The sequence below is a fragment of the Streptomyces sp. NPDC050619 genome (assembly GCF_040654815.1).
GTDB lineage: Bacteria > Actinomycetota > Actinomycetes > Streptomycetales > Streptomycetaceae > Streptomyces.
The window spans coordinates 113,930-169,824 of record NZ_JBFAIR010000004.1 but is presented as its reverse complement, the minus strand read 5'-3'; the positions used below and the strand labels follow the sequence as shown (position 1 = coordinate 169,824).

The 55,895-nt window shown below is 69.5% G+C and carries 51 protein-coding genes, 2 tRNA genes, 2 pseudogenes and 1 riboswitch (2 of these 56 running past the window's edge); of the genes and pseudogenes, 27 read left to right on the top strand and 28 right to left on the bottom strand.

Annotated elements, in window-relative coordinates:
- Positions 1–678, top strand: the 3' portion of a protein-coding gene (locus tag AB0I77_RS09140) for a PDZ domain-containing protein (protein ID WP_363281747.1). Its footprint begins 417 nt before the window's first position; only the last 678 of its 1,095 coding nucleotides appear in the window; the start codon falls outside the window, past its left edge; the stop codon is at positions 676–678.
- A 9-nt stretch (positions 679–687) separates the two neighbouring features.
- Here the strand turns inward: AB0I77_RS09140 and AB0I77_RS09135 are convergent, their stop codons facing one another.
- Positions 688–1,230: a PPA1309 family protein gene (locus AB0I77_RS09135; RefSeq protein WP_363281746.1), complete on the bottom strand. Its 543-nt coding sequence runs from the start codon at positions 1,228–1,230 to the stop codon at positions 688–690.
- Positions 1,231–1,393: 163 nt separating this feature from the next.
- Between AB0I77_RS09135 and AB0I77_RS09130 the strand changes: the two genes are divergently transcribed.
- From AB0I77_RS09130 to AB0I77_RS09115, 4 genes are all read left to right on the top strand, one after another.
- Positions 1,394–4,333 carry a UPF0182 family protein gene (locus AB0I77_RS09130; protein WP_363282065.1) on the top strand — a complete coding sequence of 980 codons (2,940 nt, stop codon included), beginning with the start codon at positions 1,394–1,396 and terminating at the stop codon, positions 4,331–4,333.
- A 44-nt stretch (positions 4,334–4,377) separates the two neighbouring features.
- Positions 4,378–4,451 (top strand) — tRNA-Met (locus AB0I77_RS09125).
- 229 nt (positions 4,452–4,680) lie between these two features.
- Positions 4,681–6,489 carry a tetratricopeptide repeat protein gene (locus AB0I77_RS09120; protein ID WP_363281745.1) on the top strand — a complete coding sequence of 603 codons (1,809 nt, stop codon included), beginning with the start codon at positions 4,681–4,683 and terminating at the stop codon, positions 6,487–6,489.
- A gap of 147 nt (positions 6,490–6,636) precedes the next feature.
- Positions 6,637–6,710 (top strand) — tRNA-Met (locus tag AB0I77_RS09115).
- A 48-nt stretch (positions 6,711–6,758) separates the two neighbouring features.
- Here the strand turns inward: AB0I77_RS09115 and AB0I77_RS09110 are convergent.
- From AB0I77_RS09110 to AB0I77_RS09095, 4 genes are all read right to left on the bottom strand, one after another.
- Complete coding sequence (locus tag AB0I77_RS09110; protein ID WP_363281744.1) at positions 6,759–7,901, bottom strand: ABC transporter substrate-binding protein; 1,143 nt, start codon at positions 7,899–7,901, stop codon at positions 6,759–6,761.
- Complete coding sequence (locus AB0I77_RS09105) at positions 7,898–8,761, bottom strand: ABC transporter permease (protein ID WP_363281743.1); 864 nt, start codon at positions 8,759–8,761, stop codon at positions 7,898–7,900. Before AB0I77_RS09105 ends, AB0I77_RS09110 begins: the two co-directional genes overlap by 4 nt.
- The gene (locus tag AB0I77_RS09100) at positions 8,758–9,525 is read right to left on the bottom strand and encodes an ABC transporter ATP-binding protein (protein WP_363281742.1); all 768 of its coding nucleotides are present in this window, start codon (positions 9,523–9,525) and stop codon (positions 8,758–8,760) included. The genes AB0I77_RS09105 and AB0I77_RS09100 overlap by 4 nt, the downstream gene beginning before the upstream one ends.
- A 134-nt stretch (positions 9,526–9,659) precedes the next feature.
- A complete protein-coding gene (locus AB0I77_RS09095; RefSeq protein ID WP_363281741.1) occupies positions 9,660–10,076 on the bottom strand; it encodes a Fur family transcriptional regulator in 417 nt (138 codons plus the stop codon).
- 329 nt (positions 10,077–10,405) lie between these two features.
- Here AB0I77_RS09095 and katG point away from each other — a divergent pair, with 329 nt between their 5' ends.
- On the top strand, positions 10,406–12,625 hold the full coding sequence (katG, locus tag AB0I77_RS09090; protein WP_363281740.1) for a catalase/peroxidase HPI: 2,220 nt from the start codon (positions 10,406–10,408) through the stop codon (positions 12,623–12,625).
- 109 nt (positions 12,626–12,734) lie between these two features.
- Here katG and AB0I77_RS09085 read toward each other — a convergent pair whose 3' ends face one another.
- Together AB0I77_RS09085 and hisN are read right to left on the bottom strand one after the other, a co-directional pair.
- Positions 12,735–13,127 (bottom strand): CBS domain-containing protein, encoded by a 393-nt coding sequence (locus AB0I77_RS09085; protein WP_363281739.1) that lies wholly within the window; start codon positions 13,125–13,127, stop codon positions 12,735–12,737.
- A 128-nt stretch (positions 13,128–13,255) separates the two neighbouring features.
- On the bottom strand, positions 13,256–14,056 hold the full coding sequence (hisN, locus tag AB0I77_RS09080; RefSeq protein ID WP_363281738.1) for a histidinol-phosphatase: 801 nt from the start codon (positions 14,054–14,056) through the stop codon (positions 13,256–13,258).
- Between the two features lie 191 nt (positions 14,057–14,247).
- Between hisN and AB0I77_RS09075 the strand changes: the two genes are divergently transcribed.
- Positions 14,248–14,868, top strand: coding sequence for a TetR/AcrR family transcriptional regulator (locus tag AB0I77_RS09075; RefSeq protein ID WP_363281737.1), 621 nt, complete (start codon positions 14,248–14,250; stop codon positions 14,866–14,868).
- Between the two features lie 23 nt (positions 14,869–14,891).
- On the opposite strand, the gene AB0I77_RS09070 is transcribed toward AB0I77_RS09075, so the two are convergent.
- From AB0I77_RS09070 to AB0I77_RS09055, 4 genes are all read right to left on the bottom strand, one after another.
- Positions 14,892–15,215 (bottom strand): multidrug efflux SMR transporter, encoded by a 324-nt coding sequence (locus AB0I77_RS09070; protein ID WP_363281736.1) that lies wholly within the window; start codon positions 15,213–15,215, stop codon positions 14,892–14,894.
- 153 nt (positions 15,216–15,368) lie between these two features.
- Positions 15,369–16,379, bottom strand: a complete 1,011-nt coding sequence (gene rsgA / locus AB0I77_RS09065; RefSeq protein WP_363281735.1) for a ribosome small subunit-dependent GTPase A — start codon at positions 16,377–16,379, stop codon at positions 15,369–15,371.
- A gap of 10 nt (positions 16,380–16,389) precedes the next feature.
- Positions 16,390–17,706 carry a 3-phosphoshikimate 1-carboxyvinyltransferase gene (gene aroA, locus AB0I77_RS09060; protein ID WP_363281734.1) on the bottom strand — a complete coding sequence of 439 codons (1,317 nt, stop codon included), beginning with the start codon at positions 17,704–17,706 and terminating at the stop codon, positions 16,390–16,392.
- A gap of 97 nt (positions 17,707–17,803) precedes the next feature.
- Complete coding sequence (locus tag AB0I77_RS09055; RefSeq protein WP_363281733.1) at positions 17,804–18,526, bottom strand: M50 family metallopeptidase; 723 nt, start codon at positions 18,524–18,526, stop codon at positions 17,804–17,806.
- 50 nt (positions 18,527–18,576) lie between these two features.
- Between AB0I77_RS09055 and AB0I77_RS09050 the strand changes: the two genes are divergently transcribed.
- The 10 genes from AB0I77_RS09050 (at position 18,577) to AB0I77_RS09005 (ending at position 28,561) form a co-directional block, all read left to right on the top strand.
- Positions 18,577–19,392, top strand: coding sequence for an SOS response-associated peptidase (locus tag AB0I77_RS09050; protein WP_363281732.1), 816 nt, complete (start codon positions 18,577–18,579; stop codon positions 19,390–19,392).
- 37 nt (positions 19,393–19,429) lie between these two features.
- Positions 19,430–20,068: an alpha/beta family hydrolase gene (locus AB0I77_RS09045; RefSeq protein WP_363281731.1), complete on the top strand. Its 639-nt coding sequence runs from the start codon at positions 19,430–19,432 to the stop codon at positions 20,066–20,068.
- Between the two features lie 257 nt (positions 20,069–20,325).
- Complete coding sequence (sigR, locus tag AB0I77_RS09040; RefSeq protein ID WP_363281730.1) at positions 20,326–21,012, top strand: RNA polymerase sigma factor SigR; 687 nt, start codon at positions 20,326–20,328, stop codon at positions 21,010–21,012.
- Positions 21,009–21,311 carry a mycothiol system anti-sigma-R factor gene (gene rsrA / locus AB0I77_RS09035; RefSeq protein ID WP_363281729.1) on the top strand — a complete coding sequence of 101 codons (303 nt, stop codon included), beginning with the start codon at positions 21,009–21,011 and terminating at the stop codon, positions 21,309–21,311. The genes sigR and rsrA overlap by 4 nt, the downstream gene beginning before the upstream one ends.
- Positions 21,312–21,435: 124 nt before the next feature.
- Positions 21,436–22,746, top strand: coding sequence for an HD-GYP domain-containing protein (locus AB0I77_RS09030; protein ID WP_363281728.1), 1,311 nt, complete (start codon positions 21,436–21,438; stop codon positions 22,744–22,746).
- Entirely contained in the window at positions 22,743–23,987 is a 1,245-nt protein-coding gene (locus AB0I77_RS09025) for an HD domain-containing protein (RefSeq protein ID WP_363281727.1), read from the top strand. The genes AB0I77_RS09030 and AB0I77_RS09025 overlap by 4 nt, the downstream gene beginning before the upstream one ends.
- A gap of 104 nt (positions 23,988–24,091) precedes the next feature.
- Positions 24,092–25,072, top strand: coding sequence for a hypothetical protein (locus AB0I77_RS09020; protein WP_363281726.1), 981 nt, complete (start codon positions 24,092–24,094; stop codon positions 25,070–25,072).
- A gap of 152 nt (positions 25,073–25,224) precedes the next feature.
- Positions 25,225–25,875 carry a peptide deformylase gene (gene def / locus AB0I77_RS09015; protein ID WP_363281725.1) on the top strand — a complete coding sequence of 217 codons (651 nt, stop codon included), beginning with the start codon at positions 25,225–25,227 and terminating at the stop codon, positions 25,873–25,875.
- Between the two features lie 233 nt (positions 25,876–26,108).
- On the top strand, positions 26,109–27,194 hold the full coding sequence (cyc1, locus tag AB0I77_RS09010) for an epi-isozizaene synthase (RefSeq protein ID WP_363281724.1): 1,086 nt from the start codon (positions 26,109–26,111) through the stop codon (positions 27,192–27,194).
- Positions 27,191–28,561 (top strand): cytochrome P450, encoded by a 1,371-nt coding sequence (locus AB0I77_RS09005; RefSeq protein WP_363281723.1) that lies wholly within the window; start codon positions 27,191–27,193, stop codon positions 28,559–28,561. The genes cyc1 and AB0I77_RS09005 overlap by 4 nt, the downstream gene beginning before the upstream one ends.
- Here the strand turns inward: AB0I77_RS09005 and AB0I77_RS09000 are convergent.
- From AB0I77_RS09000 to AB0I77_RS08955, 10 genes and pseudogenes are all read right to left on the bottom strand, one after another.
- A pseudogene (locus AB0I77_RS09000) lies at positions 28,558–29,297 on the bottom strand (helix-turn-helix domain-containing protein); the annotation flags it as partial. The gene AB0I77_RS09005 and the pseudogene AB0I77_RS09000 sit on opposite strands and share 4 nt — an antisense overlap.
- A gap of 53 nt (positions 29,298–29,350) precedes the next feature.
- Positions 29,351–29,974: a nucleotidyltransferase family protein gene (locus AB0I77_RS08995; protein ID WP_363281722.1), complete on the bottom strand. Its 624-nt coding sequence runs from the start codon at positions 29,972–29,974 to the stop codon at positions 29,351–29,353.
- Between the two features lie 78 nt (positions 29,975–30,052).
- Positions 30,053–31,060: a ribonucleotide-diphosphate reductase subunit beta gene (locus AB0I77_RS08990; protein WP_363281721.1), complete on the bottom strand. Its 1,008-nt coding sequence runs from the start codon at positions 31,058–31,060 to the stop codon at positions 30,053–30,055.
- Entirely contained in the window at positions 31,060–33,420 is a 2,361-nt protein-coding gene (locus tag AB0I77_RS08985; protein WP_363281720.1) for a ribonucleoside-diphosphate reductase subunit alpha, read from the bottom strand. Before AB0I77_RS08985 ends, AB0I77_RS08990 begins: the two co-directional genes overlap by 1 nt.
- A gap of 122 nt (positions 33,421–33,542) precedes the next feature.
- Positions 33,543–33,684, bottom strand: a riboswitch (cobalamin riboswitch).
- A 36-nt stretch (positions 33,685–33,720) separates the two neighbouring features.
- Positions 33,721–33,792 (bottom strand): annotated as a pseudogene (locus AB0I77_RS08980) (GNAT family N-acetyltransferase); the annotation flags it as partial.
- A 286-nt stretch (positions 33,793–34,078) separates the two neighbouring features.
- Positions 34,079–35,707, bottom strand: a complete 1,629-nt coding sequence (gene mctP / locus AB0I77_RS08975) for a monocarboxylate uptake permease MctP (RefSeq protein WP_363281719.1) — start codon at positions 35,705–35,707, stop codon at positions 34,079–34,081.
- On the bottom strand, positions 35,704–36,003 hold the full coding sequence (locus tag AB0I77_RS08970; protein WP_363281718.1) for a DUF3311 domain-containing protein: 300 nt from the start codon (positions 36,001–36,003) through the stop codon (positions 35,704–35,706). The genes mctP and AB0I77_RS08970 overlap by 4 nt, the downstream gene beginning before the upstream one ends.
- Positions 36,004–36,156: 153 nt before the next feature.
- Positions 36,157–36,366, bottom strand: coding sequence for a YbdD/YjiX family protein (locus AB0I77_RS08965; RefSeq protein ID WP_363281717.1), 210 nt, complete (start codon positions 36,364–36,366; stop codon positions 36,157–36,159).
- The gene (locus AB0I77_RS08960) at positions 36,329–38,476 is read right to left on the bottom strand and encodes a carbon starvation CstA family protein (RefSeq protein ID WP_363281716.1); all 2,148 of its coding nucleotides are present in this window, start codon (positions 38,474–38,476) and stop codon (positions 36,329–36,331) included. The genes AB0I77_RS08965 and AB0I77_RS08960 overlap by 38 nt, the downstream gene beginning before the upstream one ends.
- A gap of 245 nt (positions 38,477–38,721) precedes the next feature.
- Entirely contained in the window at positions 38,722–39,480 is a 759-nt protein-coding gene (locus AB0I77_RS08955) for a GntR family transcriptional regulator (RefSeq protein ID WP_363281715.1), read from the bottom strand.
- Positions 39,481–39,834: 354 nt separating this feature from the next.
- Between AB0I77_RS08955 and AB0I77_RS08950 the strand changes: the two genes are divergently transcribed.
- The 6 genes from AB0I77_RS08950 (at position 39,835) to AB0I77_RS08925 (ending at position 45,442) form a co-directional block, all read left to right on the top strand.
- Positions 39,835–41,121: an extracellular solute-binding protein gene (locus AB0I77_RS08950; protein ID WP_363281714.1), complete on the top strand. Its 1,287-nt coding sequence runs from the start codon at positions 39,835–39,837 to the stop codon at positions 41,119–41,121.
- A gap of 76 nt (positions 41,122–41,197) precedes the next feature.
- Positions 41,198–42,193 carry a sugar ABC transporter permease gene (locus AB0I77_RS08945; protein ID WP_363281713.1) on the top strand — a complete coding sequence of 332 codons (996 nt, stop codon included), beginning with the start codon at positions 41,198–41,200 and terminating at the stop codon, positions 42,191–42,193.
- Positions 42,190–43,059 (top strand): carbohydrate ABC transporter permease, encoded by an 870-nt coding sequence (locus tag AB0I77_RS08940; RefSeq protein WP_363281712.1) that lies wholly within the window; start codon positions 42,190–42,192, stop codon positions 43,057–43,059. The genes AB0I77_RS08945 and AB0I77_RS08940 overlap by 4 nt, the downstream gene beginning before the upstream one ends.
- 8 nt (positions 43,060–43,067) lie before the next feature.
- Positions 43,068–44,555 carry a glycoside hydrolase family 3 protein gene (locus AB0I77_RS08935; protein WP_363281711.1) on the top strand — a complete coding sequence of 496 codons (1,488 nt, stop codon included), beginning with the start codon at positions 43,068–43,070 and terminating at the stop codon, positions 44,553–44,555.
- Positions 44,556–44,639: 84 nt separating this feature from the next.
- Positions 44,640–44,888, top strand: coding sequence for a helix-turn-helix transcriptional regulator (locus tag AB0I77_RS08930; RefSeq protein WP_363281710.1), 249 nt, complete (start codon positions 44,640–44,642; stop codon positions 44,886–44,888).
- Positions 44,885–45,442, top strand: coding sequence for a hypothetical protein (locus tag AB0I77_RS08925; RefSeq protein WP_363281709.1), 558 nt, complete (start codon positions 44,885–44,887; stop codon positions 45,440–45,442). The genes AB0I77_RS08930 and AB0I77_RS08925 overlap by 4 nt, the downstream gene beginning before the upstream one ends.
- Positions 45,443–45,521: 79 nt before the next feature.
- On the opposite strand, the gene nagB is transcribed toward AB0I77_RS08925, so the two are convergent.
- Positions 45,522–46,307 (bottom strand): glucosamine-6-phosphate deaminase, encoded by a 786-nt coding sequence (gene nagB, locus AB0I77_RS08920; RefSeq protein ID WP_363281708.1) that lies wholly within the window; start codon positions 46,305–46,307, stop codon positions 45,522–45,524.
- Positions 46,308–46,405: 98 nt separating this feature from the next.
- On the bottom strand, positions 46,406–47,158 hold the full coding sequence (locus tag AB0I77_RS08915; RefSeq protein ID WP_363281707.1) for an SDR family oxidoreductase: 753 nt from the start codon (positions 47,156–47,158) through the stop codon (positions 46,406–46,408).
- Between the two features lie 97 nt (positions 47,159–47,255).
- Between AB0I77_RS08915 and AB0I77_RS08910 the strand changes: the two genes are divergently transcribed.
- Together AB0I77_RS08910 and AB0I77_RS08905 are read left to right on the top strand one after the other, a co-directional pair.
- Complete coding sequence (locus tag AB0I77_RS08910; protein WP_363281706.1) at positions 47,256–47,921, top strand: TetR/AcrR family transcriptional regulator; 666 nt, start codon at positions 47,256–47,258, stop codon at positions 47,919–47,921.
- 371 nt (positions 47,922–48,292) lie between these two features.
- Entirely contained in the window at positions 48,293–49,768 is a 1,476-nt protein-coding gene (locus AB0I77_RS08905; protein WP_363281705.1) for a PAS domain-containing sensor histidine kinase, read from the top strand.
- Positions 49,769–50,045: 277 nt separating this feature from the next.
- Here the strand turns inward: AB0I77_RS08905 and AB0I77_RS08900 are convergent, their stop codons facing one another.
- Positions 50,046–50,303, bottom strand: coding sequence for a WhiB family transcriptional regulator (locus AB0I77_RS08900; RefSeq protein WP_006380970.1), 258 nt, complete (start codon positions 50,301–50,303; stop codon positions 50,046–50,048).
- Positions 50,304–50,621: 318 nt separating this feature from the next.
- The gene (locus AB0I77_RS08895; protein ID WP_363281704.1) at positions 50,622–51,590 is read right to left on the bottom strand and encodes a diacylglycerol kinase family protein; all 969 of its coding nucleotides are present in this window, start codon (positions 51,588–51,590) and stop codon (positions 50,622–50,624) included.
- A gap of 115 nt (positions 51,591–51,705) precedes the next feature.
- Here AB0I77_RS08895 and AB0I77_RS08890 point away from each other — a divergent pair, with 115 nt between their 5' ends.
- Entirely contained in the window at positions 51,706–52,170 is a 465-nt protein-coding gene (locus AB0I77_RS08890; RefSeq protein WP_363281703.1) for a hypothetical protein, read from the top strand.
- A gap of 94 nt (positions 52,171–52,264) precedes the next feature.
- Here the strand turns inward: AB0I77_RS08890 and AB0I77_RS08885 are convergent, their stop codons facing one another.
- The 3 genes from AB0I77_RS08885 to AB0I77_RS08875 all read right to left on the bottom strand — a co-directional run bounded on the left by AB0I77_RS08885 (position 52,265) and on the right by AB0I77_RS08875 (position 54,370).
- On the bottom strand, positions 52,265–53,374 hold the full coding sequence (locus AB0I77_RS08885) for an RNA polymerase sigma factor SigF (RefSeq protein ID WP_363281702.1): 1,110 nt from the start codon (positions 53,372–53,374) through the stop codon (positions 52,265–52,267).
- Positions 53,371–53,784, bottom strand: coding sequence for an anti-sigma regulatory factor (locus AB0I77_RS08880; RefSeq protein ID WP_019058277.1), 414 nt, complete (start codon positions 53,782–53,784; stop codon positions 53,371–53,373). Before AB0I77_RS08880 ends, AB0I77_RS08885 begins: the two co-directional genes overlap by 4 nt.
- 325 nt (positions 53,785–54,109) lie before the next feature.
- On the bottom strand, positions 54,110–54,370 hold the full coding sequence (locus AB0I77_RS08875) for a UBP-type zinc finger domain-containing protein (protein ID WP_363281701.1): 261 nt from the start codon (positions 54,368–54,370) through the stop codon (positions 54,110–54,112).
- 85 nt (positions 54,371–54,455) lie between these two features.
- On the opposite strand from AB0I77_RS08875, the gene AB0I77_RS08870 reads away from it, so the two are divergent.
- Positions 54,456–55,895, top strand: the 5' portion of a protein-coding gene (locus AB0I77_RS08870) for a Na+/H+ antiporter (protein ID WP_363281700.1). 156 nt of this gene lie beyond the right edge of the window; the window shows 1,440 of its 1,596 coding nt (coding positions 1–1,440); the start codon lies at positions 54,456–54,458; its stop codon lies off the right edge, out of view.

Below are 55,895 nucleotides of genomic sequence, written 5' to 3'. Positions count from 1 at the left end.
TGGGTGATCGTCTCGACCGTCGTCAAGGATTCCCCGGCCGAGGGCAAACTGCACGCCGGTGACGTGATCAAGGCCGTCGACGGTACGACGGTGAAGGAGCCGGCCGACGTCGCCGAGCTGGTGACCAAGCACAAGCCCGGCCAGAACGTCGTCTTCACGATCGTGCCCGCCAAGGAGCAGGCCGCCGCGGAGAAGGAGAACAAGACGGCGACCAAGACCGAGGACATCACCATCACGACGACGACCTCGGACGACGGCGGGGACAAGCGCGCCATCGTCGGGATCTCCGCGGGGACGGACCACACGTTCCCGTTCACCATCGACATCAAGCTCGCCGATGTCGGCGGACCCAGCGCGGGTCTGATGTTCGCGCTCGGCATCTACGACAAGCTCACCCCGGGCAGCCTGACCGGCGGCAACTTCGTCGCCGGCACCGGCACGATCGACGACGACGGCAAGGTCGGCCCGATCGGCGGCATCGAGATGAAGACGGTCGGCGCACGCAGCAAGGGCGCCCAGTACTTCCTCACGCCCGCCGACAACTGCGCCGCCGCCGCGCGCGAGACGCCCAAGGGGCTCACCCTCGTCAAGGTGAAGACCATCGACGACGCCCTCGGCGCCCTCAAGGACATCCGCGCCGGCGACACCGCCGACCTGCCGAAGTGCACCACCAAGTGATCCGGCGGGCTACTCCTCGAACGTCGCCGACAGCGCCTCGGCCAGCCCCGGCACCAGGTCGCCGCCGGTGAGGACCTCCGTCGGGGCGTCCTTCTCGCGCAGTCGCAGGGCCGATTCGCGCGCGCCGTCCCGCAGGACCGCCACGGTCATCCGGACCTCTTGGCGCTTCGGGTGCTCGGCCACCCACTGGGCGAGCTTCTGCTCGCTCAGCCCCTCCGGGACGGACGCCTCGGCGGACGGCGGCAGCATCAGGCGCTCCACGGTGAGCGCGCAGCCGACCACGGCGTCGGGCCAGGCGATGGTGCCGAGGAACTCGTCGAGCGGCTTGCCCGCGGGAATCTCGTCCTGCTCGATCGGGGTGAGGCCGGTGGTCGCCGGCTCGTCCTCCAGGCCGAGCCGGTCCGCGAGCGAGGGCTGTTCGGCGCGCAGCCGGACGGTGTCTACGAGGGCGAAGAGGCGGGCGGGCTGGTCCCAGCCGAGACCGGATGCGTACTCGTCGATCTCGAGAACGGCCCGGGTCAGCGGGCTCGCCGCCATGGGAGTGTTGGACATGGTCACAATCCTCTCTCGTTCAGGGCCGAAATCGGGAACCGAGTAAAGCGTGAGTAAGTTGCATAGGTGGGGGCCTACGATCACGAGGCCCGCGGACGGCCCGTGACGACGCGGGTCTGACAGACCAACAGCGAACTTCGAGGTGCGCACCTTGGCTTTCCAGATGCCGGACCGCGGCGGAGGCCCGACGGGGCCACGGATCAGAGTGGGCCGCCCGTCCCGGCGTGTCCGGACCCTGCTCATGACGTTGGGCGTCCTTGCCGTCCTCGGCATGGCGTTCACCATGTTCGCCGGGTTCTGGACGGACTGGCTCTGGTACCGGTCGGTGAACTACTCGTCCGTGTTCACGACCACTCTGTGGACCAAGATCGGACTGTTCTTCGTCTTCGGCCTGCTGATGGCCGTGGCGGTCGGCTTCAACATCTGGCTGGCTCACCGGCTGCGCCCGCCGCTGAGCGCCATGTCGATGGAGCAGCAGAGCCTCGACCGCTACCGGATGGGCATCGCGCCGTACAAGAAGTGGCTGTTGCTCGGGATCACCTCCCTGGTGGGTCTGATCGCCGGCGCCTCGGCGTCCGGCCAGTGGCGGACCTGGCTGATGTGGGTCAACGGCGTGTCCTTCAACCAGAAGGACCCGCAGTTCCATCTCGACGTCTCCTTCTACGCCTTCGACCTGCCCTGGTACCGGTTCCTGCTCGGCTTCGGCTTCGCCGCCGCGATCCTCTCCGTGATCGCCGCCGCGCTCACCCACTACCTGTACGGCGGGCTCAGGGTCACCTCCCCGGGCGCGCGTGCCACGTCGGCGGCCACCGGACACCTGTCGGTGCTGCTGGGCATCTTCGTCGCCCTGAAGGCGGTCGCCTACTGGCTCGACCGGTACGGACTGGCGGTGAAGTCCAGCGACTTCAAGGCCACCGACGCCTGGACGGGCCTGCGGTACGTCGACGCCAACGCCTATCTGCCGGCCAAGACGATCCTGTTCTGCATCGCCGTCATCTGCGCGCTGCTGTTCTTCGCCACCCTGTGGCGGCGCACCTGGCAGCTGCCGGTCATCGGCTTCGGCCTGATGGTGCTCTCGGCGATCCTCATCGGCGGCCTGTACCCGGCGATCGTCCAGAAGTTCCAGGTCCAGCCGAACGAGCAGGCCAAGGAAGCGCCGTACGTCGCCAAGAACCTCAAGGCGACGCGTGACGCGTACGGCATCAACGACGCCAAGGTCTCCGAGTACGCGGGCAAGGCCGCCACCACGGACAAGACCAAGCTGCGCGAGGACGTCGACAACACGGCGAGCATTCGCGTCATGGACCCGAACATCGTCTCGCCGACATTCCAGCAGCTCCAGCAGATGCGGAACTACTACGCGTTCCCGACCAACCTGGACGTCGACCGCTACAGCAAGGACGGCAAGGACCAGGACACGGTCATCGGTCTGCGTGAGCTGAACCTCAACGGCATTCCGAAGAACAACTGGATCAACGACCACTTCCGCTACACCCACGGGTACGGCGTGGTCGCCGCCAAGGGCACCACGGCCGACGCCGAGGGCCGCCCGGTCTTCACCGAGTCCGACCTGCCGTCCAAGGGCGACCTCGGGTCGTATCAGCAGCGGATCTACTACGGCGAGAAGACCACCACGTACTCGATCGTCGGCGGTCCCCAGAAGGAGATCGACTACTCCGACGACTCCGGCGAGAAGACCTACAGCTACGGCGACAAGAGCGGGGTCAACCTCTCCAACCCGGTCAACCGGGCCGCGTACGCGGTGGCGTTCAACGAGCCGCAGATCCTGTACTCCGGGGCGATCGGTGACGGCTCGCGGATTCTGTACAACCGCACGCCCAAGCAGCGCGTCGAGGCGGTGGCGCCCTGGCTGACCATCGACGGCGACGCCTATCCGGCGGTGGTGGACGGCAAGATCCAGTGGATCGTCGACGCCTACACCACGACCAACGGCTATCCGTACGCCTCCCGTACGACCCTCGGTGACACGACGGCCGACTCGCTGACCGCCACCAACAACTCGCGCGCGGTGGTGGCCCAGCAGAACCAGGTCAACTACATCCGCAATTCGGTGAAGGCGACCGTCGACGCGTACACCGGCAAGGTCGAGCTCTACCAGTGGGACACCCAGGATCCGGTCCTGAAGACCTGGATGAAGGCCTTCCCGGGCACGGTGGAACCCAAGGGCGACATCTCCAAGTCGCTGATGTCCCATCTGCGGTACCCGCAGGACCTGTTCAAGGTCCAGCGCGAACTGCTCACCCGCTACCACGTCGAGGACGCCAACACCTTCCTCAGCGGCAGCGAGGTGTGGCAGGTGCCGGACGACCCGACCAACAAGACGGGTGACGCGGTACCGCCGTACTACCTGAGCATGAAGATGCCCGACCAGTCGTCGCAGGCCTTCTCGCTGACGACGACGTTCACGCCCAACGGCCGGGACAACCTCAGTGCGTTCATGACGGTCGACGCCGAGGCGGGCACGAGCGACTACGGCAAGATCAGAATCCTGAAACTGCCGACCAGTACGACCGTCAACGGGCCTAAACAGGTCCAGAGCCAGTTCAACTCGGAACAGGACATCGCCGAGTCGATCAGACTTTTGCAGGGCGGCGACTCGGAAGTCGAGTACGGCAACCTGCTGACGGTGCCGCTCGACGGAGGACTGCTCTACGTGGAGCCGGTCTACGTACGCGGTGGTGGACTCAAGTACCCGCTGCTGAGAAAGGTGTTGGTGACCTACGGAGGCAACACCGCCTTCGAGGACACCCTCGACCAGGCCCTCAACAAGGTCTTCGGAGCCGAGGGTTCGACCACCGAGCCACCGGACGAGGGCGAGGACACGACCACCCCACCGCCGACATCCAGTAATCCAACGGTCCAAGCGGCGTTGAACGACGCCCAGAAGGCCTTCGACGCCGGCCAGGAAGCCCTGAAGAAGGGTGACTGGCAGGCGTACGGCACGGCGCAGGAGGACCTGGAGGACGCGCTGCGACGGGCCGAGGAGGCGCAGGCCGCAGCCGACAAGACCGGCAGCCGCCCCAGTCCGAGCGGTAGTCCCAGCGGCAGTCCGAGTCCGAGCCGCAGTCCGGACAGCGGCTGATCGAAAAGCCCACCCCGCGCCGTGATACGGTTGCAGAACAACGGCGCGGGGTGGAGCAGCTCGGTAGCTCGCTGGGCTCATAACCCAGAGGTCGCAGGTTCAAATCCTGTCCCCGCTACTGAAGTCGGCGATGAGAGTCGTACGACACCGAAGGCCCGGATCCTGAAAAGGATTCGGGCCTTCGCCATGTGCGAACGCATGTGCCGACATGGGGTACGGCCGTGCCGCCGTGGGGAGTTGGGGGCGGTGTGTTTGACTTGTCTCTCTGTGGGCATGTCGACAAAACGCTGAAGTGACCTCAATGGCTGCGGTATACCAGGTGTACCCAGTTTGCAGGTGGTGCGACGATGGACGTTATGGGGGACAAGGCAACTCTGTTCGAGACAGGGCGTTTTGTGCAGCCTTCCCGGCCCGACCAGGCCGGGGAGGCGACCGAGGATGCCGCCGAGGAGCTCCGTCACCGGCTCGCCGCCGAAGCCGGCGATGTCGAGGCGATGAGCGTGCTCGGGGCCATGCTGCTGCGCCGCGGAGATCTGGACGGAGCCGAACCCCAGCTGCGTGCCGCCACCGCGGCCGGTGACCGGGCCGCCGCCAACAACCTGGGAGTCCTTCTCCACCAGCGCGGTTACGCCGACGACGCCGCCGGATGGTGGCGGATCGCCGCCGTCGCCGGGTCCGCCGCGGCGGCCCACGCGCTGGGCCGCCACCACCGTGAGCGAGGCGACGAGCCCGCCGCCGAGTACTGGCTGCGGCAGTCCGCCGAGCAGGGGCACGCCCTGGGCGCCTACGCCCTCGCCGATCTGCTGGAGCACCGCGGTGACGACGTCGCCGCCGAGCGGTGGATGCGGGCGGCGGCCGAACGGGGGCACCGGGAGGCCGCGTACCGGCTGGCGCGGGCACTCGACCGCAAGGCGGCGGGTGAGACGGGGGCCGGGACCGACGACGCTCTGGCGGGAGAGGCCGAGCAGTGGTATCGCCAGGCCGCCGCGCGCGGGCACCGGCGGGCCGCGCTGCACCTCGGGGCGATCCTGGAGAAGCGCGGCGAGCTCAAGGAGGCCGGGCGCTGGTATCTGACGTCCGCCAAGGACGGCGAGGCGCGGGCCGCCTGCGCGCTCGGGTTCCTGCTGCGGGACGCGGGCGACACCGAGAGCGCCGCCGTGTGGTGGCTGCGGGCCGCGCAGGACGGCGACGGCAACGCGGCCAACGCGCTGGGCGCACTGCACGCCGAGCGCGGTGAGCCGCAGACCGCCGAGCGCTGGTACCGGGCCGCGATGGACGCCGGGGACGACAACGGCGCGTACAACCTGGCCCTGCTCTGCGCCGAGCAGGGCCGGACCGCGCAGGCCGAGCAGTGGTACCGGCGCGCCGCTTACGCCGGCCACCGCGAGGCGGCGAACGCGCTGGCCATCCTGCTGCTGCGGGGCGGGGACCAGGCGGGCGCGGAACCGTGGTTCTCGAAGGCGGCCGAGGCGGGGAGTGTCGACGCCGCGTTCAACCTGGGGATTCTGTTCGCGGGGCGGCGCGAGGAGTCCGTCGCGCTGCGGTGGTACGAGCGGGCGGCGGGCGCCGGGCACACCGAGGCGGCACTCCAGGTCGGGATCGCGCGGCTGCGGGACGGGGACGAGCGGGAGGCGGAGCGGCACCTGCGGTGCGCGGCGGGGGGCGGCAGCGCCGAGGCCGCGTACCGGCTGGCCACCGTGCTCGACGCGCGGCGCCCGCCGCAGCCCGCGCACGAGCTGGGCGAGGTGGTGCACGAGAAGAGCGAGTGCGAGGAGTGGTACGAGCGGGCCGCCGGTCAGGGGCACCGGAGGGCGCAGGTGCGGGTCGGGATGCTGGCCGCCGCGCGGGGCGATGTCGTGGAGGCGGCTCGGTGGTACCGGCAGGCGGCCGAGGCCGGCTCCCGGAACGGGGCGTTCAATCTGGGGCTGCTGCTGGCTCGGGAGGGGAGTGAGCCCGAGGCGGCGGTGTGGTGGACGCGGGCGGCTGACGCGGGGCACGGGCGGGCGGCGTTGCGGCTGGCCCTCGTCTACGCGCGTCGGGGCGAGCTGGCGGAGGGGCAGCGGTGGGCTGATCGGGCGGTGTCCCTCGGGCCGCGGGAGGTGTCCGAGCGGGCGGCTCGGCTGCGGGACGCGTTGCGGCAGGAGCTGTCGGCGTAGCGCGTGGCGCTGGGCTGGGGGCGGGTTGGTGGCCTCAGCGAAAAGCTTCCCGACGCCCACCACAGCACGGTGCTGACCTGCGCCAATACATGTCGGCCAAGCGATTTGCTTCTCTCCGCGTCCTTGACGTAATGTTGCATTCATCGCCGCGGGGTGGAGCAGCTCGGTAGCTCGCTGGGCTCATAACCCAGAGGTCGCAGGTTCAAATCCTGTCCCCGCTACTGAAGGCCCAGGGCCGGAAGCCGAAAGGTTTCCGGCCCTGGTTCTGTTTATGAGCGGTGGCCCACCGCCTCCTCGTACAGGGATCTGTCCACCGTCTTCGACTCCGCCAGCGCGTCGCCCTCGGCCACGCCCTGGGCGCGGTACGCGGACTGGAGGCGGTCCGTCGTGCCGGCGCGGATTTCCCAGTCCATGCGCAGAGACGGGGTCGACTCGAGGACCGCCTTGTCCGACTTCAGGAGCTTCGCCAGGTAGGCGACGAAGGCCGGGTCCTTCTTGTAGTCGGACGCGAAGTGCGTGTTGATCGTGCGGATGTAGGCCCGGAGCAGGGCGACCCCGGCGTCCACGTCGTCGCCCAGCAGGTTCGGGCCGTACAGCATGCCGCCCAGGGGCTCGCCGGCCGGCTGGCCGCCCAGGAAGGCGTACCCCGTCTTGCCGTCGACCTTGCGCCAGACCGGGTCGAGGAGCCAGGCCGAGTCGACGCCTCCGTTCTGCAGCGCCGTGAGGACGTCGGCCGAGCCCAGCTGCTGGTACTGGATCTCGTCCAGGCCGCCGCCGTGCTTCTGAAGGGCCTTCTCCATGGGGTACGCGATCACGGAGCCCTTGCCGATCATCGTGCCCAGCTTCCGGTCGGCCATCGCCACCCGGTCCGCGCTCTCGCCCTGCTTCAGCCGCACCCACAGGCCGCTCTTCGAATTCGGGCCGGGCGAGAAGTTCCCCGCCACCCACCTGATGTCGAAGCCGCCCCTCAGGCCGTTCATGACGGCCGCCTCCGGGGCCGCCCACAGCGCGTCGACATCGCCCTTGGCCAGCAGTGGGAGGGCGTCCGGCGTCGGCAGGACCTTCAGGGTGACGTCCAGGCCCTCCTTCTTGAACTCGCCCTTGTCGAGCGCCACTCGCAGCGGTGCCACGTACTCGGCGCTCAGCGTCCCGGTCGCGATCGTCAGCTTCCGGGGCTTGGCGAGGGGCTGGGGGGCGGGGGCTCCGGGGAGGCAGCGGGCGGCCACTCGGTTCGGGGTGCGGTCCGCCGGGTTCGTCCAGGACGTGTCGCCGCAGCCCTCCACCGGCCGGATCGTGCGCGTTCCCCCGCCCGCCTTCGGCTCCGAGTCGCCGGCGTACGGCGACGAGCAGGCCGCCGACGCCAGCAGTACTCCGACGGCGGCTACGGCACCGTATGCACGTCGCCCGCTCACGATTGCCCCCGTCCTCGGTCCCTCGGTGCCCACGGGGTGAGCAAGCGGCCCACGATCCGCACCAGTTCGGAGAAGACCACCCCCAGGACGGCGACGCAGACGATGCCGACGAACATCACGTCGTTCTGGAACAGCGCGCGAGAGTCGAAGATCAGGTGGCCGAGGCCGTTCGCGGCGGCGATCTGTTCCGAGGCGACGATCACCAGTACGGCGACGCCCGCCGCTATCCGCGCGCCGACCAGGACCTGCGGCAACGACGCCGGCAGCAGGACGTGGCGGAACATCTGCCAGGGCGAGGCGCCGAAGACCTGGCCCGCGTCCCGGTGGCCCAAGGGGACGGCCATCACCGCCGACATCGTCGAGATCCATACGAAGAAGAAGACCGTCGCCGCCACCAGGGCCACCTGCGGGCCCTCGCCCAGGCCGAACATGTTCAGGAAGATCGGGAGCAGGGCCAGCTTCGGGACGACGTACAGGGCGTCCAGCAGGGGTTCCAGGGCGGCCCGTACCAGGGACAGGGAGCCCATCAGGAGGCCCAGGGCGTAGCCCGCGGCCGTGCCGATCGCGTAGCCGGCCAGGACGCGCTTCAAGGTTGCCCAGACGTCCGGCCACAGATCGCCGGCCGCGGCCCGGTCCCAGCCGTCGGCGAAGATCGTGGACGGCGCCGGGTAGACGCGGTCGTCGATCCAGGCCTGGGCGGCGGCCAGCTGCCAGAGCAGGATCAGGAGGAGGGGAACGGCCGCCGCGAGGGACAGCTCCAGGGCGCGCCGCCGGCGGTGGGCGCGTACGGGACGCAGCTCCTGGGGTCCCGGGCGGCGGGTCAGGACCGATTCGGCGGGGGGTTTGGCGACCGTGGTCATGCCAGTACCGCCTCCTTGCGCAGCAGGTCCCACAACTCGCTCTTGAGGGAGGTGAATTCGGGCGTATCGCGGATGTCGCCGGAGCGCGGGCGCGGGAACGGCGGGCGGTGTTCGGCGATGATCCGGCCCGGGCGGGCGGACATCACCAGGACCCGGTCGCCGAGGACGATCGCCTCTTCCAGGCTGTGGGTGATGAACAGGGTGGTGCCGCGGGTGGTCTGCGTGAGCTCCAGCAGCTCCTCCTGGAGGATCCAGCGGAGCTGGGCGTCGAGGGCGGCGAACGGCTCATCCATGAGGAGGAGTTCGGGCTCCACCGCGAGCGCGCGGGCGATCGCCACGCGCTGGCGCATGCCGCCGGAGAGGGCCGCCGGATAGGCGTCGGCGAAGTCGGCGAGGCCCATACGGGTCAGCCACTCGTCGGCCCGCGCGTTCGCCTCACGGCGCGGGACGCGCTGGATGTCCAGGCCGAAGCGGACGTTGGCGCGGACCGTCTTCCAGTCGTAGATGCCGTAGTCCTGGAAGATCATGGCGGCCGGGCGCAGGGTCGAAGTGCGGATCTCCAGCGTGCCGGCGCTGGGGCGGAGCAGGCCCGCGGCGATGCGCAGGAGCGTGGACTTGCCGCAGCCGGACGGGCCCACGAGGCAGACGAACTCGCCGGGGGCGACGGACAGGTCCAAGGGGCCGAGGGCGTCCACCGCCCCGGCGCCCCGGCCGAACGTTCGGGTCAGAGCATGTGCGCTGAGTTTCGGATACGGCTCTCCCACGGGGTCTCCTCGCGGAGTGCGGAACGGACTGGTGGGTGCCGCAGACGATATGACGACCCGTCAGATACGGGAAGTGTGTACGCAGCAGAAAGCCCCGGCTCCCTTGAGGGGGCCGGGGCTTCTGGGGAAAGTCGTTATGCCGCCGCGCAGTTCGGGCAGACGCCGCGGTACGTCACCTCGACGCCCGAGACGGTGAAGCCGAAGCGCTCCGAGTCGGGGAGGTCGGCCAGCGGGTTGCCGCTGGGGTGGACGTCCCGGATCGCGCCGCACTGGGCGCACACCAGGTGGTGGTGCGGCCGGTGGGCGTTCGGGTCGTACCGCTTGGCGCGCTTGTCGGTGGCTACTTCCAGTACTTCGCCGAGGGAAACCAGCTCGCCCAGCGTGTTGTAGACGGTGGCCCGGGAGATCTCTGGCAGCTTGGCGACGGCTCGTGCGTGGACCTCGTCGGCTGTCAGGTGGACGTGGTCGCCGTTGAGGACCTCGGCCACGACGCGCCGCTGCGCGGTCATCCGCCATCCGCGTCCGCGCAGCCGTTCCAACAGGTCACTCATGCGGGCCAGCCTAACAGTAGGGGGAACAGATCCCGACGGGGTGTGACTTTGGAGCGTCACTTGACTTAGACATTGTCCATTGTAGGATCAAGGCAGGCCTTTGGCCAAGCGACAGGAACAGGCAGAAGTGACTTTTGGTGCCATGACCGCATCCCGGACTCCGCACACCGCCGAAGGATCGCGCGGTAGGAGCCTGCGGGGTGCGCGGACGCACAGGCCATGCTTCCGGCAGCCCCGCCGGGTCGGTGACGGCCCGCCCGTGCCCCGGCTGTTCCACCACCCCCCGCAGTTCCTGAGCACTGTGCTCCGCCCCATCCGGAAGGATTCCCATGACTGAGAACCATGACGCGATCGTCACAGACGAGAAGCCGGAGGAGGCAGGCGGCTGCCCGGTCGCGCACGGGCGTGCCCTGCACCCGACCCAGGGCGGCGGAAATCGCCAGTGGTGGCCGGAGCGGCTCAATGTGAAGATCCTTGCCAACAACCCGGTCGTGGCCAACCCCCTCGGCGAGGAGTTCGACTACGCCGAGGCGTTCAAGGCCCTCGACCTCGCTGCCGTGAAACAGGACATCGCCGAGGTACTGACGACCTCGCAGGACTGGTGGCCGGCCGACTTCGGCAACTACGGCCCGCTCATGATCCGGATGGCATGGCACAGCGCGGGCACGTACCGCATCAGCGACGGCCGCGGCGGTGCCGGCGCCGGTCAGCAGCGGTTCGCCCCGCTCAACAGCTGGCCGGACAACGGCAACCTGGACAAGGCCCGCCGTCTGCTGTGGCCGGTCAAGAAGAAGTACGGCCAGAGCATCTCGTGGGCCGACCTCATGATCCTCACCGGCAATGTCGCCCTGGAGCAGATGGGCTTCGACACCTTCGGCTTCGGCGGCGGCCGTGAGGACGTCTGGGAGCCCGAGGAGGACGTCTACTGGGGTCCCGAGACCACCTGGCTCGACGACCAGCGCTACACCGGCGACCGCGAGCTGGAGAACCCCCTCGGCGCCGTCCAGATGGGCCTCATCTACGTCAACCCGGAGGGCCCGAACGGCAACCCGGACCCGATCGCCGCGGCCCGCGACATCCGTGAGACGTTCCGCCGGATGGCGATGAACGACGAGGAGACGGTCGCCCTGATCGCCGGCGGCCACACCTTCGGCAAGACCCACGGCGCGGGCCCGGCGGAGAGCGTCGGCAACGACCCCGAGGCCGCCTCGATGGAGGAGCAGGGCCTGGGCTGGAAGAACAGCTTCGGCACCGGCAAGGGCGGGGACGCCATCACGTCCGGCCTTGAGGTGACGTGGACGGAGACGCCCACGCAGTGGAGCAACAACTTCTTCAAGAACCTGTTCGAGTACGAGTACGAGCTCACCCAGAGCCCGGCCGGCGCGAACCAGTGGGTGGCGAAGAACGCCGAGGCGATCGTCCCCGACGCACACGACGCGTCGAAGACGAAGCTCCCGATGATGCTCACCACCGACCTGTCGCTGCGCTTCGACCCGATCTACGAGCCGATCTCGCGCCGCTTCTACGAGAACCCCGACCAGTTCGCGGACGCCTTCGCGCGGGCCTGGTACAAGCTGACCCACCGCGACATGGGCCCGAAGTCGCTGTACCTCGGCCCCGAGGTCCCGGCAGAGACCCTGCTGTGGCAGGACCCGCTGCCTACGGCGGAGGGCGAGGTCATCGGCGCCGCGGACATCGCGGCCCTCAAGGCCAAGCTCCTCGACTCGGGCCTGACCGTCTCGCAGCTGGTCACCACCGCGTGGGCGTCGGCCTCGACCTTCCGCGGCAGCGACAAGCGCGGCGGTGCCAACGGCGCGCGCATCCGCCTCGAGCCGCAGCGCGGCTGGGAGGTCAACGAGCCCGATCAGCTCGCGACGGTCCTGAGCACCCTCGAGAGCGTCCAGCGGGAGTTCAACGCCGGCGCCACGAAGAAGGTGTCTCTGGCCGACCTGATCGTGCTCGGCGGTTGCGCGGGCGTGGAGAAGGCCGCCAAGGACGCCGGCTACGACATCGAGGTGCCCTTCACCCCGGGCCGTGTCGACGCGACCGAGGAGCACACCGACGCGGAGTCCTTCGCCGCGCTCGAGCCGAGCTCCGACGGGTTCCGCAACTACGTCGGCAAGGGCAACCGCCTGCCGGCCGAGCACCTGCTGCTCGACAAGGCGAACCTGCTGACCCTGAGCGCTCCCGAGATGACGGTCCTCGTCGGCGGCCTGCGCGTGCTGGGCGCGAACCACCAGCAGTCGCAGCTCGGCGCCCTCACCGCGACCCCCGGGGCCCTGACCAACGACTTCTTCGTCAACCTGCTCGACATGGGTACGACGTGGAAGTCGACGTCCGCGGACCAGGCCACGTTCGAGGGCCGCGACGCCGCCACGGGCGAGCTGAAGTGGGCCGGCAGCCGTGCCGACCTCGTCTTCGGCTCGAACTCCGAGCTGCGCGCGCTCGCGGAGGTCTACGCGAGCGACGACGCGAAGGAGAAGTTCGTCAAGGACTTCGTCTCGGCGTGGGACAAGGTCATGAACCTGGACCGGTTCGACCTCGTCTGATCAGCCGGAACTGGAGCCGCTGAGATAGCGGCTGTAGCGACCAGCGGCGGGCCGGATTCCCTCCACGAGATCATCGAGATCGTGGAGGGGATCCGGCCCGCTCTCGTGCTCAGGCCGGTACGCGATGCCGCGTCGGCGCCCAGCAGCGGATGATGTCGCGGACCGAGACGATGCCGACGGGCTCGTCCCGGTCGAGGACGATGAGGTGACGGAAGCCGCCGTGGGTCATGGCCTCGGCCGCCTCCTCCAGGGTCCAGGTCGGGGCGGCGAAGACGACGTCGGTGGTGGTGTGGGCGTGGACGTGCTCCGTGTCGGGGCTCTGGCCGAGGCCCACACAGTTGAGGACGTCGCGTTCGGTGAGGATGCCGATGCCGCCTGCGTCGGGGTCGAGGACCACGGCCGCGCCGACCCGGCGGGCGGACATCAGGGCGGCGGCCTGGCGGAGGGTGTGGGTGGGGCCGATGGTGAGAACCACCGTGCTCATGGCGTCGCGGACCAGCATGGGTTGCGAGTCACCTCCTAAGAATCCACGGATAGTTCATGGATTCACAAGTTCACAAATGAGGGTACTCTCAGAGTGGCAGGTAAAGCGGAGGTCAACAAGAGGGCGTGCGCGCTTATCTGTATCCCTCAGTAGCGCTCGTTGAGGTACCCCAGGAACTCGTCGTGCAGCAGGCCGTTCGACGCGGCCGCGTTGCCGCTGTGCGGGCCCGGGCGGCCGTCGAGGCCCGTGAAGGTGCCGCCGGCCTCCGTCACGATGATCGCGTTCGCGGCCATGTCCCAGAGGGAGAGTTCAGGCTCGGCGCAGAGGTCGACCGCGCCCTCGGCGACCATCATGTACGGCCAGAAGTCGCCGTACGCGCGCGTGCGCCACACCTCGCGGGTCAGGTCCAGGAAGCCGCCCAGGCGGCCCTGGTCCTCCCAGCCGGTGAGTGAGGAGTACGCGAAGGAGGCGTCGGAGAGCTTCGAGACGCCGGAGACGCGCAGCCGGGAGGCCGAGGAGAGGCTGCGGCCGGAGAAGGCGCCGTGGCCCTTCGCGGCCCACCAGCGGCGGCCGAGGGCGGGCGCGGAGACGACGCCGACGACGGGCTGGTAGCCGCCCTCGCCCGCTTCCATCAGGGAGATCAGCGTGGCCCAGACCGGGACGCCGCGGACGTAGTTCTTGGTGCCGTCGATCGGGTCGATCACCCAGCGGCGAGGGCCGGTGCCCGAGATGCCGTACTCCTCGCCGAGGATCGCGTCCCGGGGGCGGGCACGCTGGATCTGGCCGCGGATGAGTTCTTCCGCGGCCTTGTCCGCTTCGCTCACCGGGGTCATGTCCGGCTTCGTCTCCACCTTGAGGTCGAGGGCCTTGAAGCGGTCCATGGTCCCCGCGTCGGCGGCGTCCGCGAGGACGTGGGCGAAGCGGAGGTCGTCCAGGTAGTCGGGCATGTGATGAACGGTATCTGTCGTGCCTGGTACGGGGCTACAGGGGGCCCGTGGGGACGGGGGCGGAGGGCAACGCATGTCGGCGGCCGGGCGTGTCGCGGCCGAAGAGCGCCCCCGCGTGCCTTCGCGAACCCTTGACAGTGCCCGTGTGCGCGTCAAATCTGGGGCGCAGAGCCGATCGCCCTCGGGAGGCGATGATGCCTGCAGCGCGGGAATCCCTGCTGGATGCCGCTTACACGGCGCTGGCGCGCCGGCCGTGGTCCGCCGTGCGGATGGTGGACGTGGCCGCGGCGGCCGGAGTGTCCCGGCAGACGCTGTACAACGAGTTCGGGAGCAAGGAAGGGCTGGCCCGCGCCCTGGTGAGGCGAGAAGCGGACGGATTTCTCACGGGGGTCGAACGCGCTCTGGCCGCGCACGGCGACGCGCGTGACCGGCTGACCGCGACCGCCGAGTGGACCGCCTCCACGGCCCGGGAGAACGCGCTGGTGCGGGCCATGCTCACCGGCTGCTGGAGCGAGCGGCTGCCCTCGCCGACGCTGACAGCCGTGCCCTCCTCCTCGGCCGTGCCGGCGCAGCGCCGGGCCGACGGTCCGCTGCCGTCCCCCGGGGACTTCCTGGCCCTCGTGCGCGACCGGGCCGTGACGGTTCTCTCCGGCCCCGGCACCCCCAAGCCGGACACCGCCGACCTGGCCCGCTCCTGCGAACTCGTCGTCCGCCTCGCCCTGTCCTGCGTGGCGGCCCCGCCGGGCGAGGGTGGCGTCGCGGATCTCGTCCGGAGCGCGCTGCATCGCCAGTTGACGTACGACAGGGCCTAGTTGGGCCTCCCGGGACAACACGCCTAGTGCGCGGACCCCGACAGCTGGAGCCCGATCACGCCGATGATCACCAGGCTGATCGAGACGATCTTCAGGGTGGACACGAGGTCGCCCAGGAAGATCATGCCGTAGATGGCCGTTCCGGCCGCGCCGATGCCCGTCCACACGGCGTACGCCGGGCCCACGTCGAGCTTCTTCAGCGACAGGGTCAGCAGGCCGAAGCTGCCGAGGGCGAAGATGCAGAACGCGACCGTCGGCCAGAGCCTGGTGAAGCCGTGCGACAGCTTCAGACAGACGGCAAAACCGGTCTCCAGAAACCCGGCCACGACGACCAGCAGCCACGCCATGAGCTGTCCTCCCGTAGGTCCACGTGTGTCAGCGTCTTGTGACCGCTTCTTCAGGCTGGTCAGGCTTGGATCCGGCTCGGTGCGATTATGCCCTTACCGGCCCTGCACGTTGACAAACAACGCGGAGGTCAGTCGCCTTCCTCGGTTCAGGTCCTAGTCGCCTTCCGTCCGTTCCCTCGTCGACAGCATCCGGCGCAGCGAGTACAGGCGGGCCGGGTCGGCGTGCCCCTCGGCCACCCACGCGTCCAGCGCGCAGTCCGGCTCGTCGTGACTGCACGCGCGGGGGCAGTTCTCCGTGCCGGGCTCGAGATCGGGGAAGGCGTGGATCACGCGGGACGGATCCACGTGGTGCAGGCCGAAGGACCGTACGCCCGGAGTGTCGACCAGCCATCCTTCGCCGTCCCCCAGCGGCAGGGCCAGCGCCGAGGTCGTGGTGTGCCGGCCGCGGCCCGTCACCGCGTTGACGTGCCCCGTCGAACGCCGCTGCTCCTCCGGTACCAGCGCGTTGACCAGCGTCGTCTTGCCGACGCCGGAGTGTCCGACGAACGCGGTGATCTTCCGGTAGAGCTGCTCGCGCACCCGGGCCACCGCCGCCCCGCTCTCCAGCTCCTCGCGGCTGGTGACGACGTAGGGGATGTCCAGGTGGCCGTACAGCTCCAGCAGCTTGTCGGGCTGGGCGAGGTCCGACTTCGTCATGACCAGCAGGGGTTCCAGACCTGCGTCGAACGCCGCCACCAGGCAGCGGTCGATCAGGCGGGGGCGGGGCTCCGGGTCGGCCAGGGCCGTGACGATGGCGAGCTGGTCGGCGTTGGCGACGACCACGCGCTCGTACGGGTCGTCGTCGTCCGCCGTGCGGCGCAGGACCGACGTGCGTTCCCCGATGCGGACGATGCGGGCCAGGGTGTCCTTGTTGCCGGTCAGGTCGCCGACGATCGCCACCCGGTCGCCGACCACCGCGGCCTTGCGGCCCAGCTCGCGGGCCTTCATCGCCAGCACGATCCGGTCGTCGACGAGGCAGGTCAGCCGGCCCCGGTCGACGGTGAGGACCATGCCCTCGACCGCGTCCTCGTGCTTGGGACGGGTGTGGGTCCGGGGCCGGTTGCCCTTGCGGTTCGGACGGGAGCGGATGTCGTCCTCGTCGGTGTGCTTGCCGTAGCGGCGCATGGAAGAGTCCCTACGCCCCGAGCATCCCGGTCCACATGTCGGGGAAGTCCGGCAGGGTCTTCGCCGTCGTCGCCACGTTCTCGATCTGCACGCCCTCGACCGCGAGGCCGATGATCGCGCCGGCCGTCGCCATGCGGTGGTCCTCGTAGGTGTGGAAGATCCCGCCGTGCAGGGGACGTGGGCGGATGTACAGGCCGTCGGCGCTCTCGGTGACGTCACCGCCGAGTTCGTTGATCTCCTTGGTGAGCGCGGCCAGCCGGTCCGTCTCGTGCAGGCGCAGGTGGGCCACGCCCCGGAGTGTGGACGGGGAGTCCGCGAGGGCCGCCACCGCCGCGATGCCCGGGGTCAGCTCGCCGACCTCGCTCAGGTCGACGTCGATGCCGTGGACCGAGCCCGAACCGGTGAACACCAGGCCGTACTCGGTGAGTTCGCAGGTACCGCCCATTTCGGTGAAGATCTGGCGCAGCCGGTCACCGGGCTGGGTGGTGCGGGCCGGCCAGTCGGGGATGAGGACCCGGCCGCCGGTCACCAGGGCCGCCGCCAGGAACGGCTGGGCGTTCGACAGATCCGGCTCGACGGTCAGGTCCCGGCCGAGCAGGGCGCCCGGGGTGACCCGCCAGACGTTCGGCTCGCCGCCCGACTCCGGGGTGTCGACCTGGGCGCCGACCGCGCGCAGCATGTCGACGGTCATGCGGATGTGCGGCATGGAGGGGAGCGAGGAGCCGATGTGACGGACCTCGACGCCCTGGTTGAAGCGTGGGCCGGACAGCAGCAGCGCCGACACGAACTGCGACGACGAGGACGCGTCGATCTCCACCTGGCCGCCGTCCAGGGCGCCGCCGCCGTGCACGGTGAGCGGCAGCGCACCGCGGCCGTCGTCGTCGATACGGGCGCCGAGGACGCGCAGGGCGTCGATCACGCCGTTCAGGGGGCGCTCGTACGACCTCGGGTCGCCGTCGAAGCGGATGGGACCGTCGGCGAGCGCGGCGACCGGTGGCAGGAAGCGCATCACCGTGCCGGCGTTGCCGACGTCGACCGTGGCCGGTCCGCGCAGGCCGGCCGGCAGCACACGCCAGGTCTCGCCCGTGCCGTCGGGGCCCACGCCCTCCTCGATGCCGACGCCCATGGTGCGCAGCGCGCCGGCCATCAGCAGGGTGTCGCGGGAGCGCAGGGGGCGGCGCAGCCAGCCCGGTTCGGAGGCGAGGGCGGCCAGTACCAGGGCGCGGTTGGTGACCGACTTGGACCCGGGCACGTGGACCGTGGCGTCGACGGCTCCGCTCGCGTGCGGGGCGGGCCAGAGGGTGGTGTGTGCGGGGTTGTGGGCCATGGGCCCCACTTTAGTGGTCGGCCGTCGTTCGGGTGCGGCGCCGTTGTGGCTGGTCGCGCAGTTCCTCGCGCCCCTGACGCTGCCCCTTCGGGGCGCGTCATCCCTCCAGTAGCCAGCGCCCCCCTCCTATCAGCGAGCACAGCGACACCGCATGGAACAGGAACAGCCACATCCCCGCCGGCACGTGCGTGAGCCGTGACAGCTGGTCCGCGTCCGAGTCGCCCGCTCCGCCCCGGGACCGCTTCGCCTGCAACTCGAACGCCGGGCGTACCCCGCCGATCAGCAGGAACCACACCACCGCGTACGCGAAGGCCGCCTGCACCTGGGGTCCGGTGAGCCAGGACACCACCAGGAAGATGCCGCCGGTGAGGATCACCGTGAGGGCGCCGTAGGCGTTGCGGATCATCACCAGCATCGCCACCAGCAGGATCGTCGCCAGCCACAGCAGCGCGGTGATGTGACCGGCGCCGAGCAGTGCGGCGCCGCCGAGGCCGAGCAGCGGGGGCGCGGTGTAGCCGGAGGCCGCGGTGAGGATCATGCCGAGGCCGTGCGGCTTGCCGCGGCTCACGGTCAGGCCGCTGGTGTCGGAGTGGAGCCGTATGCCGGTGAGGGTGCGGCCGGTGAGCAGCGCGACCAGGCCGTGGCCGCCCTCGTGCGCGATGGTGATGGCGTTGCGCGCGATGCGCCACAGGCCGTGCGGGACGACTACGGCGAGCGCGGCGACCAGGGTCGCGAGCACCACCCACAGGTCGGGGTCGGGCTGGCTGCCGAAGATCTCGTCCCAGAGGGAGGCGAGCGAGTCGGATGCGGTGGTGTGCATGTTCGGCAGTGGCTCCCGTAGGTCTCGGTGAATCTGGCAGTCTGGCACGCATGTGCGGACGGTATGCATCGAGTCGTGGGCCCGAGGATCTCGCAGGAGTCTTTGAGATCGAGAAGTGGGAGCCCGAGGAGACCTTGGCGCCCGACTACAACGTCGCCCCGACCAAAGAGGTCTACGCCGTCCTGGACCGTCCTCTCAAGGACGTCGACGACCCCCGGCCGGTTCGGCAGCTGCGGAAGCTGAAGTGGGGTCTGGTGCCGAGCTGGTCGAAGACCCCCGAGGGCGCGGCCCGCATGATCAACGCCCGTGCGGAGACCGTGCACGAGAAGCCGTCGTACCGCCGCGCCTTCGCCACCCGGCGCTGCGTCATCCCCGCCGACGGCTACTACGAGTGGGTCACCGGCAAGCAGGAGCGGGACCTGGAGGCCGAGGGGAGGAAGAAGCGGCCGCGCAAGCAGCCGTACTTCGTGCTCCCCGCCGACGGCTCGGTGTTCGCGATGGCCGGGCTCTACGAGTTCTGGCGGGACAAGACCCTGCCCGACGACCACCCGAGGGCCTGGTGGGCGACGTGCTCGGTGATCACCACGGAGGCGGAGACGAGTCCGCTCGCGGTGGCGCCCGGGGAGGGGCCGTACACGCTGGCCGACATCCACCCGCGGATGCCGCTGATGCTGACGCCGGACCGTTGGGACGCCTGGCTCGACCCGTCCCGCACGGACGCCGAGGAGCTGCGCACGCTGCTCGCGCCGCCGCCCGAGGGGCTGATGCGGGCGTACCCCGTGACGACAGCGGTCAGCAACGTCCGCAACAACGGGCCGGAGCTGCTCAAGGAGCTGGAAGGGCCGGAAGAGGGCACACTCTTCTGACGTGACGAACGCGATGAATGTGACGAACATTACGAACATGGCCAAAGAGACCGTCGAGATGGCCGAAACCGATGCCGGTCCCGCCCGCATCACCTGGCACCGGGCGAAGAAGCCGCGGCTCGTTCTGGCGGTGAGCCACGGCGCCGGCGGCGGGATCGAGGCGCGGGACCTCCAGGCACTCGCGAGCGTCCTCCCGGGGCACGGCGTCACCGTCGCCCTCGTCGAGCAGCCCTGGCGCGTGGCCGGAAAGAAGGTGGCGCCCGCGCCCAAGACCCTCGACATCGGCTGGCGCGGCAGCTGGCCCGCACTGGCCGAGCCGGGACTCCCGGTGATCGCGGGCGGCCGCAGCGCCGGGGCCCGCGTCGCCTGCCGTACGGCCGTCGAGCTCGGTGCCCACGCCGTCCTCGCCCTCAGCTTCCCCCTCCATCCACCGGGCAGGCCCGAGAAGTCGCGCGCCGGGGAACTGCTCGGGGCGGGGGTGCCGACCCTCGTCGTACAAGGAGGCAACGACCCCTTCGGGAAGCCCGAGGAGTTCCCCGAGGGGTCGTACGAACTCATCGAGGTGCCTTACGGTGATCATGGCTTCGCCGTGCCGAAGCGGGCGCCCGTCGACCAGGATCAGGCGCTGGCGGTGATCACGGACGGAGTCGTCGCGTGGACCGCGTCACTCGGATAACGGCTCGGGAATGTTGCGGCTCGGACCTCTGTTGTGGCCGACAGAAGTGCTGAAACACCAGCACCGTCGTCGTAGGAGAGGAAGTCCGCCACATGGGTTCGACCTACTGCCCTGACCGCAGCAGCCGTGCCGATCTGGACTGGACGGTGCTGCACGTGGCCAAGACCGCTCCTATTCGAGCGGCGGGCGGACCGGATCGTCGTCTATCCTCCGATTCTGGTGGGGCCGGTCTCGGTCCTGCCCGGAATCTTGAGGAGGTGGGTCCGGTCACCGGTACTGACGCAGGGACCGAACACGGCCAGGCGGAGCAGCCCGAGGGCCTGGGCAGCACGGGCACGGAGTCGACTGCGGAGCGCAGCGCGCGCTTCGAGCGGGACGCGCTCGAGTTCCTCGACCAGATGTACTCGGCCGCGCTGCGCATGACGCGCAACCCGGCCGACGCCGAGGATCTGGTGCAGGAGACGTACGCCAAGGCGTACGCGTCCTTCCACCAGTTCCGCGAGGGCACCAACCTCAAGGCGTGGCTGTACCGGATCCTCACGAACACCTTCATCAACTCCTACCGCAAGAAGCAGCGCGAGCCCCAGCGCAGTGCGGCCGAGGAGATCGAGGACTGGCAGCTGGCGCGTGCCGAGTCGCACATGTCGACGGGTCTGCGCTCGGCCGAGTCGCAGGCGCTGGACCATCTGCCGGACTCGGACGTGAAGTCGGCACTTCAGGCGATCCCCGAGGAATTCCGCATCGCCGTCTATCTCGCCGATGTAGAGGGCTTTGCCTACAAGGAGATCGCGGACATCATGGGGACACCCATCGGTACGGTGATGTCCCGCCTGCACCGAGGCCGCCGTCAACTGCGCGGCATGCTGGAGGACTACGCCCGCGAGCGCGGACTGGTCCCGGCCGGCGCCGGAGAGTCGAACGAAGCGAAAGGCTCGGGCTCATGAGCTGCGGAGAGCCGCACGAGACGGACTGCAGTGAAGTCCTGGACCATCTGTACGAGTTTCTCGACAGTGAGATTCCGGACGTCGATCGCGACAAGTTCAAGCAGCACTTCCAGGAGTGCTCGCCGTGCCTGGAGAAGTACGGCCTCGAAGAGGCCGTGAAGAAGCTGGTCAAGCGGTGCTGCGGACATGACGACGTGCCGACGGACCTGCGCTCCAAGGTCTTGGGGCGGCTCGACCTGATCCGCTCCGGGCAGGCCGTCCCCGAGCACGACGTGACAGCGGCCCCGCAGGAGTCCTGAACTCCCACCGGGGAACGGCCCGTCGTCACCCGAATGTGCTAATCCGCGGGTCATAAGCCCGCGGGTCCCCCTCTCGCCGTCCTAGGCTCCGGACCCTGAGCTGGCACGGCCGGGGGAGGGCGTGATGGAGGCGGTTCCGGCACGGGTACGTGCGTACGTCTCCTGTGTCGTCGTCGGCGCGCTGATCTGTCTGTCACCGCTGCCGACCGTACGGACGCCCTGGTGGGCGGTCGCCCTGCTCGCCGCGCTGTACGGCGGCTGCGAGCAGGCCGCCGCCCGGTGGCGCTTCGCCGGAACCTTCTACCCCGTGTTGCTCGCCGGGGCCTTTCTCCTGCCACCGTCCGCCGCCGCGCTGGTCGCGCTGCCGGGAGCGTTGCTGTCCCCGGTCGAGCATCGGCCGCGAGGGCTGCGGCGGATCTGGCGGGCGGCGCAGCTCGCCGTCGCTGTCTGGGCGGCGGCGCGGGTGCACGGGGCGCTGGGCGGCCGGGACGCCGTCGGCGCCTCCGACTTCCCGTACGCGCTTCTCCCGGCCGGGGCGGCGGTGCTGGCGTTCTGTGTGGTGCTGAGCGTGCTCGACGGGGGCATCCTCGCGCTCGCGGAGCACGTTCCGCCGCGGCGGGCCTGGCGGGGGCTGTTCCTGCGGTCGCCGGCGCCGGTCGCCGTGCACGGGCTCGCCGGGCTGATGATGGCCGTGCTGTGGCGGAGCCCGTACGGGCCTGTCGCCGCGTTGCTCGTGCTGCTCCCGATGTGTGTGTCCTGGTGGGCGTTCGCGCAGTACCACCGGGAGCGGGCCGCCCATCAGGCGACGATCCGGGCGCTCGTGCAGGCCGTCGACATCAAGGACGGGTACACCCGCGGGCACAGCGAGCGGGTCGGGCAGGCCTCGATGATGATCGCGCGCGAGCTCGGGATGGACGAGGGCCGGGTCGAGGTGCTGCGGTTCGCCGGGATCCTGCACGACGTGGGCAAGCTCGGCGTCCCCACGCGACTGCTGCGCAAGGACGGGCCGCTCACGCCCGAGGAACGGCGCGTGATCGAGCTGCATCCCGAGTACGGCCACGAGATGGTGCGCGGGATCTCCTTCCTCGGGGAGGCCCGGGAGGCCGTACTGCATCACCATGAACGGCTGGACGGGAGCGGGTATCCGTACGGGCTGCGGGGGAACCAGATTCCGGAGTCGGCGCGGGTGGTGGCGGTCGCGGACGCGTTCGACGCGATGACCTCCACCCGCTGCTATCGGCGGGCGCGGCCCGTGGCCGCGGCGCTGGAGGAGCTGGAGCGGTGTGCGGGGACCCACTTCGACCCGCGGATGGTGACGGCCCTCGAACGGGCGCTGAGCCGGCACGGCTGGCACCCCGCCGTGACCGCCGAGGAAGCGGCTCGCCCGCCCCTGACTCGCCCGTCGTCGGTCCCCAGCCCGGGGGCGCACCGATGAACGCTCGCCGCGCCCCCCTCCGCACGCTCATCCACGCCTTGGCCGGTCTCCTCGCCGCCCTCTCCCTCGCCGTCACCCTCTGGACCGGCCTGGACGAGCGCGGGGTCGCCCTCGCCTTCGGCGTGCTGGTCGCCGTCGGCGAGCTGACCCGGTGGAACGGGGCGCAGATCAGGGAGGCCGCGCCGCTCGGGGCCGCGGCGGCACTGTCGTACGCCCTGTTGGGGGAGAACGCGGGGCAGCCGACCCAGCACGGCGCCCTCCAGGTGGTCACCGTCGTCCTCGCCGCCTTGCTGCTCGGCAACGTGCCGCACATCGCGCGCGGGCAGGGGCCGACCTCCGACCAACTGGCCCGGCGGGTGCTCACCGTCGGGTTCGCCGCCGTGTGCTTCCAACCCCTGTACAACCGGGGGGCGTTCGGCCAGTGGTGCGGCCCGGAGTACGCCGTGCTGCTGCTCGCCCTGCTCACCCTCACCGCGCTGTGCGACGCCGTCCTCGCCGCAGCCCTGGCCCACTCCCGCACCCGGTGGCCCTTCGGCCCGCTGCTGCGGGACGAGTTGCGGGGGCTGCTCGGCATCGGGTCCGCCGTCTGTGCCACGGGCGCCGTGATGGCGCTCGCGGTGGCCGTCGCGGGGCTGTGGGCGCTGCCCGTGTTCTCGCTGCCGCTGCTGCTCACCCAGCTGTCCTTCCGGCGGTACGCCGCCGTGCGGGCCACCTACCGGCAGACCATCGCCTCGCTCGCCCGGGCCACCGAGATCGCCGGGTACACCCCGGCCGGGCACGCCCGCCGCGTCGCCGGCCTCAGCCGGGCCGTCGGGCGGGACCTGGGGCTGTCCGACCGGGAGCTCACCGTGCTGGAGTACGCGGCCCTCATGCACGACATCGGACAGCTCAGCCTCGTCGATCCCGTACCGGCCGGGGCCACCGCCGGGCTGCCCACGAGGGAGCAGCGGCGCATCGCCCTGCTCGGCGGGGCCGTCGTACGGCAGACCGGGGTCGACTCGGCCGTCGCCGTGGTCGTCGAGCGGCAGGCCGACCCCTGCGGTGAGCAACCGGTCGCCGCGCGGATCGTGCGGGCCGTGAACGCGTACGAGGAGAAGGCGCGGGACGCCGGGCCCGGCGGGCCCCTGACGGCGCTGGAGGAGCTGCGTCTGGCCACCGCGGGGGAGTACGCGCCCGAGGTGGTGGAATCGCTGGCCCGGGTACTGGCGAGGGACTGTCTGACCCTGCCTGTGGTTGGGTAACCCATGGGTAATGAGCGCCCCTCCAGGCGTACGTGGTTGGATGCGAAGGAGAGGGTGTCCGGGGGCACAGCCAGCCCACTCCACGGAACTGGCAGGCGGGAATCGTGAGGATCTTCGGCAAGGGACGGAACAGGCCCTCCGCCTCCTGGCGGCAGGCCACAGACCGCGCGTTCACGCTGATCGGCGACGGTCGGTACGAGGACGCGGGCGCGCTGCTGACGCGGGCCGCCGATCTGGAACCCTGGCTGTCCGAGTCCTGGTTCAACCTCGCGCTTCTGCACAAGTTCCGGCACGACTGGGAGCAGGCCAGGGCGGCGGGGCTGCGCGCCGTGGCGCTGCTCGACCGGGAGACTGGGGCGCCCGACTGGTGGAACGTCGGCATCGCGGCCACCGCCCTCCAGGACTGGCCGCTGGCCCGGCGGGCCTGGCAGGCGTACGGCCTTCGGGTGACGGGCAGCGCCACGGCCTCCGACGAGCCGCTCGGCATGGACCTCGGCAGCGCGGCCGTACGGCTGTCACCGGAGGGCGAGGCCGAGGTCGTGTGGGGGCGGCGGCTGGACCCCGCCCGGATCGAGGTGCTGTCCATCCCGCTGCCGTCCTCCGGGCGGCGCTGGGGCGAGGTCGTACTGCACGACGGGGTGCCGCACGGGGAGCGGACCACGGCGGCCGGGCACGCCTATCCGGTCTTCGACGAGATCGAACTGTGGGCGCCCTCACCCGTACCCACCTGGGTCGTCCTCCTGGAGGCCGCCACCGAGGCCGACCGGGACGCCCTGGAGCAGCTCGCCGCCGACGCCGGCTTCGCCGCGGAGGACTGGTCGTCGTCCGTACGGCTGCTGTGCCGGATGTGTTCGGAGTCGCGGATGCCGTCCGACGAAGGGGACGGCGACCACCTCGATCCGCATGATCACAGCGAGCCGGGGCATCCTGGGCCGCTGGGGCATCGGACCGACGGGCAGTTGTGGGTGCCTGAGCGGGAGTGCGGGGTGGCTGCGCCGGCTTCGCTGGTTCGGGGGTTGTTGGACGGGTGGGTTGCTGACAGTCCTGATTCTCGGGATTGGCGGGATCTCGAAGAGGTTTGCTAGGACCGTTGCCGACTGCGGGTCCGTTGTGGCTGGTCGCGCCCGCGCGGCGGAGCCGCATATTGACACAGCCCCGCGCCCCTTCGGGGGCGCTACCCGTACCCTGTATCAGCAACTTCACCCCCTGTTTTGGTTCAGGAAGGCGTACGTCGGTCATGGCGCAGCAGGACACCGATCAGCAGCACGTGGGCGTGCTCCCCGTGGACGACGAGGGCTTCGTCATCGACACCGAGGAGTGCGAGGAGCGCGAGAACGCCTGGCGCGAGCGCGGTACCTCGCGGCCGATCACGGTGGTCGGGAATCCGGTGCTGCACAAGGAGTGCAGGGACGTCACGGAGTTCGGCGCGGAGCTGGAGCAGCTGATCGCGGACATGTTCGCCTCGCAGCGCACCGCCGAGGGCGTGGGTCTGGCCGCCAACCAGATCGGCGTCGACCTGAAGGTGTTCGTCTACGACTGCCAGGACGACGAGGGCAAGCGGCACGTGGGTGTCGTCTGCAACCCGAAGGTGGTCGACCTGCCCGCCGACAAGCGCCGACTGGACGACAGCAACGAGGGCTGCCTGTCGGTGCCCACCGCGTACGCGCCGCTGGCCCGGCCGGACTACGCCGAGGTGGTCGGGCAGGACGAGAAGGGGCACCCGGTCAAGGTGCGCGGCACCGGCTACTTCGCTCGGTGTTTGCAGCACGAGACCGATCATCTGTACGGCTACCTGTACATCGACCGGCTCTCCAAGCGCGAACGCAAGGACGCGCTGCGGCAGATGGCCGAGAACGAGCCCCGCTACCCCGTGGTCGCCAACGACTGAGGCCCCGTCACTTCCCTTACGTACGGCGTCTGTTCAGGAGCACCTTCCTGACCAGGCGCCGTACGTCTGTCCTTCGCACGTCCGATCGCTTCCGCTCTTCTGGTGACCCGTAAGCAGTCACATAAGGGGAGAATCCCCGGCACCGTGGGGTAGTGAATGAAGCAAATCCGTTCCCAGAACGGTCAGTTGTGGTGCTGAATGGGAAGTGACTGGCGGCTGGAAGGGGTTTGTTCGTGACTGCTTTCCCACACGGCACCACCTCGGCATCGACGTTGATCGCGGTCCCACCATCGCTCTGTCTCCCGGTGATCGAGGCGGCGTTTCCCAGGCAACTGCACCCGTATTGGCCAAGGCTCCAGGAGAAGACCCGTACCTGGCTGCTGGAAAAACGACTCATGCCGGCGGACAAGGTGGAGGAATATGCCGACGGCCTTTGCTACACCGACCTCATGGCGGGGTACTACGTGGACGCCCCCGACGAGGTCCTCCAGGCGATAGCGGACTACAGCGCGTGGTTCTTCGTCTGGGACGACCGCCACGACCGTGACATCGTGCACGGCCGCCGGACGGCCTGGCGGCGGCTCAGGTTCCGGTTGCACACGGCCCTCGACTCCCCGCGCGGCCATCTGCGCCACCAGGATCCCCTGGTCGCCGGGTTCGCCGACAGCATGGTGCGGTTGTACTCGTTCCTGCCGCAGTCGTGGAACACACGGTTCGCCCGCCACTTCCACCAGGTGATCGAGGCATACGACCGGGAATTCCATAATCGCACCCAGGGGGTCGTTCCGACGGTCGAGGAATATCTGGCACTGCGTCGCCTCACGTTCGCCCACTGGATCTGGACCGACCTGCTGGAGCCGAGCGCGGGCTGCGAACTCCCGGACCGAATACGGAAACACCCGGCATACCGGCGGGCGGCGCTGCTGAGCCAGGAATTCGCGGCCTGGTACAACGACCTCTGTTCGCTCCCCAAGGAAATCGCGGGTGACGAGGTGCACAACCTCGGCATCAGTCTCGTCAAACACGAGGGACTGACCCTGGAAGAAGCGATCGCGGAAGTCCGGCGGCGCGTCGAGAAATGCATAGTGGAATTTCTCGCCGCCGAACGGGACGCCCTGCGTCTCTGCGACGACCTCGCCGACGGAACAGTGCGTGGCAAAGAACTGAGCGTCGCCGTGCGGGCCTGCGTCCGCAATATGCGGAACTGGTTCAGCGCCGTCTACTGGTTCCACCACGAGTCCGGCCGGTACATGGTCGACAGCTGGGAGGACCGGTCCACGCCCCCGTACGTCAACAACGAAGCGGCAGGTGAGAAATGACCGTCGAGTCTGTGAAGTCCGAGGCCTCTCCGGCTCCGGAGCGGCGTGAGGTGCCCCTCGCGGGCGGAGGTGTGCCGGGACTCGGCCACGGCCTGAAGCTCGTCCGCGACCCGCTGGGCTTCCTGGCCCGGCTGCGGGACGACGGCGACCTGGTCCGGCTGCGGCTGGGCCCCAAGACGCTGTACGCCGTCACCGCGCCGCACCTCGCCGGCGACATGCTGACGAGCCCCGACTACGAGATCGGCGGTCCGCTCTGGGACACCCTGGACGTACTGCTGGGCAAGGGCGTGGCGACCAGCAACGGTGCGCGGCACCGGCGCCAGCGGCAGACGATCCAGCCCTCGTTCCGCAAGGAGGTGATCCACGAGTACGAGCGGGTCATGGTCGAGGAGTCGCTCACCTTCGCCGCGCGCTGGCAGCCGGGGGACACTGTCGACGTCACGGCGGAGGCCTTCCGGTTGGCCGTGCGCATGACGGCCCGGTGCTTCCTCCAGATCGAGCACATCGACGATCTCGCCGAGCGGCTGAGCACCGCCCTCGCCACGGTGTTCGGCGGTATGTACCGGCGCATGATCCTCTCTTTCGGCCCGTTCTACCGGCTGCCACTGCCGTCCCACCGGGAATTCGACCGGGCGCTGGCCGAATTGCACCGGCTGTCCGACGAGGTCATCGCCCAACGCCGGGCCGCCGCCGAGAAGCCCGACGATTTGCTGACCGCCTTGCTGGAGGCAAAGGACGGAAAGGGTGAACCGGTCAACTACCAGGAGGTGCATGATCAGGTCATAGCGATACTCACCCCGGGCAGCGAAACCGTGGGGTCCCAGTTGATGTGGATCTTGCAGTTGCTCGCCGAACATCCGGAACAGGCGGACCGGGTGAGTGAAGAGGTCACATCGGTCGTGGGTGACGGCCCGGTCACATTCGGCGACCTCAGGAAGCTCACGCACACGAACAATGTCATCACCGAGGCGCTGCGCATACGGCCCGCGGTATGGATATTGACGCGGCGGGCCATGGCCGAGACCGAACTCGGCGGGTATCGCATTCCGGCCGGGGCGGACATCGTGTACAGCCCGCTCGCCCTCCAGCGCGACCCGCGATCCTACGAGCAGCACCTCGACTTCGACCCGGACCGCTGGCTTCCGGGACACTCCAAGGAGGTGCCGAAGTACGCGATGAGTCCCTTCAGCGCGGGCAATCGCAAATGCCCGGCCGACCACTTCTCGGTGGCCCAACTCGGCGTCATCCTGGCGACCGTGATCCCGAAGTGGCGCTTCGAACGACTGCCGGAGGCCGACGAGTCGCCCCGAGTGGGGATCACGCTGCGGCCCAAGCGGCTGCTGCTGAAGGCGGTGCCGAGGGGTTAGGCGGCCTCCGGTCCCGCCTCGGGTCCTCTGAACGTGCGCCGGTAGGCGTTCGGGGTGGTTCCCACCGCCCGGATGAACTGGTGGCGCAGCGCGGCCGCGTTGCCGAACCCCGCTCGACCGGCGATCGCGTCCACCGTCTCGTCCGTCGCCTCCAGCAACCGCTGGGCCAGCAGCACACGCTGGCGCAGGATCCAGCGGTAGGGAGTCGTAACCGTCTCCTGCTGGAAGCGGCGGGCGAAGGTGCGCGGGGACATGTGCGCGAGGTCGGCGGGCTGCTCCATCCACACCAGCACCTCGCCGACGGTGTCGCACTGCGACCGGGGCAGCGGCCGCTCGATGTACTGGGCCTGGCCGCCGTCCCGGTGCGGCGGTACGACCATCCGCCGGGCGATCTTGTTGGCGACCTCGGGCCCCTGCTCCTTGCGCACGATGTGCGGGCAGGCGTCGATGCCGGCGGCGGTGCCGGCCGAGGTGATCACCGGGTCCTCGTCGACGTACAGCACGTCCGGCTCGACGATCGCCCGCGGAAACCGCCGGGTGAGCTCGTCCTCGTGCCGCCAGTGCACGGTGCACCGCCGCCCGTCGAGCAGCCCGGCCGCGCCCAGCACGAAGACACCGGAGCAGACGCTGAGCACCCGGGCGCCCCGCACCAGGGCGTCGAGCAGCTCGGGCGGGTACGCGCGCGTGACGTACTCGTCCCGGCGGGCACGGCGATCAGGTCGGCTTCGTCCAGCCGACGACACAGACAGAAGCCCTGATCGGAATGCTCGCCGCGTATCGACCGCCAGATCAGGGAGGTCCAGGAGGTCCAGGAGGCCCGGCGGGCCAGTCCAGCACGGTCAACTCCGGCCATCGCTCTCGCCAACGTGCTGCCTTGGCCTCGTAGACCGACCGCGGGGCGAGTACCGGGTTCGGCCGGAGGACAAGGTTGAACACGTCGGCCAGGCCGTGCGGCGCATACACCCGCCACCGGCCGTCGGCCTCCAGCCGCACGCCCAGGCAGCACGTCGTCGCGGCGAAACTGTCGATCGCCGCCTCGGTGGAGGCATACGGCGGACACGCCACGCCGAACTTGTCCTCGTACCAGAGGTGGACCCGCGCCTCGTTGCGGATCTCGACCTCTGCGGGCAGGCCGGCGAAGGCCTCCCGCCCGGCCTTGATCACCGCGTCTTCGGCCTCCCAGGACAGATCGCCGGCGTCGAAGTAGAAGACGTCGTAATCCTTGATGCCGCCGGCCGGTGGCCTGTCGGTGACCACGTTCCACACGGTCTGGAACAGGCAGCCCGCCGTCACGTACCACCCGGGCAGATTCAGTGCCGCGGTGCGCGCCAGCACCTCCGTCAGCACATCGTTTCGTGAGAGCACCGCACGCAGGGACTCAAGTTGCTCGTCGAGAGGGAGACGGCTGATCATCGGCTCTGCTCACCTCGGGGGAAATGATGGTGATCCGGGCCGCGCCGCACACGCGGCCCGGATCACCATTGACGTCTGTCAGAAGTCCTCGTCCAGGTCCACGGTGCCCTCCACCGCCACCTGGTACGCCGAAGGGCGCCGCTCGAAGAAGTTGGTCAGTTCCTGGACGCCCTGGAGCTCCATGAAGGAGAAGGGGTTCTCGGAGCCGTAGACCGGGGCGAAGCCGAGGCGGGTCAGGCGCTGGTCGGCGACGCACTCCAGGTACTGCCGCATCGAGTCGGTGTTCATGCCCGGGAGCCCCTCACCGCAGAGGTCGCGCGCGAACTGGAGCTCGGCCTCGACGGCCTCCCTCAGCATGTCGGTGACCTGCTGCCGGAGCCGGTCGTCGAACAGCTCCGGCTCCTCCTTGCGGACGGTGTCGACCACCTCGAAGGCGAAGCTCATGTGCATCGTCTCGTCGCGGAACACCCAGTTGGTGCCGGTCGCCAGCCCGTGCAGCAGACCCCGGCTGCGGAACCAGTAGACGTACGCGAAGGCGCCGTAGAAGAACAGGCCCTCGATGCACGCGGCGAAGCAGATGAGGTTGAGGAGGAAGCGGCGGCGGTCGGCCTGGGTCTCCAGGCGGTCCAGCTTCTCGACCTCGTTGATCCACCTGAAGCAGAACTCGGCCTTCTCGCGGATGGAGGGGATGTTCTCCACGGCGTCGAAGGCCGCGGCCCTGTCCTGCGGGTCGGGGAGGTAGGTGTCCAGGAGGGTCAGATAGAACTGGACGTGGACCGCTTCCTCGAACAGCTGCCTGCTCAGGTACAGGCGCGCTTCGGGGGAGTTGATGTGCTTGTAGAGGGTCAGCACGAGGTTGTTCGACACGATCGAGTCGCCCGTCGCGAAGAACGCGACCAGCCGGCCGATCATGTGCTGCTCACCCGGGGTCAGCTTCGCGAGGTCGGTGACGTCCGAGTGGAGGTCGACCTCCTCCACGGTCCAGGTGTTCTTGATGGCGTCCCGGTAGCGCTCGTAGAAGTCCGGGTAGCGCATGGGGCGCAGAGTCAGCTCGAAGCCGGGGTCGAGCAGGTTCTGGGTGGGCATTACTGGCAGGCCTCGCAGGACTCGGGGTTTTCCAGGGAGCAGGCGACGGCGTCGGGGTCGGCCGTCTGCTGTACGGGGACGGTCTTCTCGGCCTGGGCCTGTGCCGCGCGGGCGATGCGGGTCGCCGGGCGCGAGCGCAGGTAGTACGTCGTCTTCAGGCCCGACTTCCAGGCGTACGCGTACATCGAGGAGAGCTTGCCGATGGTCGGCGTCTCCAGGAAGAGGTTCAGCGACTGGGACTGGTCCAGGAACGGGGTCCGGGCCGCCGCCATGTCGATCAGTCCGCGCTGCGGGATCTCCCACGCCGTGCGGTACAGGGCCCGTACGTCCTCGGGGATCCAGGCGAAGCCCTGCACCGAGCCGCTTGCCTCGCGCAGCGCCTCCCGGGTGCGGGCGTCCCAGACGCCCAGCGCCTTCAGTTCCTTCACCAGATACGAGTTGACCTGGAGGAACTCGCCGGACAGCGTCTCGCGCTTGAACAGGTTGGAGACCTGCGGCTCGATGCACTCGTACACGCCCGCGATGGACGCGATGGTGGCGGTCGGCGCGATGGCGAGGAGGAGGGAGTTGCGCAGGCCGGTGGTGGCCAGACGTTCCCGCAGGGCCGCCCAGCGCTCCGGCCAGGTCAGCTCCACGTCGTAGTGGTCGGGGTGCAGGACACCCCGGGCCGTACGGGTCTTCTCCCAGGCCGGCAGCGGGCCGCTCCGCTCGGCGAGGTCGGCGGAGGCCTCGTACGCGGTGAGCATGACGCGCTCGGCGATGCGCGTGGAGAGCTGACGAGCTTCCGGCGAGTCGAAGGGCAGGCGCAGCTGGAAGAAGACGTCCTGGAGGCCCATCACACCGAGGCCGACCGGACGCCAGCGCGCGTTCGAGCGGCCCGCCTGCTCCGTGGGGTAGAAGTTGATGTCGACCACGCGGTCCAGAAAGGTGACTGCCGTGCGGACGGTCTCGTCCAGCCGCTCCCAGTCGATGTCGCTGCCTGAGACGAATGCGCCCAGGTTCACCGACCCCAGGTTGCAGACCGCCGTCTCCCCGTCGTCCGTGACCTCCAGGATCTCCGTGCAGAGGTTGGAGGAGTGGACGACGTGCCCCGGCTCGGCCGTCTGGTTGGCGGTGCGGTTGGCGGCGTCCTTGAAGGTCATCCAGCCGTTGCCGGTCTGCGCGAGGGTGCGCATCATACGGCCGTACAGGTCACGGGCGGGGATGGTCCTGCGCGCGAGGCCGGCTGCCTCCGCCTCGCGGTACGCCGCGTCGAACTCCTCGCCCCACAGGTCGGCCAGCTCGGGCGCGTCGGCGGGGGAGAAGAGGGACCACTGCTCGTCCGCGTTCACCCGGCGCATGAACTCGTCCGGGACCCAGTGCGCGAGGTTGAGGTTGTGCGTACGGCGGGCGTCCTCGCCCGTGTTGTCGCGCAGCTCCAGGAACTCCTCGATGTCGGAGTGCCAGGTCTCCAGGTAGACCGCCGCCGCGCCCTTGCGCCGGCCGCCCTGGTTCACGGCGGCGACCGAGGCGTCGAGGGTCTTCAGGAACGGGACGATGCCGTTGGAGTGCCCGTTCGTGCCCCGGATCAGCGAACCGCGGGAGCGGATGCGGGAGTAGGCGATGCCGATGCCTCCGGCGTGCTTCGAGAGGCGGGCGACCTGGTGGTAGCGGTCGTAGATGGAGTCCAGCTCGTCCTTGGGGGAGTCGAGGAGGTAGCAGGACGACATCTGGGGGTGGCGGGTGCCGGAGTTGAAGAGCGTGGGGGAGGAGGGGAGGTAGTCGAGGCGGCTCATGAGCCGGTAGAGCGCGGCGACTTCGTCGAGGGCCCTCGACGTGTCGTCCTCGGCGAGACCGGACGCCACCCGGAGCATGAAGTGCTGGGGCGTCTCGATGACGTTGCGCGTGAGGGGGTGCCGGAGCAGATAGCGGCCGTGCAGGGTGCGCAGGCCGAAGTAGCCGAAGCGGTCGTCGGCGTCCGGGTCGACGAGCGCGTCGAGGCGGTCGGCGTGGATGCGCACGAACTCGGCCGTACGGTCGGCGATGAGCCCTTCCCGATGTCCCACGGCGACGGACTCGGTGAAGGACGTGACGCCCTCGGAGGCGGCCTCGGCGGCGATGTTGATCGTCAGCAGCCGGGCGGCGAGCCGGGAGTAGGCGGGGTCCTCGGAGATGAGACCGGCCGCCGCCTCGGTGGCCAGCTCGCGCAACTCCGTGCCGTCCGCGTGCGCGGACCGGCCGCGCAGCGCGGCGGCGGCGACTCTGCCGGGGTCGGCGTCGGGGAGGTCGGCGGTCAGCTCGGTCAGGGTCCGCAGCAACGCGGCTTTGGGACCGTCGTTCTCCAGGGCTGCTGAAGCCGGTTCGGCTGGCGCGATGGTCACGTGGGGCTCTCCCTCGCTCGGCACGGGGGCCTTGCGGAGGGACAGGGGGGCGGCACGAGCGCACACGGCGTCGCGTCCACCGGCCCATTCCACGAGGCCCGGACGTCAGGGCACCCGACCGCACGGCCGGGCACGCTGTCGGCAGGTCCTCGGACTGAACAGGCGTGCGGATGCACGCGAGTACACCGTTGCGGGACAGTTCCGGATTCGCACCGGATTCCCCTGCGGCGACAGCGAGCACGAGCATACATCTTGTGCCGTGCTCGGGAAGCACCCCCCACATGTTGTGTCGCGTCGGTGTCAGAGCGTCAACTCGTAGGTGAGCAGAGTGATGTCGTCGAGGTGCGGGATCGGGTTCCAGTCGCGCTCGGGAGGCCAGGTCGTGAGGGACTCCGCCCTTCCGGATCGGACCACGGACAGGATCCGTGTCGCTGCCCGGTTGCGGCAGCGCCCATCAGCGGCCTCCGGCCGCGGGGGACGACCAGTGCGCCCAAGACCGTTCGGAGCGTGCCAGTAGGCGGACTCACTCCCGCTCACTGTGAAGGAACGGTGCGGACGAAGCCCAGACGTTCGTAGATGCGGTGGGCGGAGCGCATCGTCCGCTGGGTCGAAGACGGGCCGCCGGATATTTCACCGGCGGCCCGTGAGCACGTACGACTCAGTGTGCGGCGCCCGCCGTGGCCGGCGGCAGCTCCACCGCTACGCCGGGGTCGCCCGCGTCCGCCGTGTAGTCCGAGGGCTTCGTCTCGTCGATGCCCTCCGGAGCCTTCAGCGCCTTGAGGACGAAGGTCAGCACCACGGTGACCACCACGTTCAGCACGAACGCCGTCAGGCCGATGTAGCCGATCTCCCCGATGCCGGGGATCTCCTTCGCCGAGCCGCCGAAGTGCTTCTGCGTCGGCGAGGCCACGCCGTACGCGGCGACCGTGCCGTACACCATGCCGACCGCCCAGCCCGCGAGCAGTGCCCAGCGGTGGAACCAGCGGGTGAACAGGCCGCCGACCAGGGCCGGGAAGGTCTGAAGGATCCAGATGCCGCCGAGCAGCTGGAAGTTGATCGCGACCGTCTTGTCCATCGTCAGGACGAAGACCAGCGCCCCCACCTTCACCAGGAGCGAGACCAGCTTGGAGACCTTGGTCTCCTGCTCCGGCGTCGCGTCCGGCTTGATGAAGTCCTTGTAGATGTTGCGGGTGAAAAGGTTCGCGGCCGCGATCGACATGATCGCCGCCGGCACCAGCGCGCCGATGCCGATCGCCGCGAAGGCCACGCCGGCGAACCAGGCCGGGAACATGTTCTCGAACAGCTGCGGGATCGCCAGCTGCCCGTTGCTGACCTTGACCCCGGCCGCGATCGCCATGAAGCCCAGCAGACCCAGCAGGCCCAGCATCAGCGAGTACAGCGGCAGGATGGTCGTGTTGCGGCGGATCACGTTACGGCTGCGCGAGGACAGCGTCGCCGTAATGGAGTGCGGGTACATGAAGAGCGCGAGCGCGGAGCCCAACGCCAGCGTGGCGTACGTCCATTGGCCCGCCTCTCCCGGCACCAGCGCACCACGTGGCGCGCCCGTCGCCGGGTTGGTCTGGCTGAACGCGTCGCCCGCCTTGGCGAAGATCTCGTCGAAGCCGCCGAGCTTGATCGGGATGTAGATGATCGCCACCGCGATGACGATGTAGATCAGCGTGTCCTTCACGAACGCGATCAGCGCGGGGGCGCGCAGACCCGACGAGTACGTGTACGCCGCCAGCACACCGAAGGCGATCAGCAACGGCAGGTCCTTGACGAACCAGTTGGTGTCCTCGCCGCCGCCGACGCCCATCACGTCCAGCACCGCCTGGATGCCGACCAGCTGGAGCGCGATGTACGGCATCGTCGCGAGGATGCCGGTCACCGCCACGGCGAGCGACAGGCCCTTCGAGCCGAAGCGCCCGCGCACGAAGTCCGACGTCGTCACATACCCGTGCTTGTGCGAGACCGACCACAGGCGGGGGAGGAACGTGAAGATCAGCGGGTAGATCAGGATCGTGTACGGCACCGCGAAGAAGCCGGCCGCGCCCGCCGCGTAGATCGCCGCCGGGACCGCCACGAAGGTGTACGCCGTATACAGGTCGCCGCCGAGCAGGAACCAGGTGACCCAGGTACCGAACGACCGGCCGCCCAGGCCCCATTCGTCGAGGCTGTTCTCGTCCGCGGCCCTGCGCCAGCGCGCGGCCAGGAAGCCCAGGACCGTGACGGCCAGGAAGAAGAAGATGAAGACGGCGAGTGCGACGCCGTTCACGCCGTCGTTCATGCCGACTCACCCTTGCTCTGGGCCGTGCTCTGGGCCTTGCTTTGGGCCGTGCTCTGGGCCGTGCGACCGCGCTGGTCGCGCTGCCACAGCTTGTACGCGGTCATCGTCAGCGCGGTGGAGATCAGCACCCACAGCATCTGGTACCAGTAGAAGAACGGGATGCCGATGAACGCCGGGTCCGTCTTGGCGTACGACCCCACCCACAGCATCGCCACGAAGGGCGCGACGAGGCAGAGCGCTATGACCACGCGGGCCGGTGTCACCACCGGGGGTCTCACTTCAGGCGCTTGTGACATACCGCGGCTCCATCCCCTCACTGATCACCTGTGCAACGCGCAGGCAATCTAGGCGACGGTGTCACGAAAGCGAAAGCCCCCGTCCGCATATCGGCCGTTTATCGGCCCAAGCCGCACCTCATCAGCACATCAACAGCACCCCCAACAGCTCCCTCAGCAGCAGCGGAACCCCTGCCGGGGGTCCGCCTCCTGCCGGTCCGTGCGCATCCGCTCGAAGTCGCGCCGGGAGGGCACCCACGTGTCCGGGTGCTCCTCGCGAACATGCGCGACATAGCGGTCGTATGCCGACTCATCGGTCAACTCCCGCACATACCAGCGCACACTCCTAAGCGCCCGAAGTGTCTGCCGGAATGCCGACCGCACGGCGCTCCTCCTCCTTCTCCTCCCGCGTCGGGATCAGCCCGGCCGGAGCGACGATCTTCGACTCGACGTACGGCGCCTCGCTCAGCGTGGACAGCGCCGGGCGGCGCAGATGCCGGACGCAGACGCGGGCCGCGTCGACGATGACGACGACGATCAGGATCGCGAGGACGGCCGACAGGACGCCGTCCACCGTGGAGTTGGTGACCACGGTGCGCATGTCGTCCATGGACTTGGCGGGCGGCAGCACCTCGCCCCGGTCGATCGCGTCCTGGAACACGGACCGTTGCTTGAAGAAGCCGACCTTCGGGTCGCTGGAGAACACCTTCTGCCAGCTCGCGGTCAGCGTGACCGTGGCGTCCCAGGCGAGCGGAATCCCGGTGATCCAGGCCCACTTGAGGCGTCCCGACTTCACCAGCAGGGTGGTGCAGACGGCCAGCGCGACCGCCGCGAGCAGCTGGTTGGAGATACCGAAGATCGGGAACAGCTGGTTGATCCCGCCCAGGGGTTCATGGACGCCCACCCACAGGAAGTACCCCCACAGCCCGCACACCAGCGCGCTGGTGATGACCAGACCGGGTTTCCAGCTCACGTTCCGGAAGGGCCGGTAGAGGTTGCCCAGCGTGTCCTGGAGCATGAACCGGCCCACGCGCGTGCCCGCGTCCAGCGCGGTCAGGATGAACAGCGCCTCGAACATGATCGCGAAGTGATACCAGAAGGCCCGCAGGCTCCCGCCCGTGACCTCGGAGAAGATCTCCGAGACCCCGACGGCGAGGGTGGGTGCGCCGCCGGTACGGGACAGCAGGGTCGACTCCTTGACGTTCTTGGCCGCCTGGGCGAGCTCGCCGGGGGAGATGGAGTAGCCCCAACCGCTCACCACCTGCGAGGCGTTCTCGACCGTCGTGCCGATCGCCCCCGAGGGCGCGTTCATCGCGAAGTACAGCCCCGGGTCGATGATGCTCGCCGCGACCAGCGCCATGACCGCGACCGACGACTCCATCAGCATGGAGCCGTAGCCGATCATCCGGACCTGCGTCTCCTTCTGGATCATCTTCGGCGTCGTACCGCTCGAAATGAGCGAGTGGAAGCCGGACAGCGCGCCGCAGGCGATGGTGATGAAGACGAAGGGGAACAGCGATCCCGCGAAGACCGGCCCGTCACCGCGTGCGGCGAAGTCGGTGACCGCGTCCATCTTCAGCGTCGGCAGCGTGATGACGACACCGAGGGCCAGCAGGAAGATCGTGCCGATCTTCATGAAGGTGGAGAGGTAGTCGCGGGGCGCCAGCAGCATCCACACCGGCAGGATCGAGGCGACGAAGCCGTACGCCACCAGCCAGATGACCAGGGTGGAGGGCGCGAGCGTGAAGGCGTCCGCCCACGACGACTCGGCCACCCAGCGCCCCGACACCAGCGCGAGCAACAGCAGCGCCACGCCGATCAGCGAGACCTCGGTGACCCGGCCGGGCCGCAGAACCCGCAGGTAGAAGCCCATCAGCAGGGCGATCGGGATCGTCATCGCGATGGAGAAGGTGCCCCACGGCGAGGCGGCCAGGGCGTTCACGATGACCAGGGCCAGCACCCCGAGCAGGATGATCATGATGGCGAAGGCGGCGAGCAGGGCCGCCGCCCCGCCGAACGGGCCGATCTCCTCGCGCGCCATCTGCCCCAGGGACCTGCCGTCCCGGCGGGTGGAGAAGAACAGCACCACCATGTCCTGGACCGCGCCCGCGAAGATCACGCCGGCGATGATCCAGATCGTGCCCGGCAGATAGCCCATCTGCGCGGCCAGCACGGGCCCGACCAGCGGTCCGGCGCCGGCGATCGCCGCGAAGTGGTGGCCAAGCAGCACCCGCCGGTCGGTGGGGTGGAAGTCGATGCCGTTGTTCAGGCGCTCGGCCGGGGTCGCCCGGTTCCGGTCGACCTTGAGCACCTTGTACGCGATGAACTTGGCGTAGAAGCGATAGGCGATGGCGTACGAGCCGAGGGCTGCCGCCACCATCCAGGCGGCCGACACCTCCTCGCCCCGGGAGAGCGCGAGCACGGACCAGCCCGCGGCGGCCACCAGCGCCACGAGCGTCCAGGTCAGGATGGTTCGCGTGCTGGTGGTACGCATCCGAGTCGTCCTCCCAACTCGTACGGCGACGGGAGGAACTTGGAGTCCTCTCCCGCATGGCTGCGGGAGACTCTCCCCTGGATCGCTCCGGGGAGTTTGACAGGTCATGCCTGTCCTGCGACCACTCTCCCAGCGGCCGGGGCGGGTCAAGACCCGCTCAGTGGCGCCGACTTGGTTGTCGTCGACGCATCGAGCGTAGCAACTACGCACTTGGTGCGCGCCCGCCTTGCGGCGATTGGGGCGCCTTACTCCGCCGGCCGCTTGAGCCGGGCCACGAACTTGTAGCGGTCCCCCCGGTACACCGACCGCACCCACTCCACCGGCTGGTCCTCCCGGTCCAGCGAGTGCCGGGACAGCATCAGCATCGGCAGGCCCACGTCGGTGCCGAGCAGGCTTGCCTCGCGCGGAGTGGCCAGCGAGGTCTCGATGGTCTCCTCGGCCTCGGCGAGATGGACGTCGTAGACCTCGGCGAGCGCGGTGTAGAGCGAGGTGTACTTGACCAGGGACCTGCGCAGGGCCGGGAAGCGCTTCGCGCTCAGGTGTGTCGTCTCGATGGCCATCGGCTCGCCGTTCGCCATGCGCAGGCGCTCGATGCGCAGGACGCGTCCGCCGGCCGTGATGTCGAGCAGTCCGGCGAGCCGGTCGTCGGCGGTGATGTAGCCGATGTCCAGCAGCTGCGAGGTGGGTTCGAGGCCCTGAGCGCGCATGTCCTCGGTGTACGAGGTGAGTTGGAGCGCCTGCGAGACCTTCGGCTTGGCGACGAAGGTGCCCTTGCCCTGGATGCGCTCCAGGCGCCCCTCGACGACCAGTTCCTGGAGGGCCTGGCGCACGGTGGTGCGCGAGGTGTCGAACTCCGCGGCCAGGGTGCGCTCGGGCGGTACGGGCGTGCCGGGGGACTGCGTCTCCGTCATCTCGAGCAGGTGCTTTTTCAGGCGGTAGTACTTGGGCACGCGCGCGGTACGGACACCCGCACCGTTCTCCGCACGGCTGACGTCGGTGCTCATGCTCTGCCTTCCCGGCTCCGGATGCGGCTCACATCGTGGCACGGCAGCGTACCGGGATGTCTTTCGCACGCTCCGTGATCCCCTCTGTATACCGTCGCCAACTCATTTGGTCTAGTCCACCGCGTGGTCTACCGGGAGTGCGCCCTCCGTCGTTGCTGTTTCCGATGGGTTCTTACTTAAAGGTTCCTGCATATGTAGGTCGCATAACGGCTGGTCAGAGCTGTTCGGCAGCCCTTGACAGGTCTCTTGGTCTGGGCCAAGCTCCGCCTACTGGTCTACACCATTGGTCCAGGTCCCGGCCCCACGTGCACCGCGGGGAGCAGGGGGGTTTGTGGCATCCCTGAGGAGGGTGGCGTGAAGCGCAAGCTGATAGTCGCGATCGGTATCGCGGGCATGATGGTCTCCGTCGCGGCGTGCGGGGGCGACAGTGGCAGCGGGGACTCGGACAAGAGCGGCGCGGACGCCAAGGAGCTGACCGTCTGGCTCACCGTCGACGCCCAGAACAACTGGCCGCAGCTGGTGAAGGCCGCCGACGCCGCCGTCAAGAAGGCGCACCCCGGCATCACGATCAACCACGAGTACTACGGCTGGCCGGACAAGAACACCAAGCTGGACGCCGTCCTCGCCACCGACAAGGTCCCCGACGTGGTCGAGATGGGCAACACCGAGATGCTGGGCTACATGGTCAAGGGTGCCTTCGCCCCCGTGGACCCGGCCCAGTTCGACAAGTCCTCCGCCTGGCTGGACGGCCTCAAGGCCTCCGTGACCTACGAGGGCAAGACCTACGGCGTTCCCTACTACGCCGGCGGCCGCGTCGCCAACTGGCGCAAGGACGTGTTCGCTTCGGCGGGCGTCAAGTCCGTCCCGAAGACGTACGACGAGCTCACCTCCGCCCTGGACAAGGTCCAGAAGAAGAAGGGCAGCAAGTTCAGCGCCTGGTTCCAGCCCACCCGCGACTGGTACGCGGCCATGTCCTTCGTCTACGACGCCGGCGGCTCGATCGCCGTCGAGTCGGGCGGCCAGTGGAAGGGCAACCTCTCCTCGCCCGAGTCCCTCAAGGGCCTTGAGGCGTTCAAGGACGTCGTCGACAAGTACATGCACGGCGACAAGACCAAGGACGAGTCCGACCGCTACATCGTCTACGGCCAGGGCAAGTCCGGCATGATCTTCGCTCCCGCCTGGGAGGGCGCGACCGCCGCGGCCAAGGAGAACGACAAGACCGGCAAGCTCGCGGGCAACGTCGAGAACTTCGTGATGCCCGGCCCGTCCGGCAAGAACCTCCCCGTCTTCCTCGGCGGCTCCGACCTCGCCGTCCCGGTGAAGTCGGACGCGCAGGCCGTCGCCGCGGAGTGGATCAACGCGTTCACCGGTCCCTCCGGTCAGAAGGGCCTGATGGCCAAGGGCAACCTGCCCAACAACAAGACCGACCTCGCCACCCTGAAGGACGACCCGGCGACGGCGGTCCCGGCCACCGCGGCCGAGTCCAACTGGTTCGTCCCGATGGCACCGGGCTGGGGCCAGGTCGAGAAGGCCCAGATCCTGCAGACCATGCTGCAGAGCATCGGCACCGGCAAGAAGTCGGTCGAGGACGCCGCGAAGGACGCGGACGCCGCGATCGACAAGGTCATCAACACCAAGTGACCGCCGGCGGGGCCCTGTTGCCACGGGCGGGGCCCCGCTTCTCGTCCGACCCGAGGGACCGCTGAGGAGCGCGCGGATGAGTGCCGCAGACACGACCACTGCCCAAGTGCCGCCCACGCGGCAGTCACCGCCACCGGGCGCGGGAACGAAGTCACCTGACAAGCCACCGAGAACGAAGGCCTCGACGGGCGCAGGCATCCCCTGGCTGCTCCTCGCCCCCTGCCTGCTGATCCTGGCGCTCGTCCTCGCCTATCCGCTGATCCGTCTGGTCACCCTGTCCTTCCAGAAGTTCGGGCAGTCCCAGCTGTGGGGCTTCCAGCCGGCCGAGTCGGTCGGGTTCGACAACTTCACCAAGGTGCTGGGCGACGGCGAGTTCTGGGCGGTCGTCGTCCGCACCATCGTCTTCGCGGCCGGCTGCGTGATCTTCACGATGGTCGCGGGCATGCTGATCGCACTGCTGCTCCAGCGGGTCTCCGGCTGGGTGAAGACCCTCGTCAACATCGCGCTGGTGGCCAGCTGGGGCATGCCGATCATCGTCGCCACCACGGTCTTCAAATGGCTGTTCGACGCGGATTACGGCATCCTCAACGCCCTGCTCAGCAAGCTGCCGGGCGTCGAGCTGATCGGCCACAACTGGTTCGCGAGCGGGCCGCAGGGCCTGGCCGTGATCATGCTCCTGGTGGTCTGGGGAGCCGTGCCCTTCGTGGTGATCACCCTGAGCGCCGGTCTCACCCAGGTCCCCAAGGAGATGGAGGAGGCGGCCCGGCTCGACGGCGCGGGCGCCTGGGGCGTCTTCCGTTACGTCACCCTCCCCATCCTCAAGCCGATCATCGTGATGCTCACGACCCTCTCCGTCATCTGGGACATGGGCGTCTTCCCGCAGGTCTTCGTGATGCGGGGCGGCCACCCGGAGGCCGAGTTCCAGCTCCTGACCACCTACTCCTACGACCGCGCCTTCGTGGTCAACGACTATGCGCAGGGCTCGGCGATCGCCCTGCTCACCGTGCTGTTGCTGCTCGGTGTCGTCGCCGTCTACATGCGCCAGATGCTGAAGATCGGAGAGGTCGAATGAGCGTCACCGCCACGGCGCGAAACCGTGCCGCCACGCCCGGCCGGCGTCGCGTGAAGTCCCGGCTCGGCTGGAACCTCCTCGGCCTCCTCGTCTTCGTCACCGCCGGCTTCCCCGTCTACTGGATGCTCAACACGGCCTTCAAGCCGGCCAAGGACGCCATCGACCCGGACCCGAGCGTGCTGCCGACGAGCCTCACCCTGTCCAACTTCAGCCGGGCGCTGGACATCGCCGACTTCTGGGGCCCGGTCGGCCGCAGCCTGATCGTGTCCCTCGCAGTGGTCCTGGTCGGCATGGCCGTCGGCATGCTGGCCGCGCTCGCCATCTCGCGCTTCGCCTTCCGCGGCCGCAAGATCGTGATCGTGGGCATCCTGGCGGTCCAGATGGTCCCGCTGGTCGCGATGATCATTCCGGTCTTCCTGCTGCTCAACGACCTGGGTCAGTACGACCGTCTGACGGGTCTGATCATCACGTACCTGACCTTCATCCTCCCCTTCACGGTGTGGACGCTGCGAGGCTTCATCGTCAACATCCCGAAGGAACTGGAGGAGGCGGCGATGGTCGACGGCTGCTCCCGCACCAGCGCCTTCATCCGGGTCGTGTTCCCTCTGCTGGCCCCGGGCATGGTCGCCACCTCGGTGTACGCCTTCATCCAGGCCTGGAACGAATACCTGTACGCCCTCATGCTGCTCAGCCAGAAGAACCAGACCGCGACCGTCTGGCTCGGTAATTTCACTACCAAGCACGGCACCGAATACGCCCCGATGATGGCCGGATCCACCATGATGGCCGTGCCGATCGTCGTCCTGTTCCTCCTCGTCCAACGCAAGATGGCCGCGGGCCTGACCGCGGGCGCCGTGAAGGGATAACACCACCGATGACGACCCTCGCCAGCGGTACAGACACCCTGACGCGCGACGCCCTCACCGTCCTCCAGCCCGGTTTCCCGGGCACCACCGCCCCCGACTGGCTGCTGCGCCGACTGGGCGAAGGCCTCGCCTCCGTCGGCCTGTTCGGCCGCAACATCGCCACGCCGGAACAACTGGCGGCCCTGACGGCGCAGTTGCGCGCCGAACGCGACGACGTCCTCGTCGCGATCGACGAAGAGGGCGGAGACGTCACGCGCCTGGAGGTGCGGACGGGCTCCAGCTTCCCCGGCAACAACGCGCTCGGGGCGGTGGACGACGTAGCGCTCACGCAGGAGGTGGCCGCCGAACTCGGCCGCCGCCTCGCGGCCTGCGGGGTGAACCTCAACTGGGCCCCGTCGGCCGACGTGAACTCGAACCCGTCGAACCCGGTCATCGGCGTACGCTCCTTCGGCGCCGCCCCCGAACTGGTCGCCCGGCACACGGCGGCCTACGTCACCGGACTCCAGTCCGCCGGAGTCGCCGCCTGCACCAAGCACTTCCCGGGCCACGGCGACACGGCGATCGACTCCCACCACGCCCTCCCGCGCATCGACGCGGACGCCTCCGTGCTCGACGGCCGTGAACTGGCCCCGTTCCGCGCCGCGATCACCGCCGGCAGCCGGGCGTTGATGACCGCGCACATCCTGGTCCCGGCCCTGGACCCGGACCGCCCGGCAACCCTCTCCCGCCGCATCCTGACCGACCTGCTGCGCGGCGAACTCGGCTACGACGGCCTGATCGTCACCGACGGCATGGAAATGCAGGCCATCGCCGGCACCTACGGCATCGAACGCGGCAGCGTCCGCGCCCTCGCGGCCGGCGCCGACGCCATTTGCGTGGGCGGCGGCCTGGCCGACGACGAGACGGTACGACGCCTGCGCGACGCCCTGGTCACCGCCGTACGCTCGGGCGAACTCCCCGAGGAACGCCTGGCGGACGCGGCGGAACGCGTACGGGCCCTGGCCCGGTGGACGGCGTCGACGGCCCGGACCGTCCCGCACGAAGCCGCCACCAGTGACATCGGCCTGCGCGCGGCCCGGCGAGCCCTGCGCCGTACCCAAGCAGAGCACTTCACCCCCCTCACCGAACCGCCGTACGTCGCCGCCCTCACCCCCGTCGCCAACTTCGCGGTCGGCGACGAGACCCCCTGGGGCGTGGCCGCGGAGCTGTCCCGACTGCTCCCCGGCACGGAAACCGGCACCTTCACCGACGAGGAGGCCGGCCGCACGGCCCTGGAGACGGCCGGCCCCCGCCGCATCGTGGCCGTCGTCCGCGACGAACACCGCCACCCCTGGATGGCCACGGCCCTCGACACCCTGCTGGCGGTCCGCCCCGACACGATCGTCGTCGAAATGGGCCTTCCCCAGGCCACCCCCCGAGGCGCCCTGCACATCGCCACCCACGGCGCGGCCCGCGTCTGCGGCCGGGCGGCGGCGGAGGTCATCGCGGGGATCTAGGGAGACCGGGCCCCTTCGCCGGAACCCGGTACCGCTGACCGGAGTTGGTTGCATCTCTCCTCCAGTATGTAGTAGTTCTTATACATGAGCGAGCAGGTACACAACAGGCTGGCGATGGTGCGCGCCGAACGGAAGGTGTCGCGTCAGAAACTGGCCGAGGCCGTGGGGGCGCACTACCAGACCATCGGCTACATCGAGCGGGGCCAGTACAACCCGAGCCTCGACCTGGCGCTGAAGATCGCGAAGTTCTTCGGACTGCCCGTCGAGGCGCTGTTCTCCCTCGAACCGTTCCGCCCGCTCACGGATGAGATCTACGGGAGGAACCGGCCATGACGACGCCTCGGATGACTCGCTACGACCGGAACATGCTGCGGCTGATGAACGACCCCAGGGGCCGGCCGCTGTACACCACGGCGCCGCGCCGACGCCTGGCCGTCGCCGCGCACATCACGCTCACGGTGGCCATCGGGGGACTGATGACCCACTTCTACCTCGCGAAGGCCGAGCCGATGTGGGCCGTCGCCGTGATCGCGGTGCTGCTGCTGCCCTGGATGCTCGCGACGGGCGTGGTCAACGGCGCCACCCGCGGCCTGCTGGAACTGCGCGAACGCGCCCTGGACGAACGGCAGTCGGCTGAACGCAACCGGGTCCTGGGCCGGACCCACCGGGCGATGACACTGCTGCTGACCGCAGCCGTGGCAGGCCTCTTGGTGACCGGTGCCCTCGACGGGGACGCGCCCAGGGTCTACGCGGCGCCCCTGCTCATCGCCGTCCTCATGGCCCACTGGCTGATGCCCTTGTGGGTGGCCGGCCTGACGGCTCAGGACGAGCCGGCCGAAGAAGACGCCAAAGGAGACGCCGAAGAAGACGAAGTGCCTGCGCTCTGAAGCATCCGCGCCTTGACCGGCCTGGAGTCAGAAGGACGTGCGCCCCAGGGCGGCGTGGCACCCCGGAGCGCCACCCCTCCTAAATCCCCTGCCACGCCGGCTTGTTGGCGTACGTGTACCGGAAGTAGTCCGCGAACTTCAGCTTGGACGCGGCGGCCTCGTCGACCACGACCGTCGCGTGCGGGTGGAGCTGCAGCGCCGAGGCGGGGCACACCGCCGCGACCGGCCCCTCGACGGTCGCGGCGACCGCGTCCGCCTTGCCCTCGCCGGTCGCGAGGAGCACCAGGTGCCGCGCCTCCAGGATCGTGCCTATGCCCTGTGTGATCACGTGGTGCGGCACCTGCTCGATGTCCCCGCCGAAGAAGCGCGCGTTGTCCACACGGGTCTGCTCGGTCAGCGTCTTGATCCGGGTCCGCGAGGCCAGCGAGGAGCACGGCTCGTTGAACCCGATGTGCCCGTCGGTCCCTATCCCCAGCAGCTGAAGGTCCACCCCGCCGGCCTCGGCCAGCGCCCTGTCGTACGCCACGCATGCCCCCTGTACGTCCTCGGCCGTACCGTCCGGCCCCATGAACGCGTCCATCCCGATCCCGAGCGGCTCCAATACCTCGCGCCGCAGCACCGACCGGTACGACTCCGGATGCTCGGCGGGCAGCCCCACGTACTCGTCGAGCTGCGCGATCCGCGCCCGCGAGGCGTCCACGGCACCGGAACGCACCTTCGCCGCCAGTGCCTGGTAGATGGGCAGCGGCGTCGAGCCGGTGGCCACGCCGAGCAGGGCGCCGGGCTTGCGCCGGAGCAGATGGGCCATGGCCTCGGCGATCAGCTCGCCGCCCGACCTGGCGTCCGGAACTATGACAACTTCCACGCTGGGCCCGCCGATCTGAAAGACATGTGGTGTAGACCAATCTAACAGAATCGGCCCACCCGGCCGAGATGCTGCCATCAACGTCTGTCCAGGTCCCCCTAGCTCTGTGAACCTCCCGTAACGTCCACCCAGCTCCCCGTCACCCACCGTCCCCCGTCCGACGCCAGGAACGCCACCACATCCGCCACGTCGGCCGTTTCCCCCACCCGGCCCAGCGCCGACAGCGCCGCTGCCTTCTCCCGCGCGTCCTCGCTCGCGTGCAGCAGTTCATATGTGCCGTCGGTGGCTATGACCCCCGGCGCCACCGAGTTCACGGTGATGTTCCGAGGGCCCAGCACCTTGGACAGGTACAGGGAGAAGACGTCCAGAGAGCCCTTCGTCATGGCGTACGCAATGTTGTTCGGCATCTTCGCGCTCCGGGCCAGCCCCGAGGAGACGTTGATGACCCGGCCGCCGTCGCGCAGGCGGGTCATGCCGTGCTTGACGAGGAGGAAGGGCGCCTTCACGTTCACCGCGAAGACCCTGTCGTACTCCGCCTCGTCGATCTCCTCGATCGGCCGGGTGTTGCCGATTCCGGCGTTGTTCACCAGGATGTCCAGCCCGTCCGCGTGCCGGTCGAACTCCTCCCACAGGGCCTCGGCGTCCCCGGGCGCCCCCAGCTCCACCCCGATCGCGAAGGCCGAGCCACCCGCCGCCTCGATCGCGGCGACCGTCTCCTTCGCCGCCGCCTCGTTCCTGCCGTAGTGCACCGCGACCCGTGCGCCGTCGCGTCCCAGCCGCTCCGCGATCCCGCGGCCGATGCCCCTGCTCGCCCCGGTGACCAGAGCCGTCCTGCCTGCAAGCACGCCCATGTCGGCGCCTCCTTCGCTATTCCCTAGCGGTCGCTACAGAAAAGACCGTACAACACCTCGGCGACATTTCTCTAGTACCCGCTATACAATTCACTCCATGGTGAGCAGCGAGGACACGAAGGCACAGGTCAAGCCCGTATCCAAGCCCCGGGGCCGCCCTCGCTCCTTCGACCGCGAGACAGCCCTCGAGAAGGCGCTCCTGGCCTTCTGGCAGCACGGCTACGAGGCCACATCGGTCTCCGATCTCACACGCGTGATGGACATCGGCGCCCCGAGCCTCTACGCGGCCTTCGGCGACAAGCGGTCGCTGTTCGAGGAGGTCGTCCGGGAGTACGACGCGAAGTACGGCTCCTTCGGCGACCGCGCCCTCGCCGAGGAACCCACCGCCCGCGCCGCCGTCGAGCGCACGCTGCGCGAGGCCGCCGTCGAGTACACCGACCCCGCCCACCCGTACGGATGCCTCGTCGTCCACGCGGCCATCAACTGCACGAGCGCCGAGGTCGAGGAGTCCCTGCGCGAGCGGCGCAACGCCACCGTCGCCGCGTTCGAGCGCCGTATCCGGGCGGACGTCGCCGCGGGCCTGCTCCCGCCCGGCACCGATGCCGCCGCGCTCGCCCGGCACACGGGGGCGATGATCCAGGGCATGTCCCAACAGGCGCGCGACGGCGCGAGCCAGGGGGAGTTGGAGGCGCTCGCGGAAATTGCCATGGCCATCTGGCCCCGCACAGGAACCCACACGGGTAGGCTGATCGGTGGATGCTAGGGCGTCCGACTAGTTCCGACTAGTGGGGTCCGGCGGGGAATCGGCCGGGAAAAGTCCCAACAACAAACAGCCTCCAACGCATGGACACACGTAGTGGTCTAGTCCACAATGCGTAGTGATGCGTCAGGAGACGTAGAGAGAACTGAAGACGCACGGACTTCCGCCCTCCCCGCACAGGAGGACGGACGGAGGAACCGGAGCTCTCTGCCCTGACTGCCCCGGCTCCTCATCCTTCGGCCGATCGGGACCGCACACCCCGCGGCCGATGTTGCTCCGGGCTGCGGTGCCGGGAGGGTTGAGGGTCCCTCCCAGGCGCCGCGGCCCGCGGGTGTTTTGCGGGCCGGTCCAAACGCCCAGGTACGCTCACACATGTGCCCTCCATGAACGAACTCGTACACCAGCACACAGCCCTCGACGAATCCGACCTCGAGTGGCTGCACCTGCTGGTCTCGGAGTGGCAACTGCTCTCCGACCTCTCCTTCGCCGACCTCGTCCTGTGGGTCCCCACCCGCGACGGCACCCGCTATGTCTCCGTCGCCCAGATGCGGCCCAACACCGGCCCCACCTCGTACCAGGACGACATGGTCGGCCACCTCGTCCCGCGCGGCCGCCGCCCCATGCTGGACATCGCGCACGACGAGGGCCGGATCGTCCGCGAGGGCGACCCGGAGTGGCGCGAGGAGGTCCCGGTCCGGATCGAGTCCATCCCGGTACGACGGGAGGGCCGCGTCCTCGGCGTCATCGCGCGCAACACCAACCTCCTCACCGTGCGCACCCCGAGCCGTCTGGAACTGACGTACCTGCAAAGCGCCTCGGACCTGGCACAGATGATCGCGGCCGGTTCCTTCCCCTTCCCGAACCAGCAGGTCGACATGGACGCCTCGCCCCGCGTGGGCGACGGCCTGATCCGCCTCGACGCGGAAGGCATCGTCCAGTACGCCTCGCCGAACGCGCTGTCCGCCTACCACCGCATGGGCCTCGCCGCCGACCTCGTCGGTCACCACCTGGGCAAGACCACCGCCGAACTCGCCCCGACCCACGGGCCGGTGGACGAGGCGCTCGCCAAGGTCGCCAGCGGCTGGGCGCCGCGCGAGTTCGAGATCGAGGCCCGTGACGGGGTGATCCAGTTCCGTGCGATCCCGCTCAAGCCCAAGGGCACCCGCATCGGTTCGCTGGTCCTGCTCCGCGACGTCACCGAACTACGCCGCCGTGAGCGAGAGTTGATCACCAAGGACGCGACCATCCGGGAGATCCACCACCGCGTCAAGAACAACCTCCAGACGGTGGCGGCGCTGCTGCGGCTCCAGGCCCGGCGCATCGAGTCCGATCGCGGCCGCGAAGCCCTCGAAGAGGCGGTACGGCGGGTCGGGTCGATCGCGATCGTGCACGAGACGCTCTCCCAGAACCTGGACGAGCGCGTGGAGTTCGACGAGATCGCCGACCGCGTCCTCGCGATGGTCGCCGAGATCTCGCCGGGCAAGGTCGCCGGCCGGCGCACCGGCCGCTTCGGCATCCTCGACGCCGAGGTCGCCACCCCGCTGTCGATGGTGCTGACCGAGATCCTCCAGAACGCCCTGGAACACGGCTTCCGCGAGGGCGAGACCGGCACCGTCGAGGTCTCGGCGGTCCGCGGAAGCGCCACCAAGGAGGCCCGCCTCCTGGTCACCGTCCAGGACGACGGCGTCGGCCTGCCCGAGGGCTTCGACCCGCGCACCTCCGGCAACCTCGGCCTGCAGATCGTACGCACGCTGGTGGAGGGCGAGTTGGGCGGCACGTTCGACATGGTCCCGGCGCCGGACCGGGGAACACGGGTGATCCTGGACCTCCCTGTGCGGGCGCACAAGTAGCGCCGTACGAAGGGGTGTGCGAGAGGCCGTATCAGAGGGCCGTACGAAGAGGGCTGTACCAGAAGGCCGTACGAGAAGGCCATACGAAAAGTCCGTACGAAAGGGCCTGAGGGAAGTCGGCACAGCAAAGAGCCCCGGACCGTTCAGGGGTCCGGGGCTCAACATGCTCGTTGCCAGCATTCGCTGCGCATCGGGGGGTACTGCGCGCTGCGGCTCGGGGGCGGGAGATGCGTACTCGCTGTACGCGCCGCCAAGCTCAGGCTTGTGGGGCGGGTTGTCAGGCGGTTGCCTGACGGGCCCGGTTGCGGGCGGCGCGGCGCTTCATGGCGCGGCGCTCGTCCTCGCTGAGACCACCCCAGACGCCGGAGTCCTGGCCGGACTCGAGCGCCCACTGCAGGCACTGCTCCATGACGGGGCAGCGGCGGCAGACGGCCTTGGCTTCCTCGATCTGCAGCAGCGCAGGACCGGTGTTGCCGATGGGGAAGAAGAGCTCGGGGTCTTCCTCGCGGCAAACGGCGTTGTGACGCCAGTCCATGGCTGCTACCTCTCCTTGGTATTACTTGCGGGTTGCTTGTGAATGTGAACGCTTTCACGAATCCCTCAACAAGTGAAGGGCCGACTGCCAGTTCCCTGGCGTGGTCCTGTGATCTGGAGAGGGGTTCCGGTGATCTGTGGAGGCCGGTGTTGCGGGCCGTCCCGATCGCCAGGTAGAGACTCGCAAACCTCGGCGGCGGATACAACCCCTTCTGGAAAGTTTTTTTTGATTCCTCGGTGTCGACTAGGTCACAGCCGTACTTCCATGGGGTGGACCCTGGTCTAAACGTTCGAGTGAAAGGACTTTAGCCCCTTCTGCTCACACAATCACACGCAGTGCACGGCGTACGCCTGTGAACGTCACGCTCGTACGCAGCCCTAGGTGGTCGCCGTCCATCTGAAGGGGTAGCGGCACCTTCGAATGCAAGGTGAACTCGCTCAGGTCGTGCAGGGACACGGCGTGCTTGCCGTGGGGTCCCCGCTCGGGGGACGAAGTGAGCAACTGGGTGCCATACCGGGCAACCGCGGTCGTCGTCATACGGCTGAGACCGAGTACATCGAGGCCTTTATCGAACGAGGCCTTAGGCGACGCGTACATCGGGTGATTGCCCAGGAACGTCCACGGAGAGGTGTTCGAGACTATGGACAGCACCAGATCGGTCACCGGCTCCGCGTCCGGCCGCTCAAGCGTGATCGTCCCGTGACGCCGGTGCGCCTCGCCGAAGAACTGGCGCATTGCCTGGCGCACATAGAGAGCGTGGGTGGACTTCCTGCCGAGTTCACGCTGCTGCTCTACCCGCCCGACCACGCCGGCGTCGAAACCCAGGCCCGCGTTGAAGGTGAACCAGCGCGCCGGTACGGCCTCGTCCTCCGAGCCGCGCGCGCCCGAGGCCAGCCCCAGGCCGACCGTCCGTTCGCTGCCCTCGCGCAGGGCGTCCAGCAGGGCGCCGGTGGCTTCCACGGCGTCGTTGGGCAGGCCCAGTGCGCGGGCGAAGACGTTCGTGGAGCCGCCGGGGACCACCGCGAGGCGGGGGAGGCGCGCCGGGTCGGGGCCGGCGTGCAGGAGACCGTTCACGACCTCGTTGACCGTGCCGTCGCCGCCGAGGGCCACGATCAGCTCCACGTCCTCGCTCTCCGCCGCCTGCCGGCCCAGGTCGCGGGCGTGGCCGCGGTACTCGGTGGTGACCGCTTCCAGCTTCATCTCGCTGGCGAGTGCGTGGATCAGGACGTCGCGCGTACGTGCGCTTGTGGTGGTTGCCGCCGGATTGACCACGAGAAGTGCACGCATGAGTTGCAGCGTACCTACTGGGTGGTACCGGGCACAGGGCGAGGTAGGGATCAAGTAAGACTTCGGGCGTGAACCTCGCCACGGCGGCCGGTGGCGCGAGGGCTACGCTTTTGGCGTGAGCGCTGAGCAGAACCCCACTCCCGAAGCCGCGGCAGCCGCCCGAGCGGCGGAGCCCCGTCCTGGTCGGCTGACGGCCGCGGCGGCGCTGGCCGCGCTGGAGGGGCTCGCGCTGGCCGTCGGCGGCGCCTGGATGCTCGTGGAGGGCTTCACGGGCGACCCGGACGACCGGCGGTCGGCCGTCACCGGGGGCATCACCCTGATCGTGCTCGCGCTGTTGCCTTTGCTCGCCGCCCGCGGGCTGCTCGGCCGGCGGAGCTGGAGCCGGGGGCCGGCCGTCATCACGCAGATCATGGCGCTGCCGGTGGCCTACAACCTGCTCCAGGCCGACAGCATGGCGATTCCGGCCGGGATCGCCCTTGGGGTGGTCGCGGTCGCGGCCCTGGTGCTGCTGGTCAATCCGGCGACGACCCAGGCCCTCGGGATCAAGGGACCGGGCCGCGCGCAGGACGGCAAGCAGTAGCAGCCGTACGCCGGACGTCAGCCGCCGTACGGCTACGTATGCCAGACGCCAGCAGCCGTACGGCTACGTACGCCAGACGGCAGTAGCCCTGCGGCTACTCCTCCACCAGCAGTTTCTCCCGCAGCTGTGCCAGTGTCCGGGCCAGCAGCCGGGACACGTGCATCTGTGAGATCCCGACCTCCTGCGCGATCTGCGACTGGGTCATGTTGCCGAAGAAGCGCAGCAGCAGGATCCGCTTCTCGCGCGGCGGGAGGTCTTCCAGCAGCGGCTTGAGCGATTCCCGGTACTCGACGCCCTCCAGCGCCTCGTCCTCGGCGCCCAGGGTGTCCGCGACCGCCGGGGACTCGTCGTCGGTGTCGGGGACGTCCAGGGACAGCGTGGAGTACGCGTTGGCCGACTCCAGGCCCTCCAGGACCTCCTCCTCCGAGATGGCCAGCTTCTCGGCCAGCTCATGCACGGTGGGGGAGCGGCCGTGCTGCTGCGAGAGCTCGGCCGTCGCCGTGGTGAGCGCGAGGCGCAGCTCCTGGAGCCTGCGGGGGACGCGCACCGCCCAGCCCTTGTCGCGGAAGTGCCGCTTGATCTCGCCGACGACCGTCGGAGTCGCGTACGTCGAGAACTCGACGCCGCGCTCCGGGTCGAAGCGGTCGACCGACTTGATCAGGCCGATGGTGGCGACCTGGGTGAGGTCGTCCAGCGGCTCGCCGCGGTTGCGGAAGCGGCGCGCGAGGTGCTCGACGAGCGGCAGGTGCATTCGGACCAGCTGGTTGCGCAGCTCCGCGTACTCCGGGCTGCCCTCCTTCAGGGAGCGCAGTTCGACGAACCTGGCGCGCGCCCCGCTGCGGTCCTGAGGGTCGTGGCGCGTGGTCTGCACGCGCTGTGCGCCCGTCTCGTTATCTCGCTCGTGCTCGCTCATCGTCCCGCCCGTCGCCCTTCCCCGAGCCCTCGCCTCGGCTCGGACAGGGGTGACCTCGATCCGTCCGTCCAGAGGCGTGCTCTGCACGGCACCTTCCCGAGCACGCTGCCCGTCGTCCAGGAAGCCGGTCTCCGAGGAGTCGTCCTCCGGGTGCTGCCGGGCCTGCTCGGGGATGCCGTCGATGCCGTCCGCCATGCGTCGGGATGCGCCCGGACCGCCCGTGTCCGTGGCGGCCGGCAGCTCCCGTGTGCCGCGCTCTTCGTCCCGCACCGGCCCGTCCCCGTTCCTCACGCCGGCCCGGGTCCCGCGCCGCGCTGTTTGTAGAGGCTGATCGAAACGGTCTTGTCCTCGTCGACGGCCGACGAGACCTTGCCCGCGAGGGCCGACAGCACGGTCCAGGCGAAGGTGTCCCGCGCGGGGGCGTGACCGTCCGTGGTCGGCGCCGAGACGGTGACCTCCAGCGAGTCGTCCACGAGCCGGAACACACAGCTGAGGACCGAGCCGGGCACGGCCTGCTGGAGCAGGATCGCGCAGGCCTCGTCCACCGCGATGCGAAGGTCCTCGATCTCGTCGAGGGTGAAGTCCAAACGGGCCGCGAGACCGGCCGTGGCCGTACGCAGAACCGACAGGTAGGCACCCGCGGCCGGCAGCCGGACTTCCACGAAGTCCTGGGTCGCGGGCTCGCCTGCGATCTGGGACACCCTCACCTCCAAGGTGGTACAAGCTTTTCGGGGCCGAGGGTCGCCCCCCGGGGTAACGCGATACGTCCTTCAGCGGTGACGCTATCGCGCTCTGAACTTTCCTGTCCCCGGGACCCCAACCCCCCGCTGTCACTCATAGTAAACACACGGATACGCTCCGTGGCTAGGGGGTCTGCGGGCTCAATTGGGAAGAGCGCGCGCCGGGTTGACGTACCCAGGCGTCCGAGGGTCGAACCGTCCGGATGCCGAGTCGTCCCGAGGCTTCCAGGATCACACACGCCAGGTCATACGAGGACGTCCATGCGAGGACGTTCGTACGAGGCGCTCATACGAGGACGTGGTCGACGAAGCACCACCGCCAGTTCTCTCCGGGCTCGAACGTGCGCATGATCGGATGGCCGGAGTCTTTGTAGTGCTCCGTCGCGTGCCGTCCCGGTGAGGTGTCGCAACAGCCGACGTGGCCGCAGTCGAGGCACAGCCGCAGTTGTACGGGATGTGTGCCGTTCGCCTGGCACTCCAGGCAGGTGTCGCTCAGCGGCCGGGGTTCGGGGTGCGGCAGCGCCTCGGCATGCGTGCACTGTTTCATGATTGCCAGATTACGACGGGTGTGCGGATGGCGGCGCGCAATAGGGGCGGCGGGCGCACGACGATGAATGAGGGCGGGCGAAAAAATGGACGTGATGCCACTGCTGTTGCTGGTGGCGGGCAGTGCCGCGATCGCGGCGGCTGCCCGGCGGACCCCGGTGCCGGCACCGCTGATGCTGGTCGCGGCGGCCTTGGTGATCAGTTACGTCCCCGGGGTGCCCGACTACACCCTCGACCCGCATGTCGTCCTGCCGCTCCTGCTGCCTCCGCTGCTGTACACGGCCGCCACCGACAGCTCGTATCTCGATCTGCGCGCGCAAGTGCGGCCCGTGGCGCTGCTGTCGGTCGGGTACGTTCTCTTCGCGACCTTCGCCGTCGGCTGGGCCGCCTACCTGATCGTGCCGGATCTTCCACTGACCGCCGCGCTGGTGCTGGGCGCGGTGGTCGCGCCGCCGGACGCGGTCGCGGCCACGGCGGTCGCGCGCCGGGTCGGGCTGCCCTCCCGGATCACGACGATCCTTCAGGGCGAGTCCCTGGTGAACGACGCCACCGCGATCACCGCCTACCGGGTGGCCCTCGCGGCGGCGATCGGCGAGGGCGCCACCTGGGCCGGCGGGATCGGCGAGTTCCTGCTCGCGGCGGTCGGCGGCGTCGGCTTCGGGCTGGTGCTGATGGTGCCGATCCACTGGCTGCGCACCCACCTGAAGGAGGCGCTGCTGCAGAACACGCTCTCCCTGCTGATCCCGTTCGTGGCGTACGCGGCCGCCGAGCAGGTGCACGCCTCCGGGGTCCTCGCGGTCGTGACCGTCGCGCTCTATCTCGGGCACCGCGCGTGGCAGGTCGATTTCGCGACCCGGCTCCAGGAGGAGGCCGTGTGGAAGATGGTCGCGTTCGTCCTGGAATCGGCGGTGTTCGCCCTGATCGGACTGCAACTGCCGGTGATCCTCAAGGGCCTCGGGGAGTACGAGGGCGGCCGCGCAGCCTGGTACGCGATTGCCCTCTTCCTCGTCGTGGTCGCCACCCGGTTCGTGTGGGTCTACCCGGCGACCTTCCTGCCCCGCCTGCTGTCGTCGAGGATCCGGGAGCGCGAGGACGAACCGACCTGGAAGGCGCCGTTCGTCATCGCCTGGGCGGGGATGAGAGGCGTGGTCTCGCTGGCCATCGCCTTCTCGATCCCGCTGACCGTGCACGGCGGCGACCCCTTCCCCGAGCGCAACCTGATCCTCTTCCTGACCTTCACCACCGTCATCGGAACGCTGGTCGTCCAAGGGCTGACCCTGCCCCCGCTGATCCGTCTCCTGAAGCTCCCCGGCCGGGACCCGCAGGCCGAGACGCTCGCGGAGGCGAACGCCCAGGCGCAGGCCTCCCGGGCCGCCGAGCGGCGCCTGGACGAACTCCTCTCCGACGAGCGCAACGCCCTCCCAGGGCCGCTGGCCGACCGTCTGCGCAGCGTCCTGGAACGCCGCCGCAACGCCGTCTGGGAACGCCTCGGCCAGGTCAACCCCCTCACCGGCGAAACCTTCGAC

What these genes read in the sequence shown, in the direction of transcription:
- AB0I77_RS09045 (WP_363281731.1), top strand. Translation starts at nt 19,430, where the DNA reads ATGGCCAAAGAGACCGTCGAGATGGCCGAAACCGATGCCGGTCCCGCC.
- mctP (WP_363281719.1), bottom strand. Translation starts at nt 35,707, where the DNA reads ATGAACGACGGCGTGAACGGCGTCGCACTCGCCGTCTTCATCTTCTTC.
- AB0I77_RS09135 (WP_363281746.1), bottom strand. Translation starts at nt 1,230, where the DNA reads ATGTCCAACACTCCCATGGCGGCGAGCCCGCTGACCCGGGCCGTTCTC.
- AB0I77_RS09055 (WP_363281733.1), bottom strand. Translation starts at nt 18,526, where the DNA reads ATGCACACCACCGCATCCGACTCGCTCGCCTCCCTCTGGGACGAGATC.
- AB0I77_RS08970 (WP_363281718.1), bottom strand. Translation starts at nt 36,003, where the DNA reads ATGTCACAAGCGCCTGAAGTGAGACCCCCGGTGGTGACACCGGCCCGC.
- aroA (WP_363281734.1), bottom strand. Translation starts at nt 17,706, where the DNA reads ATGGCCCACAACCCCGCACACACCACCCTCTGGCCCGCCCCGCACGCG.
- AB0I77_RS09070 (WP_363281736.1), bottom strand. Translation starts at nt 15,215, where the DNA reads ATGGCGTGGCTGCTGGTCGTCGTGGCCGGGTTTCTGGAGACCGGTTTT.
- AB0I77_RS08900 (WP_006380970.1), bottom strand. Translation starts at nt 50,303, where the DNA reads ATGGACTGGCGTCACAACGCCGTTTGCCGCGAGGAAGACCCCGAGCTC.
- AB0I77_RS08895 (WP_363281704.1), bottom strand. Translation starts at nt 51,590, where the DNA reads ATGCGTGCACTTCTCGTGGTCAATCCGGCGGCAACCACCACAAGCGCA.
- AB0I77_RS09075 (WP_363281737.1), top strand. Translation starts at nt 14,248, where the DNA reads ATGATGCCTGCAGCGCGGGAATCCCTGCTGGATGCCGCTTACACGGCG.
- AB0I77_RS08915 (WP_363281707.1), bottom strand. Translation starts at nt 47,158, where the DNA reads ATGGGCGTGCTTGCAGGCAGGACGGCTCTGGTCACCGGGGCGAGCAGG.
- AB0I77_RS08990 (WP_363281721.1), bottom strand. Translation starts at nt 31,060, where the DNA reads ATGCCCACCCAGAACCTGCTCGACCCCGGCTTCGAGCTGACTCTGCGC.
- rsrA (WP_363281729.1), top strand. Translation starts at nt 21,009, where the DNA reads ATGAGCTGCGGAGAGCCGCACGAGACGGACTGCAGTGAAGTCCTGGAC.
- AB0I77_RS09050 (WP_363281732.1), top strand. Translation starts at nt 18,577, where the DNA reads ATGTGCGGACGGTATGCATCGAGTCGTGGGCCCGAGGATCTCGCAGGA.
- AB0I77_RS08955 (WP_363281715.1), bottom strand. Translation starts at nt 39,480, where the DNA reads ATGAGCACCGACGTCAGCCGTGCGGAGAACGGTGCGGGTGTCCGTACC.
- katG (WP_363281740.1), top strand. Translation starts at nt 10,406, where the DNA reads ATGACTGAGAACCATGACGCGATCGTCACAGACGAGAAGCCGGAGGAG.
- AB0I77_RS09085 (WP_363281739.1), bottom strand. Translation starts at nt 13,127, where the DNA reads ATGCTGGTCCGCGACGCCATGAGCACGGTGGTTCTCACCATCGGCCCC.
- AB0I77_RS08930 (WP_363281710.1), top strand. Translation starts at nt 44,640, where the DNA reads ATGAGCGAGCAGGTACACAACAGGCTGGCGATGGTGCGCGCCGAACGG.
- AB0I77_RS08995 (WP_363281722.1), bottom strand. Translation starts at nt 29,974, where the DNA reads ATGATCAGCCGTCTCCCTCTCGACGAGCAACTTGAGTCCCTGCGTGCG.
- AB0I77_RS09025 (WP_363281727.1), top strand. Translation starts at nt 22,743, where the DNA reads ATGAACGCTCGCCGCGCCCCCCTCCGCACGCTCATCCACGCCTTGGCC.
- AB0I77_RS08925 (WP_363281709.1), top strand. Translation starts at nt 44,885, where the DNA reads ATGACGACGCCTCGGATGACTCGCTACGACCGGAACATGCTGCGGCTG.
- AB0I77_RS09005 (WP_363281723.1), top strand. Translation starts at nt 27,191, where the DNA reads ATGACCGTCGAGTCTGTGAAGTCCGAGGCCTCTCCGGCTCCGGAGCGG.
- AB0I77_RS09095 (WP_363281741.1), bottom strand. Translation starts at nt 10,076, where the DNA reads ATGAGTGACCTGTTGGAACGGCTGCGCGGACGCGGATGGCGGATGACC.
- AB0I77_RS08875 (WP_363281701.1), bottom strand. Translation starts at nt 54,370, where the DNA reads ATGAAACAGTGCACGCATGCCGAGGCGCTGCCGCACCCCGAACCCCGG.
- rsgA (WP_363281735.1), bottom strand. Translation starts at nt 16,379, where the DNA reads ATGCGCCGCTACGGCAAGCACACCGACGAGGACGACATCCGCTCCCGT.
- AB0I77_RS08940 (WP_363281712.1), top strand. Translation starts at nt 42,190, where the DNA reads ATGAGCGTCACCGCCACGGCGCGAAACCGTGCCGCCACGCCCGGCCGG.
- AB0I77_RS09130 (WP_363282065.1), top strand. Translation starts at nt 1,394, where the DNA reads ATGCCGGACCGCGGCGGAGGCCCGACGGGGCCACGGATCAGAGTGGGC.
- AB0I77_RS09030 (WP_363281728.1), top strand. Translation starts at nt 21,436, where the DNA reads ATGGAGGCGGTTCCGGCACGGGTACGTGCGTACGTCTCCTGTGTCGTC.
- AB0I77_RS09120 (WP_363281745.1), top strand. Translation starts at nt 4,681, where the DNA reads ATGGACGTTATGGGGGACAAGGCAACTCTGTTCGAGACAGGGCGTTTT.
- def (WP_363281725.1), top strand. Translation starts at nt 25,225, where the DNA reads ATGGCGCAGCAGGACACCGATCAGCAGCACGTGGGCGTGCTCCCCGTG.
- AB0I77_RS08945 (WP_363281713.1), top strand. Translation starts at nt 41,198, where the DNA reads ATGAGTGCCGCAGACACGACCACTGCCCAAGTGCCGCCCACGCGGCAG.
- AB0I77_RS09105 (WP_363281743.1), bottom strand. Translation starts at nt 8,761, where the DNA reads ATGACCACGGTCGCCAAACCCCCCGCCGAATCGGTCCTGACCCGCCGC.
- AB0I77_RS08910 (WP_363281706.1), top strand. Translation starts at nt 47,256, where the DNA reads ATGGTGAGCAGCGAGGACACGAAGGCACAGGTCAAGCCCGTATCCAAG.
- AB0I77_RS08935 (WP_363281711.1), top strand. Translation starts at nt 43,068, where the DNA reads ATGACGACCCTCGCCAGCGGTACAGACACCCTGACGCGCGACGCCCTC.
- AB0I77_RS08960 (WP_363281716.1), bottom strand. Translation starts at nt 38,476, where the DNA reads ATGCGTACCACCAGCACGCGAACCATCCTGACCTGGACGCTCGTGGCG.
- hisN (WP_363281738.1), bottom strand. Translation starts at nt 14,056, where the DNA reads ATGCCCGACTACCTGGACGACCTCCGCTTCGCCCACGTCCTCGCGGAC.